This is a genomic window from Micromonospora sp. WMMD712 (assembly GCF_029581295.1).
Taxonomy (GTDB): domain Bacteria; phylum Actinomycetota; class Actinomycetes; order Mycobacteriales; family Micromonosporaceae; genus Micromonospora; species Micromonospora carbonacea.
The window spans coordinates 3,406,845-3,463,242 of record NZ_CP120743.1 but is presented as its reverse complement, the minus strand read 5'-3'; the positions used below and the strand labels follow the sequence as shown (position 1 = coordinate 3,463,242).

Below are 56,398 nucleotides of genomic sequence, written 5' to 3'. Positions count from 1 at the left end.
TCGGCCTATCCGGCGCATGCGGAGGAATGGGGAGAACCGGCTCGCCGGCCGGTTGATCGTGGTCTGGACCACCGGTCGGATCCCTTGGCGGATCGACCGATCCGTCGTACGGTGACACGGAAGTAACCCACGGGAGCCCGGTGCACCGGGCTGAGAGGGGGGCTGGAGCCCCCGACCGTCGAACCTGATCCGGGTAATGCCGGCGCAGGGAGGAGAGTTGCCGTGCCGTCCCTTGGACGACTGCATCTGATCACCGACACCCGGCCGGGGCGCGACCCGCTCGCCGTGCTGCGCGCCGCCCTGCCGGTGGCCCGCGCCGAGCTGGTCGTCCAGGTCCGGGTCACCGACGACGCCACCGACCGTGAGGCGTACGACCTCGCCCGGCGGGCGGTCGCCCTGTGCGCCCCGTACGGGGCGACGTGCCTGGTCAACGACCGGCTGCACGTGGCGCTCGCGGTCGGCGCCGCCGGCGGCCACGTCGGCGCGGACGACCTGCCCGTCCCGGCGGCCCGCCGGATCCTCGGCCCCACCGCGGTGCTCGGCGCGACCGCCCGGTCACCGGGACCGGCCGCCGAGGCGGTGGCCGGCGGGGCCAGCTACCTCGGTGTCGGCCCCTGCCACGCCACCGACACCAAGGCGGGGCTGCCGGACCCGATAGGCCCCGCCGGGGTACGTGCCGTGGCCGGGGCCGTGGCGGTGCCGGTGATCGCCATCGGCGGGGTGACCGCCGCCGGTGTCCCGGCGCTGCGCGCCGCCGGGGCGTACGGGGTGGCGGTGGTCGGGGCGCTCTCCGCCGCCGATCCGGCGCGCGCCACCGCCGAGCTGCTCGGGGCGCTGACGTGCTAGCCCACGCCGAGGTGCCGGCCCGCGCCGACGGGTCAGCCCACGCCGAGGTGCCGGCCCGCGCCGACGGGTTAGGAAGGGACCCTTCCTATACAGAAAGCGTTAACAGGGGGCCCTTCCTTACCGACGTGGCGGTGGTGGGGGGCGGGGCCGTCGGGCTGGCCGTGGCGTGGCGGTGCGCGGCACGCGGGCTGCGCGTCACCGTGCACGACCCGGCCCCCGGGTCGGGCGCGTCCCACGTCGCCGCCGGGATGCTGTCGCCGGTCGCCGAGTCCTACTTCGGCGAACGGGAGCTGACCGCGCTGCTGGTCGCCTCGGCCGCCCGCTGGCCCGCGTTCGCCGCCGAGCTGACCGCCGCCAGCGGCGTCGACCTCGGGTACCGCACCGAGGGCACCCTCGTCGTCGGGCTCACCGGCGACGACCTCGCCGAGGCGCGGCGGCTGTGGTCGTACCAGCGGGACCTGGGGCTGCCCATCAGCCCGCTGCGCCCGTCGGAGCTGCGCGACCGCGAACCGGCGCTCGCCACCCGGGTGCGCGGCGGCGCGATCGCCCCCGGCGACCACCAGGTCGACCCCCGGCGGCTGGTCACGGCGCTGCGCACCGCCGCCGGGCGGGCCGGCGCGACCCTCGTCGCCGGCGGGGTGCGGTCGCTGTCCGACCTCGACGCCCGGGTCACCGTCGTCGCGGCCGGCTGCGGGGCCGCCGCGCTCACCGGGCTGCCGGTCCGCCCGGTCAAGGGCCAGATCCTGCGGCTGCGCGCGCCCGACGGCGGCCCGCCGGGCTTCCGGCACGTCGTCCGGGGGTACGCCGACGGCGAACCCGTCTATTTGGTGCCCCGCTCCAGCGGGGAGGTGGTGGTCGGCGCGACCGTCGAGGAACGCGCCGACACCGACGTCACCGCCGGGGCGGTGCTGCGGCTGCTCCGCGCCGCCGTGGATCTCGTCCCCGAGCTGGCCGAGTACGACCTGGTCGAGGCGACCGCCGGGCTGCGCCCCGGCACCCCCGACAACAGGCCGGTCATCGGGCCGCTGCCCGGCCGGCCCGGCGTGCTCGCCGCCACCGGCCACCACCGGCACGGCATCGTGCTCACCCCGGTCACCGCCGACCTCGTCACCGACCTGATCGTCACCGGGCAGGCGGGCTCCCCGGCGGTGGATCCGCTGCTCGCCCCATTCACCCCCGAGCGGTTCGCCGGCCAACGCCGGTCCGGCTGACCGCCGTCGACCCGACCGACCCGACCACCCGACCGACCCGCGCCACCGACCCGCGCCACCGGTCCGCGAGCCGCGCACCGGGCCGCGTACCGAGCCGCGCCACTGGTCCGGCCGGGCCCCCGCCGGCCCGACCGACCGCGTCCGGCCCGGCGCGTCCCGTCACCGGTGGCGGGCCGAGGACGCATCCGAGGAGGAACACCCACATGGAACTGACGGTGAACGGCACCGGGCGTACCCTGCCCGCCGGAGCGACCGTGGCCGACCTGGTCGGCCTGGTCACCGATCAGCGGCGCGGCCTCGCCGTCGCGGTCAACGGCGAGGTCGTGCCGCGCGGCGGCTGGCCGGGGACCCCGCTGCGCGACGGCGACCACGTCGAGGTGCTCAGCGCCGCCCAGGGTGGGTGACGGCATGTCCCACGAGGGTTCCGCGTTCGAGCTGGGCGGCGTGACGTTCGGGTCCCGGCTGATCCTCGGCACCGGCGGCGCGGCCAGCCTGCACGCGCTGGAGCAGGCGATCCGGGCGTCCGGCACCGAGCTGGTGACGCTCGCGCTGCGCCGTGTCGACACCGCCCCCGCCATGGGCGGCGGGCTGCTGGAGCTGCTGGAGCGGTGCGGGGTGCGGCTGCTGCCGAACACGGCCGGCTGCTACACGGCCGGCGAGGCGGTGAAGGTGGCCCACCTGGCCCGCGAGGCGTTCGACACGGACTGGGTGAAGCTGGAGGTGATCGGCGACGAGCGCACGCTGCTGCCCGACGGGGTGGAGCTGCTGCGCGCCGCCGAGATCCTGGTCGCGGACGGGTTCACCGTGCTGCCGTACACGTCGGACGACCCGATCCTGGCCCGGCGGCTCGCCGACGTCGGCTGCGCGGCGGTGATGCCGGCGGGCGCGCCGATCGGCTCCGGCCTGGGCGTGAACAACCCGCACCACATCCGCCTGATCCGGCAGGGCGTCGACGTGCCGGTGATCCTCGACGCGGGGATCGGCACCGCGTCCGACGCGGCGCTCGCCATGGAGCTGGGCTGCGACGCCGTGCTGCTGGCCAGCGCCGTCACCCGGGCCGCCGACCCGGTCGCGATGGCCACCGCGATGCGGTACGCGGTCGAGGCGGGCCGCCTGGCGGCCGGGGCGGGCCGCATCCCCCGCCGTTTCCACGCCCTGCCCTCCACCCCCGACGAGGGAAGGCCCGACCTGTGACCCCACCCCCCGCCCCACCCCCCGCGGATCTTGGAAGGGAACGGCCCCTCCAGGGGCCGGATTCTTCCAGGATCTCGTCGCCGACGCCGTGCGGCATCGTCCTGCTGGCCGATCGGGGAGGAGGCGCCACGGGAGGGGCCGGGCCGGGGGAGCTCGTGCGGGTGGTGGCGGGTGCCGTCGCCGGGGGAGTGCGCTGGGTGGTGCTGCGGGAGAAGGGCCTGCCCCGCGCCGAGCGGGCCGCGCTCGCCGCCGAGCTGCGCCCGATCCTCGCCGAGGCCGGCGGCACCCTGGTCGTGGCGGGCCCCGACCCGCTCGACGGCGACGCCGTGCACCTCCCGGCCGCCGGCCCCTATCCGCCGCCGCGCCCCGGTCCCGCCGGTCGTGCCCGCCCGTGGCTCGTCGGCCGGTCCTGCCACGACGCGGCCGAGCTGGCGCGGCTGACCACCGAGGACTACGCGACCCTCTCCCCGGTGTACCCGAGCAGGTCGAAGCCCGGCTACGGCCCGCCGCTGGGGACCCGGCGGCTCGGCGAGCTGATCCGGTTCAGCCCCGTGCCGGTCCTCGCCCTCGGCGGCATCGAGACCCCGGACCAGGTGCGCGCCTGCCTGACGGCGGGCGCGGCGGGCGTGGCGGTGCAGGGCACCATCATGCGCGCCGGTGACCCGGCCCGGGCAGCCGCCGCGCTGACGACCGCCTGGGCCGAGGCCGCCGCGCTGACCGCAGACTGGCCCGAGGCCGCCGCGCTGACGACCGCCCGGGCCGGGGCCCGAAGCCGTCGCCCGCACACGGAGACCCAGCGCACGGGGCTGCGGCCGACCGTGCCCACGCAGGGATCAAGCCTGACCGCCCGGAGTGGGCACGGTCGGCCGCAGCCCCCCGCCGCACCCGCCGCACCCGCCGCACCCGCCGCACCCACCACCCCGACAGACCGAGCGAGCGAGGCGACCAGGTGACCCCGACGACCGTGCTGACCATCGCCGGCTCCGACTCCGGCGGGGGCGCCGGCATCCAGGCCGACCTCAAAGTCTTCGCCGCGCTCGGCGCGTACGGCACGAGCGTCCTCACCGCCGTCACCGCGCAGAACACCCGGGGCGTGGACGCCGTCCTGCCGCTGCCGCCGCGCACCGTCACCGAGCAGCTCGACAGCGTGCTCGGCGACTTCCGGGTGCGGGCGGTGAAGACCGGGATGCTCGGCAATCCGGCCGTCGCCGACGCGGTCGCCGACGCCGCGCAAGCGGGACGCCTGCCGCACCTCGTCGTCGACCCGGTGCTCGTGGCCACCAGCGGGCACCGGCTCGGCGTCGTCGAGGCGGTCGAGCGGCTGCTGCCGTACGCCGAGGTGGCGACGCCGAACTGCGCGGAGGCCGCCGCCCTCACCGGACGCCCGGTGACCACGGTCGAGGAGATGGTGGCCGCCGCCGAGGCCCTCGCCGCCGGCGGCCCGGCGCACGTGGTGGTCACCGGCGGCGACGTGGACGCGGCCGGCGAGTCGGTGGACGTGCTGGCCGGCGGCGGGTCGACCACGCTGCTGCGCGCGCCCCGGGTGCGCACCCGGCACAGCCACGGCACCGGCTGCTCGTTCTCGGCGGCGATCGCCGTGCGGCTGGCGGCCGGGGATCCGGTGCCGGCGGCGGTCGCGGCCGCCAAGGAGTACGTCACCCGCGCGCTGACCGGCGCGCGGGACTGGGAACTGGGCGCGGGACGCGGCCCGCTGGACCACTTCGGCTGGTCCTGACCACCACCTGGGAGGCAGTCATGCAGGCACGACGCAAGGTCTACGTCGAGGGGGCCCGGCCGGACGTCCGGGTGCCGTTCGCCGAGGTCGACCTGACCGGCGACAACCCGCCGGTCCGGCTCTACGACACCTCCGGCCCCGGCTCCGACCCCGAGGTGGGGCTGCCCCCGCTGCGCGGGCCGTGGATCGCCGAGCGCGGCGACGTCGCGCCGGTGCGCGGGGCGGGCACCCCGCTCGCGGGCGCGGACGGGAAGCGGCCGACGCAGCTCGCGTACGCGCGGGCCGGGGTCGTCACCCCGGAGATGGAGTTCGTGGCGATCCGGGAGGGGATGGCCCCGGAGTTCGTCCGCGACGAGATCGCCGCCGGCCGGGCGGTGCTCCCGCTCAACGTCAACCACCCGGAGTGCGAGCCGGCGATCATCGGCAAGGCGTTCCTGGTGAAGGTCAACGCCAACATCGGCACCTCGGCGGTCACCTCCTCGGTCGCCGAGGAGGTGGAGAAGCTGACCTGGGCGACGCGGTGGGGCGCGGACACCGTGATGGACCTGTCCACCGGCAAGCGGATCCACGAGACCCGCGAGGCGATCGTGCGCAACTCGCCGGTGCCGATCGGCACGGTGCCGATCTACCAGGCCCTGGAGAAGGTCGGTGGCGACCCGGTGAAGCTGAGCTGGGAGGTGTTCCGCGAGACGGTGGTCGAGCAGGCCGAGCAGGGCGTCGACTACATGACGGTGCACGCCGGGGTGCTGCTGCCGTACGTGCCGCTGGCGGTGGACCGGGTCACCGGGATCGTCTCCCGGGGCGGGTCGATCATGGCGGCCTGGTGCCTGGCGCACCACGAGGAGAACTTCCTCTACACCAACTTCCGCGAGCTGTGCGAGATCCTCGCCCGGTACGACGTGACGTTCTCCCTCGGCGACGGGCTGCGCCCCGGGTCCATCGCCGACGCCAACGACGCGGCCCAGTTCGCCGAGCTGCGCACCCTCGGCGAGCTGACGAGGATCGCCTGGGAGTACGACGTGCAGGTGATGATCGAGGGCCCCGGACACGTGCCGATGCACAAGATCAAGGAGAACGTGGACCTCCAGCAGGAGTGGTGCCACGAGGCACCGTTCTACACGCTCGGCCCGCTGACCACGGACATCGCCCCTGCGTACGACCACATCACGTCGGCGATCGGCGCGGCCATGATCGGCATGTTCGGCACCGCGATGCTCTGCTACGTGACGCCGAAGGAGCACCTCGGCCTGCCCGACCGGGACGACGTGAAGGCCGGCGTGATCGCTTACAAGATCGCGGCGCACGCGGCGGACCTGGCCAAGGGCCACCCCGGCGCGCAGGCGTGGGACGACGCGCTGTCGAAGGCGCGGTTCGAGTTCCGCTGGTCCGACCAGTTCAACCTCTCGCTGGACCCGGAGACGGCGCGGTCGTACCACGACGCGACCCTGCCGGCCGAGCCGGCGAAGACGGCGCACTTCTGCTCGATGTGTGGCCCGAAGTTCTGCTCCATGAAGATCACCCAGGAGCTGAAGGAGTACGCGGCACGCGGAATGCGGGACAAGTCGGAGGAGTTCGTGTCTTCCGGCGGCCGGGTGTACCTGCCGCTGGCCTGATCCCGCCCGGCCCGCCGGGGTGGCCTTGCCTGGCCTGCGTCCGGAGCCGGGTCGGCGACATGGTGGTGCCCCGCCGGGGCCGACCCCGTCACGTCGCCGACATGGTGGGACGCCGGCCGCCAGGCGGGGTCAGTCGCGGTGGTGCCGGCCGGAGGCGCGCAGCGAGCGCCGGGTGGTGTCCTCCGACCCACCGGTCTCGCCCGACACGGGGCGGGCGAGGCCGGTGACCCAGTCGACGTACTCCTCGTCCTGCGCCGGCAGCGGTTCCGGGTCGCGGCGGTCGTCCCGTTCGGCCGCCGCGCCCGGGTCGTCGGCCGCCCGGGTCCGGCCGCGCCGGAACAGGGGCCGCAGGAGCCGGGACCGGCCGGCGGCGGTGTCCTCCGGCGACGGGCCGGCCTCCGCCGGACCCTCGGGCTCGCCGGCGACGGGAGCGGCAGCCGCCCCGCCGGCCGGTGCCGGCCCTGCCCCGCCGACCGGGGACAGGCCCGTGCCGGGGGAGGGGGGCGCGCCGGTCGCCCGCGCCGCGCTCTGCCACAGCTCGCCCGGTCCACCCGGCTCGTCGCGCGGGGGCGGCGTGTCGCCCACCGGGTGCCGCTCGGGCGTCGGCGTGGCGAACCGGCGCGCGGCGTTGCCGAACGCGTCCCAGCTCGCCGCCTTGTCGAGGTCGGGCAGGGGGAGCCGGGGGCGGGGCCGGGCGGCCGCCTCGGCGGCCTGGCCGCTCGGGGACCGGTCGGCGGCCTCGCCGGTCGGGACCGGGTCGGTGGCCCGGCGGCCGGTCGTGGCCGGGTCGGTCGGGGCCGGCTCAGTGGCCGGGTCGGTCGGGTCGGTCGGGGTCGGGCCGGCGGCCCGGCCGGTCGGGGCCGGCTCGGTCGGGGCCGGCTCGGTGGCCTGGCCGGTCGGGGTGGGATCGGTGGCCTGGCCGGTCGGGATCGGGTCGGTCGCCTCGCCGAGCGGGACTGGGCCGGTCGTCTCGCCGGTCCCGGTCGTCTCGGCGGTCGCGGCCGGGGCGGTGGGCCGGGCGGCGGGCGTGCCGGCGGCCATCGGCCACTCCCAGTGGGCGGGGGGAGCGCCGGCCGGACCGTCGGCCCCGGCCGGGTCCCGCGCGTCGTCGCCCCGGCTGTGTGGGCCTGCGCTGCGGGCGGGGGTGTCGCCGGTGCGGTCGTCCGGCAGCGGGTCGCCGATGGTCGCGGGGACCCGGCGGGCCGTGGTCGGGCCCGGCTGGGCGGCCGGGTCGGCGGGCCCGTCGGCGGCCGGTGGGGTGGGGCCGGTCGGAAGCGGCCGGAGGATGTCCGTCGGCTCGATCGCGGCCCGGTGGCCGGCCGCACGGGCCGTGCCGGGCAGGCCGACGCCGCGCCCCCTGGCCAGGCCGGCGGCGCGCATCCCGGACAGGGCCGCGCGGAGCGTGCCGGGTGGGCGGGCGCCGAGCGCTCCGGGCAGGGCCGCACCCCGGGAACCGGCCAGGTCGGCCGGCCCGCCGGCCGGGACGACGACGCCGGCCGGGCCGTCGGCCGGCGGGTCGGCGTCGGCGGACCGGGCGAAGAGGGGCCAGCCGGCGAAGAGGGGCCAGCGGGCCAGGGCGGCGGCCGTGGCGCCGAGCAGGCCGGTGGCGACCGCGAGCAGCGCGCCGTAGTAGGGCGCGAGCTGATACCGGTCGGCCGGGTCACCCGGGCCCGCGGTGAGGTAGGCGAAGGCGACCAGCACGGGGCCCGCCGCCCCGGTCGCGCCCGCGATCAGCGGCGGATGCCCGCGCCGGCGGGCCAGCGCGCCGGAGGCCGCGCCCGCGAGCAGGGCCGACAGCGGCAGGACGATCGTGGCCAGCCGCTGCGCCGCGTCCGTGGCGAGCCAGGCCGGCTCGAACACCCCGAGGCGTACGGTCGGCAGCGGGCCGGTGCCGACGAGGGACGGCAGGGCCGAGACCAGGGCGACGAACCAGACCGTGCCGGCGACGGCCGCGACGTTCCAGCCCAGCGGCGGGCGCAGCAGCACGGCGAGCGCCGCGCCGGCGCCGACCACCGCGCCGAGGGTCGCGCAGATGCCCACCGCCCAGACCGGGTCCACGCTGTTGAGCTGGGTGGCCCGGGCCGGCTGCATGCACAACGGCGCGACGACGGTCGCGCCCAGGGCCGCCGCGCCGGCCAGGGCGAGCTGCCCGGTCGTGCTGCCGGTGACCGGGTCGGCGCTGGTGAGCCGCTCGGTGACCACCGCGCCGACCACGGCGGCGAGCGCCGCGCACCAGCCCACCCAGACGAGCTGGGCGGGCCACCGGTTGACGGCGGCGTCGGTGAAGTCGCCGGCGATCCGCACGATGCCGAAGCCATACGCGATGCCGAGCTGGCCGGCCCCGGCCAGCATGCTCACCCCGAGCGCGGTGAGCAGCGGCTTGCCCCACGTCCGAAAGGCCATGTCGGGCACGTTACGGCCCGGTGCGCCCGATCGCCACCTTGGCGCGGCGACGCGCCCGGCCTGCGACTACTTGAGCTCGACCAGCCGCGCCAGGTACGTCGTATCCCCGACATTGGTGAGCATGTGAACGGCGCCCGGGTCGCGGTACACCACCCCGCCGGTCGGCTCGTCCGCGTCGATGGTGGTGCCGTCGATCGTCTGCACCACGTTCTTCGCGCCCTGGACGGCGATCACCAGGTACGGGTGGTCGTGCCGGTGCAGCGGCTGCCGCTCGCCCGGCTCCAGCCGGATGTGCCACACCCGCACCCGGTCGTTCTCGTAGACGATCTCCTGGCCCACCGGGCCCAGCTCGGTCCCGTCGATCACGTCGGTCATCCGGTCAGCCTCCAGTGACGGCAGCGTCGGCGCGCGTCAGGTGCGGGAGCACCTCGGCGGCGATGAGCTCCAGGTGGTCGAGGTCGGCGAGGTCGGTCAGCCGCAGGTGCACCCGGGTCGCGCCGACGGCGGCGAACTCGCCGATCCGGTCGACGAGCCGGGCGGGCGAGCCGACCACCGCGTCCTCCGGCGGCAGGGCGCTCTTGGCGTGCAGCGGCGCGGCCCGCAGCCGCGCCTCGGCGTCGGTGCGCCCGACCGCCACCGCGATGGCGGCGGAGAGGACGAGCGGCTCCCGCCCCGACGCCGGGCGGCCGTGCCGGTCGCACGCCTCGGCCACCCGCTCGTACGCGGCGGCGGTCTCGGCGACGCTCTTGAACGGCATGTTGAACTCGTCGGCGTACCGGGCGGCGAGTCGGGGGGTGCGCGTGGGGCCGCGTCCGCCGACGATCACCGGTGGGCCGGGCCGCTGGACCGGCTTGGGCAGGGCGGGGGAGTCGACCAGGCGGTAGTGCTCGCCGGTGAAGCTGTACGTCTCGCCGACCGGGGTGCGCCACAGGCCGGTGATCACTTCGAGCTGCTCGGCGAGCCGGTCGAAGCGCTCGCCGACGCCGGGGAACGGGATCCCGTACGAGATGTGCTCCCGCTCGTACCAGCCGGCGCCGATGCCCAGCTCGACCCGGCCGCCGCTCATCTGGTCGACCTGGGCGACCATGACGGCGAGCGGGCCGGGCAGCCGGAAGGTGGCCGACGTGACGAGGGTGCCGAGCCGGATCCGGGTGGTCTCCCGCGCCAGCGCGGCGAGGGTGAGCCAGGCGTCGGTGGGGCCGGGCAGGCCGGGCTCGGTGCCGAGGAACTGGTAGTGGTCGGCCCGCAGGAACCCCTCGAAGCCGCCCGCCTCGACGGCCCGCGCGAAGCGCAGCTGGTCGTCGTAGGTGGCGCCCCGGTGCGGCTCGGTGAAGACGCTGACCCGCATGGTCACCGTCCCTCCGTGCCGGCCCCGGCGGGCGCGACGGGGGTGTCGCGTTCCATCAGCAGCTCGTGCAGCTCGGCGCTGACCCGGGCGACGTCGGCGAGGTGGGCGTTGCGGCCGAGGGTGCGGGGCCGGGGGATGTCGACCTCGACGATCGCGCGGATCCGGCCCGGCCGGGGGCTGAGCACGACCACCCGGTCGGCGAGCAGCACCGCCTCGTCGATGGAGTGGGTGACGAAGACGACGGTGGCCCCGCTGGTCATGTGCACCCGCTGGAGCTCACCGGAGAGCTCCTCGCGGGTGAGCGCGTCCAGGGCGGAGAACGGCTCGTCCATGAGCATCACCCGGGGGTCGCCGATCAGCGACCGGCACAGCGAGACGCGCTGCTGCATGCCGCCGGACAGCTCGTGCGGCAGCCGCTTCTCGAACCCGGCGAGACCGGCCAGGTCGAGCAGCTCCCGGGCGCGCTCGCGGTGAGTGGCCCGCTTCCACCCGAAGATCTCCACGGGCAGCAGCACGTTGTCCAGCACCGACCGCCAGGGCAGCAGGGCGGGGCGCTGGAACAGCATGGCGATGTCGCGGCGGGGGCGGGTGATCGGCGTGCCCGCGACGGTGATCTCCCCGGCGGTGGCCGGCAGCAGGCCGGCGATCATCCGCAGCAGGGTGGACTTGCCGCAGCCCGAGCGCCCGAGCACGGCGACGAACTCGCCCTCGGCGACGTCGAGGTCGATGCCCCGCAGTGCCTCGACCCGGCCGGCCCGACCGTCGAAGGTGCGGGACACGCCGGACAGTCGGATCATCGCCGGTGTCCTCCCTGAGTGGACCATCAGGATCGCAGCTAGGGTAGCCCGCCGTCGTCCGGAGGCAACGGTCCGGGGTGGAGATCAGTTCGTTTCCGTTCCGAAACACACACTCCTCGCTACACCGGCAGGTCTCTTGCGTAGTCTGTGCCGGCGAATAGTCCCCTCACGACGATGGCGTCGGCTCCCCCCTCTGTCGACGCCGTTGCTCTCGACGACCCGCCCGGAGGCGCATCGCCCCTGGTCGGAAAGGACATGGTGCACAGATGAACAGGCTGACCCGCACGGTCGCCGCGGCCCTCCTGGCCTCCGCCCTCACCCTGGTGTCCGCGTGCAGCAGCGACTCGGACGCGTCCGACGCGAAGGGCGGCGACGGCAAGTCACTGGAGAAAGTGACGTACCTCACTTCCTTCGGCAACTTCGGCCGGGACTCCTACGCCTGGGTGGCGAAGGAGAAGGGCTTCTTCAAGGAGGCCGGCTTCGACGTCGAGATCAAGCCCGGCCAGGGCACGGGCGCGGTGATCCAGACCATCGTCGGCGGTCAGGCCGACTTCGGTCCGATCGACCTCACCGGTGGCCTCCTCCAGCTCGGCAACGGGCAGGCCAAGGACTTCGTCGCCGTCGCGGCGATCCAGCAGCGCACCATGGCTGCCATCGTGACGGTCGAGGGCAAGAACATCGCCTCGCCGAAGGACCTGGAGGGCAAGAAGCTCGCCGACGCCCCGGCGTCCGTGGTCCGCAACCTCTTCCCGACGTACGCCCGGCTCGCCGGCGTGGACGTCAACAAGGTGACCTGGGTCAACGGCGAGGCCCAGACCCTGATGGGCACCCTCGCCTCCGGCTCCGTCGACGGCATCGGCCAGTTCGTCGTGGGCCAGCCGACGGTCGAGGCGGTCACCAAGAAGAAGGCCGTCCTGCTGCCCTACAGCAACGTGATGCAGGACCTCTACGGCAACGTGCTGATCACCTCCAGCAAGATCGCCAAGGAGAAGCCGGAGATGGTGAAGCGGTTCACCGCCGCGCTGATGAAGGGCCTGGAGTACTCCCTGGCGAACCCGCAGGAGGCCGCCGAGCTGCTGAAGAAGAACGTCGACGCCACCAACCCGGCGGCGGCCGCCGCCGAGCTCCAGCTCATGGCCGGGTACGTCCGGTCCAACAACTCCGGCACCAAGATCGGCACGCTGGACAGCGGCCGGGTCGCCAAGAGCATCGCGATCCTGCAGGGCGCGGGCTCGCTCAAGCAGAACCTCACCCCCGACCAGATCATCGACTTCAGCCTCGTGCCGCAGTCCTGACCGGTCCGACAAGTCAGCAGGGGTACGTCCCGCCGGCCTCCGGCGGGGCGTACCCCCGTTCCGTCTCCCGGCCGTCGCGCCGGATGGATGAGGAGAACAAGATGACCGACCTCCGGTCACCGGAACCGGCGCTCGCGGGCCCGCCCGTCGTCCAGCGCCGCCCCGCCGTGGGGCGCGGCGCCCTCGGCGTCGGCGCGCGGGCCGGCGCGAACGGCCTGCTGCTGCCCGGCGCGGGCCTGCTGGTCGCGTTCGCGGTGTGGTGGCTCACCGCCCGGCTGGAGCTGGTGCACCCCGCCGCGCTGCCCACCCCCGGCTCGGTGCTGTCGGCGTTCACCGACAAGCCGGACCGGATGCTGGAGCACACGCTCGACACCATGCTGGAGATCCTGATCGGCTTCGCGCTCTCCGCCGTGGCCGGCGTGCTGCTCGGGCTCTCCCTGGCCGCCTCGCGCACCGTCGAGCGGATGTTCACCCCGCTGCTGGTCGCGGTCAACGCGGTCCCGAAGATCACCCTGGGGCCGCTGCTCGTGGTCGCGCTCGGCTGGGGGCAGAAGCCGATCCTGACCATGGTCTTCCTGCTCTGCTTCTTCCCGATCGTGCTCTCCACCGCGACCGGGTTGACCACCACGCCGTCCGACCTGGCCGAGCTGGTCCGCTCCCTGAACGCCTCCTGGTGGCAGGCGTTCCGCAAGGTGCGCTTCCCGGCCGCCCTGCCGCAGATCTTCGTCGGCCTGAAGGTGGCGATGCCGCTGGCCGCGATCGGCGCGGTGATCGGGGAGTTCCAGGCCGGCGAGAGCGGCCTCGGCTACGTCATCACCCAGTACGCCGGCATCGGCGACACCGCGACCGCCTGGGCGGCGATCATGCTGGTGGCGCTGGTCAGCATCCTGCTCTACTCGGCGCTGGTGTTCGTGGAGCGCCTGGCCCTGCCCTGGGTGCGGGCGACCACCTCGACGAGGTGAGACGACGGTGGGCCCGCCGTCGACCGGCGGGCCCACCGTCTCGTCGTGCCGTCAGCCGGCGAGCCGCCAGCGCCCGCCCCGGGCGACCAGCGTGGTGAGGGCCTGCGGCATCAGCCCCGAGTGGTTGTCCGGCGTCATCCGGATCGGGCCGGAGAGGCCGTCCATCTGGGACGTCTCCAGCACGTTGCGCAACCCGTCGCGCCCGGCCCTGCCGGGTTCGCCGCCGGCCCGCAGCTCGGCGTCGGCGATGAGCTGCACGGCGTCGGCGGCGAACGAGGAGAAGCCGTTGTAGCCGCCGAAGCGGGCCGTGTAGTCCTGGAACCACTGGCGGCGGGCCGCCTTGGCCGGCGTGGTGGCGATGACGTCGTCGATGACCATCGTCTGCGTGAAGATCAGGGTGGCCCGCTCCGCCGACCGGGACGCCGCGCCCAGGAACAGCTCCCCGGCGGCCGAGGCGTCGAAGAACAGCGAGCCGGTGAACCCGGCCGTCTGGGCCGCGCCCGCGGCGAGCATCGCCTGCTCCGGCGGGGTCCAGACCACCATCGCCTCCGCGTTCCGCGCGGCCAGCGTGGCGACCTGCTGGCTGACGTCGGTGTCGGTGGTCTTCACCGACTGGTCGCTGAGCAGCTTGATGTTGGTCTTGTCGAACTCGCGGCGCAGCACGTCCAGCCCCTCGCGGCCGTAGCTGTCGTCGCTGTTGAGCACGGTCACCTTGCGGATCCCGCGCCGGCGCAGCTCGGTGGTGAGGGCGGCGGCGCTGTCGGCCGCGTTGGGGGCCAGCTTGAACAGGTAGCGCCGGTCGGCGACCGGGGTGGCCACGGCGCTGGACGAGGCGAGCGCGATCGTCGGGATCTTCTTCTCGTTGATCGTACGCGCCGCGCCGACGGCGCATTCGTTGCACCCGCCCATGATGATCGCGCTCACCTGGGAGTCGTTGCTGAAGTCACCGATGTTGCGCAGCGACTCGCTCGCGTCCGACCGGTTGTCCTTCACCTTGAGCTCGATCTTGCGGGCGCCGAGCGCGCCCGAGCCGTTGAGCTGGTCGACCTTCAGTTCCAGCGCGCGCTGGTACGCCTTGCCCACCGGGGCCGCGGAGCCGGACAGCTCCAGGTCGACGGCGATCACGATCGGGCTCGTATCCTGCTCCGCCGCGCCGAACTGGCAGCCGGTGAGCGTGGTGGCCAGGACGGCCGAGGCGAGCGCCGCGATGGTCACGGAGCGGATGGGAGTCAACTCTGTCCTCCAGGTGCGGCGCGGGCAGTTGCCCGGTCACCGCCGCTTGTTCCGTCCTCAGTGGAGAAACGGGATTGGTCTGCCGTACGGTGTGCGCGAAGCCTGCAAAACCTTGCCAATGCCGGGCCCTGTGGTCAAGCGCGGATGCTCCCAAGCTTTTCGGGACGGGTGTCCCACATGTTGGGGTTACCCGATGTTTGCAAACGCTTACTTTGCATAAGCGCACGACCACTCTGGAGTCACATCCCCTGATCAGGGGCTTGGGGAAATGAAGGTATTAGTTGACCGGATCACGCGATGAGTGCCGTGCGACCGTTTCCTACCTCACCGCGGCTTCCCAAACACGATCTTCTCTGATGAAATCGCGGCCGTGCCGCGCGCGGCGCTGTCCGCTGCACCGGGCACGGGTCGGCGGTTCAGGCGTGGAAGAAACGACGGAGGCGATGTCGTGAGCACCGGACCTACGACCCTGCCCGAGAGCGGCGAGTCGAACGAGCGGGGCCGGCGACGGCTGCCCCGCCTCCGGGATGCCCGGATCCGCTCGAAGCTGGCGCTGATTCTGGTGGTGCCCGTCGCGGCGGTGATCGCGCTCGCCACCATCCGGCTCATCTCCACCGGTGAGGGCGCGCTGGAGGCGACCCAGCTGCGGTCGCTGACCGCCCTGTCGATCGACGTCTCGGCGCTCACCCAGGACCTGCACAAGGAGCGGATGGCCGCGGCCACCCTGCTGGCCCGCCCGGGGGAGAAGGGCCGCGTCGACGAGTTCAACCTGCGGGTACGCAGCACCGACGCGCGCATCGAGGCGTACAACGCCGCGCGGGGCGGCATCGGGGAGGTCCCGGGCGACGTACGGGACCGGCTCAAGGTCATCGACGACCACCTGAAGACGCTGAACAGCACCCGCCAGGAGGTGCTGGACCGCAAGCAGATGCCGGTGGCCGAGGCGTCGCTGCGTTACGGCGTCATCGTCACCGACCTGGTCTCCTACAACGACACGCTCGCCCAGATGCCCGGCCAGGAGGCCCTGGCCGACAACCGCCGGGCGGTTGCCGCGTTCGCCCACGCCAAGGCCGCGGTCGCCGAGGAGCAGGCGGTCGCCTACACGGCGCTCTCCTCGGGCCGGCTCGACGAGGAGCAGTTCTCGTCCTTCGTGGCCACCCTCACCAGCCAGCAGGAGGCCCTGGTCTCCTTCTCGCTGGCCGCCGACCCGGTCCAGCGGGCCCTGGTCGACGGCACCGTCTCCGGTGACGCCGTCGTGCTCGCCGACCGGGTGGCCGCCGACCTGACCCGGTCGGTCGGGCAGGCACCCCTGGTCACCGCCGCCGACGTGTCCTCCTCCATCGGCTCGGTCAACGACCTGATGCGGTGGGCGGAGATCCAGCTCCAGCGGCGGCTGCTCGACCAGACCGAGCAGGCCCGCGTGGACGTCATCCGGCAGGCCATCGTCGAGTCGGTGCTGGTGCTGCTGACCCTCGTCATCGCCGTCACGCTGGCCGTGGTGCTGGCCCGCTCGCTCAACCACTCGCTGCGCCGGCTGCGCGAGGGCGCGCTCTCGGTGGCCAACCACGACCTGCCCGACGCGGTGCAGCGGCTCCAGACCATCGGCAACGTCGGCGACGGCGGCGTGGAGGAGATCGTCCGGCAGGTCCGGGATCCGATCAAGCTCACCAACCGCGACGAGGTCGGGCAGGTCGCCCTGGCGTTCAACGTCGTCCACCGGGAGGCGGTCCGGGTCGCCGCCGAGCAGGCCGCGCTGCGGACCAGCGTCTCCGCGATGTTCCTCAACCTGGCCCGGCGCAGTCAGACGCTGGTCGACCGGATGATCGGCGAGCTGGACGCGATCGAGCGCGGCGAGGAGGACCCGAAGCGGCTCGCCCAGCTCTTCGAGCTGGACCACCTGGCCACCCGGATGCGCCGCAACGACGAGAACCTGCTGGTCCTCGCCGGCGCCGACTCCGCCGTGCCGCGCCGCGACGACGCGCTCCTGATCGACGTGCTGCGGGCCTCCCAGTCCGAGGTCGAGCAGTACAACCGGATCGAGTTCGGCACCGTCGACACCGACATCTCGGTCGCCGCGCACGCGGTGAACGACGTCGTCCGTCTGGTCGCCGAGCTGCTCGACAACGCCACCCGCTTCTCCCCGCCGAACACGGTGGTGGTCGCCGACGGCCGACGGATCCGCGACTACGTGCTCATCCAGGTCGAGGACCGGGGCCTCGGCCTCACCGACGAGCAGCTCGACTCGCTCAACCGCCGGCTCTCCGCGCCGTCGACGGTGGACGTGGCCGCGTTCCGGCTGATGGGTCTCGCCGTGGTGAGCCGCCTCGCCTCCCGGTACGGGATCCGGGTGGAGCTGCGGCGCAACGTGGAGGGCGGCACGGTCGCCCAGGTGACCCTGCCCAGCACGACCGTGGTGCTGCCGTCGCTGCGGGGCCGCGAGCCGGCCCCGGCCCCGCTCACCCCGGCGCGCCAGCCGGCCCAGGTGGAGCAGGCCCCGTCGAGCCCGACCGGCTTCGGCGAGCCGGCGACCGCCGGCCGCACCGCCACCCTGACCGACCAGTGGCGCACCGCCGCGCCCACGCCGGCCCGGTGGCAGGTGCCCGGCGACACCCGGGACGGGGTGACGGCCGCGCCGTTCGGCAGCCCGACCGTGTCCCAGCCGACGCTCCCGACCATGACGCCCGTGTCGCAGCCGCCCACCCCGCAGCCGTCCGCGCCGGCCCAGCCGGCGTACGCGCCCGGCGGCGGGGCGATCGGCAGCCCGACCGTGGCGTTCCCGGCGCTCGACCCGCTGCCCCGCCGGTCGCCGAACGGGGAGCCCGCCCAGCCGGCCACCCCGCTCGCGCCGGCCACCCCGTCGGCGTCGTTCGCGCCGGCCACCCCGTTCGCCCAGACCAATGCGACGGCGTCGTTCGCGCCGACCGCTCCGCTCGCGCCGGCGACCCCGGCGCTGCCGGGTGGCCCGGTCGCCGGGACGACGCCCTCCGCCCCGCTCGCCCCGCCCGTGCCGATCGCGCCGGCCACCCCGGTGGTCGCCCGCCCGGCCCAACAGGCGGAGGCGCCGATCTTCCGCGAGATGGAGGCGGTATGGTTCCGCTCGCACGGTGACGACGTGACCGCGATCTTCCAGCGCCCCAACTTCGACGAGCCCGCCCCGGCACCGGCCACCGCCGCGCCGCGGGCCCCGCTGCCCACCCGTACCCCGGGGGCCACCGACACGGACGGCCCCGGCGCGACGACGACGGCGCCCCAGGTCCACAGCGCGCCGGTGGCACCGCCCCCGCCGCCGCCGGTCGCCGCCGCGCCCAGCGGACCGGCGGCACCGACCCCGCCACCGGCGGTGGACCCGGAGGCGTGGCGGACCGCCGCCGACGAGGGCTGGTCCCGGGCCAGCCAGGCGGCCGAACCGCCGGCCGCCGGCACCACCCGCTCCGGCCTGCCCAAGCGGGTGCCCCAGGCCCAGCTCGTCCCCGGCGGGATCGAACCGAAGAGCGGCCGGGACCGCAGCCGGCGCACCCCCGACGAGGTACGCGGCCTGCTGTCGGCCTACCACCGCGGCGTGCAGCGGGGGCGGACGGCCGGCGGGGACCAGAACAGCAATTCGACCAAGGAGACGAGCCGATGAACAGGCCAGCGGCCATGCAGGACATGGGTTGGCTGCTCACCAACTTCGCCGACAGCGTGGCGGGCATCGCCCACGTGGTGGCGGTGTCCGCGGACGGGCTGCTGCTCGCCTCGTCCCGGGACCTCCCCCCGGACCGGGCCGACCAGCTCGCCGCCATCACCTCCGGCGTGGTGAGCCTGACCGAGGGCGCGGCCCGCATGTTCAGCGCCGGCGGGGTGCTCCAGACGGTCATCGAGATGGACAGCGGATACCTCTTCCTGATGTCGATCAGCGACGGCTCGTCGATGGCGGTGCTCGCCGCCCGTAGCTGCGACGTGGGGCAGGTCGGCTACGAGATGGCCCTGCTGGTCGAGCGGGTGGGCGCGGCGCTGGTGCCGCTGCCCCGCGACGCGGTGCGCGCGTAGCGCGGCCGGGCTGCACGGACAGATGACCAGACGTCGAGCGACGACGTCGACCGGGAGGAGGTGATCGCGGATGGACCAACGACGGGAGGACCCGCGCGGCGCGCTGGTGCGTCCGTACGCGGTCACCCGCGGCCGTACCGAGCCACGCCAGGACATCGCGCTGGAGGCGGTGCTGACGGCCAGCCCGACAGCCGTCGCCGAGTCCCGGTTCGCCGGTCACGACAAGCACCGGATCGCCACGATCTGCGAGGGTCGGCCCCAGTCGCTGGCCGAGGTCGCCGCGTACACCCGGATGCCCCTGGGCGTCGCCCGGGTCATCGTCGCCGACATGGTGGCCGAGGGCCTGCTGACCCTGCATACTGCCGCTCCCGCCGAGGGATACGAGGAGCGGATGGAAATTCTTGGAAGGGTGCTAAGTGGACTTCGCAGGCTATGACCCCGCCGGGGCGCGCCGCAACCGCGGGATCACCTCCGCGAAGATCGTGGTTGCGGGTGGCTTCGGGGTGGGCAAGACGACCCTGGTCGGCGCGGTCTCGGAGATCACTCCGCTGACCACCGAGGCGGTGATGACCTCCGCCGGCGTCGGCATCGACGACCCGTCGAAGGTGCCGGGGAAGCAGACGACGACGGTCGCCATGGACTTCGGCCGCATCACCATGGCCGAGGACCTGATCCTGTACCTGTTCGGCACGCCCGGCCAGACCCGGTTCTGGTTCATGTGGGACGAGATCATCAAGGGCGCGGTGGGCGCGGCGGTGCTGGTCGACACCCGCCGGATCACCGACGCCTTCGCCCCGCTGGACTACTTCGAGAACCGCCGCCTGCCGTACGTGGTGGCGCTCAACCGGTTCGACGGCGCGCCACAGTACGAGCTGGAGGAGGTCCGCGAGGCCCTCGCCATCTCGCCCCAGGTGCCCCTGATCATGACCGACGCCCGGCACCGGGAGCCCGTCAAGCAGGTGCTGGTGACGGTCGTCGAGCACGCGATGATGCGCCTCCAGGCGGAGCACGGCCGGGGCTTCCCGACCCCGGTCGGCTGAGCGTCGCCCGCGGCGGGACCCCGCCCGGCGGGAGTGCGGCGGCGGGAGCGCGCTCGGCGGGAGTGCGCTCGATCGTGGAAAGAGTGGCCTCGAAGCGACACCGAGGCCACTCTTTCCTGCATCGGGCGTGATCAGGGCCCGCCACTCGCTGTCGGATGGCTTGGGGCCGGGTGGCGCGGGGCGTGCTGTCGATGGCCGGTTGCGGTGGAGTCGCCTCGGCGTGTCGTGTCCCGGAGGCAGCCACCGTTCCCCGGCATCATCGATCGTCCACGCCGTCCGTCAGCCGTTCGTAGCGCAGTTCGTGCAGGTGCGCGCCCTTGACCATGACGGTCACCTCGATGGGCCGGTCGGGGGAGTGGACGACCCGGAGCTGGCGCAGGACCGGAACGTTGGCGGGCAGGTCGAGCCGCTCCAACTCCTCCGTGGTCGGCATCCGGGCCGACACCTGGTCGACGTGGCGCTGTTGCGGGTGGCCGATCTCGGCGAGGACCCGGGGCGCGCCACCCCGGATTCGTCGCGTCCTGGCCAGCTCGGTGTGCCGAGCGATCGAGGCGGGATAGTACGACCAGGACAACTCGACCGGCTCGGCCCGGTGGAGGAGGAGCCGGTGGCGCAGTAGCGCCGGCTCACTGCTCGCCAGGCCGAGGCAACGGCTGACCTCGGCGGGCGGCTCGATCTCGGCGACCTTCAGGATCTCGTACGCGAAACTGCCCTCGGACGGCGGGACGTATGCGGTGGCGGTGACGATCAGTGGTTCCCGGTCCCGTACGTAGACACCCTTGCCGACGTGACTGTGGAGGTACCCCTCGTCCTTGAGCGCGGCCAGGGCTCGCTGGATCGTCGCGGTGGCCGCGCCGTACTGCGTGACCAGGGTGGGAATGGACGGCAGTTGCGCGCCGGACGGCAGGTCGCCGGCCATGATTCGGGCTCGGAGATCGGCGGCGATCTGCTCGTGTCGTGGACGGCCGTCACTTCTCCTCGTCACGGCGGTGACCCTTCTACTCGATCGCCACTTGGTATCGCAGGCGGCGGCCCTCGGCCACCATGTTCATCATGCTCACCTCGACCGGGACTCCGGCGTCGTTCGTGAGCAGGCGGGTGAGGCTGAGCACCCACTCGCCGGATGCCAGGTCCAGCAGGGCGCGCTCCGTCGCGGTCGGACGGCGGGCCCGGACGTCCTCGGTCGCCATCCGGGGGCGGTGCCCCAGCTCGGCAAGCAGGCTCACCGCGCCGCCCCGGATCTTCCGGGGCTCGGCGAGCGCGGTGCCCCGTGCCAGGTGGAGCGGATAGTAGGAGTCGGTCAGTTCGACGGGTCGCTCGTCGAACAGCATCAGCCGACGTCGCACCAGGACCTGGATCCCGTCGACGGCCTGGAACGCTTCGGCGACCTCGGGCGGTGGGTCGACTTCGGCGACGTCGAGCAGGCGCTGCGTGCCCACGCCGCCATGCGCGGCGGCCTCCGTTGCCCACGGCTCAGGTGCGTCATCGACTCTGGGGACGACGTACGGCATCGACACGCTGGTCCACCCGGTCACGCGCATCCTTCCGACACTCCGTGGAGGCACGGCTACTGCTTGCCACCTTATGTGTATGGCAGTAAGGTTCGATTCCCAGGATAGCCCAACGAAAAGCGGACCGGGGTGGGCCGGTTTGGCGGCCTCCCCCACTCCGGTCCGGCGCGAGCCGACGGGAGCAATCGCGATGGACCACGTCCCGGGGAACGACTCCCCATCTGTCTATCACCCTTCGCCGGCCGGGGACACCCGCGCCGCGCCTGGGCGGGCGGCTCGCGCTCGGACCGGCCTCACGAACCGCTCCCGACCCCCCGTCGTCCGGGTCGGCGACATCGTCGTCGCCGAGGAGGGCAGCTACCGCTTCGGCCTCGGCCCGCTCGCCCTAGAGGTCGTCGAGATCGGTGCCCGGGAGCGGCACGCCGACGGCCTCTGGATCGAGCTGCGCGGCGTGGAGCTGCGGCAGGCCGACGCCGCTCGGCTGCGGCAACGCCGGGTGCTGGTCCGGCTCGACGCGGCTCGGATCCGCCCGGGGCTGCTCTCTCGGCGTCGCCGAGCGGGGGCAGCCCGGCTGGCGGCTCTGGCTCCGCCGACCCCACCCGCCCCCGCAGCCCGGCAAGCCGCGCATCTGCCGGTCCGGCCGACCTGGGCGTGCACCGGCTGCGGCGACCCGTGGCCGTGCGCCACCGCGCGTGCTCACCTGCTCGCCGAGTATGCCGACGACCAGTTGATGCTGTCGGTTCACCTGGCCCGTCACCTGGTTGACGCGATCTCCGACCTGCCGCCCGGGAAGCCCGGCGAGCGGTACGCCCGGTTTCTCGGCTGGGCCCGCCGCCGCTGAACCCTGATTCCCGGCCGGGGTCAGTCGATGCGGAGGCGGTAGCCGCGCTTCACCACCGTCTGTACCACCCGGGGAGCCTTCAGCCCGGCGCGCAGCCGGGCCACCGCCATCTCCACCGCGTGCTCGTCCGCGCCGCGCGGCAGCGTCCGCAGCAGGGCGGTGCGGGACAGCACCCGACCCGGTGAGGTGGCCAGGGCCCGCAGCACCGCCATCGGCGCCGGGGCGAGCGGGCGCAGCTCCCCGTCGACCACGGCCGCGTGGCCGCGCAGGGTCAGCAGGTGCCCGGCGGCCTTGATGCTGACCGTACGCCGGGGCAGCTCGTCCACGATGGTGCGGACCAGCGCGCCGAGCCGGGCCCGGCTCGGCGCGCTCACCGGCACGCCCCGCCGCACCAGCGGCTCGGCGGTCACCGCGCCCACGCAGCTGGCCAGCACGTCGCCGCGCAGCGCCTCCAGCACCGTCTCGGTGCGGTCCCCGGCGGCGCGCAGCAGCGCCTCGGCCGCCGGGGCGGAGGTGAACGTGACCGCGTCCACCAGCCGGCCCGCGACCAGGTCGATGAGCCGGTGCAGCGGCGCGGGGTCGGTCGGCGGGGCCCACCGGTAGACCGGCACCTCGATCACGGTCGCCCCGGCGTCCTCCAGCGCGCTCGTGCACTCGGGCTGCCGATCGCCGTGCAACTGCATGGCGATCACCTGCCCGGCCACCCCGCGCCGCACCAGGTGCTCGACGACCTCCTCGCAGCTCTCCGAGTCCGGCGACCACTGGTCGTGCAGGCCGGCGGCGCGGATCGCCCCCCGCGCCTTGGGACCCCGGGCCACCACGTACGCCTGCGACAGCACGCCGCGCAGCGGCTCCGCCAGCCCCCAGCCCTCGGCCGCCTCCAGCCAGCCGCGCATCCCGATGCCGGTGTTGGCCATCAGCACGTCCGGCCGGCGGGCCAGGCACTCCCGGGTCGCCTCGCGCAGGTCCGTGTCGTCGGTCAGCGGCACGATCCGCAGGGCCGGCGCGATCACCACCCGCGCGCCGCGCCGTTGCAGCAGGGCGGCCAGCTCGTCGCGTCGGCGGTCAGCGGTGACCCCGATGGTGAAGCCGGCCAGCTCGTCGGCCATTCACCCCTCCCGTCTCAACCGCACCTCGACCAGGCCGTCCCGGCAGCGCACGTCGTGCCGGGGCACCGCCACGCCGGGCAGGTCCAGGCAGGCGCCGGTGCGCAGGTCGTACACCTGCTTGTGCAGCGGGGAGGCGACCGTCGGCGTGCCGCCCCGGCTGCCCACGATGCCCCGCGACAGCACGTACGCGCCGCCGACCGGGTCGAGGTTGTCCAGGGCGAACAACTCGCCGCCGGTGCGGAACAGGGCGACCTGCGCCCCGTCGACCAGGGCCGCCACGCCCCGTTCCGGCTCCAGCCGCTCCAGCGGGCAGACCGGGCTCCAGCCCGGTGCGTCCGCCGCCGGGGGGCGCGTGGACGTGTCCGTCGCGATGCTCATCGCCGTACCTCCGGAAGGCCGAGGGTGACCGGTTGCCGGCGGCGGGCGGGCGCCTCGCCGTCGGGTGCCGCTGCCGCCGCGACGGGCCGGGCCCGGCCGGCGGGCACGGGCTGGCCGCGTTCGACGGCGAAGGTGATCGACGGGTCCGGCACGTCGGGCGCGTTGACGAACGACGAGAAGCGGCGCAGCCGCTCCGGGTCGTCGAGCACGTCGCGCCACTCGTCCGAGTAGCCCGCCACGTGCCGGGCCATCTCCGCCTCCAGCTCGGCGCAGAGGCCCAGCGAGTCGTCCACGATGACCGCGCGCAGGTGGTCGAGCCCGCCCTCCATCGCCTCGATCCAGGCGGCGGTGCGCTGCAACCGGTCCGCCGTGCGGATGTAGTACATGAGGAACCGGTCGATCAGCGGGATCAGCTCCGCCGTGGACAGGTCGGTGGCGAACAGGTCGGCGTGCCGGGGCCGGAAGCCGCCGTTGCCGCCGACGTAGAGGTTCCAGCCGGTGTCGGTGGCGATGATGCCGAAGTCCTTGCTGCGGGCCTCGGCGCACTCCCGGGCGCAGCCCGACACCGCCGACTTGAGCTTGTGCGGGGCGCGCAGCCCCCGGTAGCGCAGCTCCAGGGCCACGGCCAGGCCGACGGAGTCCTGCACCCCGTACCGGCACCAGGTCTCGCCGACGCACGACTTCACCGTGCGCAGCGCCTTGCCGTACGCGTGGCCCGACTCGAAGCCCGCGTCCACCAGCCGCCGCCAGATCTGCGGGAGCTGGTCGACCCGCGCCCCGAACAGGTCGATGCGCTGCCCGCCGGTGATCTTCGTGTAGAGCTTGAACTCCTGCGCCACCTGACCGATCACGATCAGTTTCTCCGGGGTGATCTCGCCGCCGGGGATCCGGGGCACCACCGAGTAGCTGCCGTCGCGTTGCAGGTTCGCCAGGTACGCGTCGTTGGTGTCCTGCAACGACGCCCGCTCGCCGTCGAGCACGTGCCCGGTGCCCAGCGACGCGAGGATCGAGGCGACCACCGGCTTGCAGATGTCGCAGCCCCGGCCCCGCCCGTGCTCGGCGATCAGCCGCGAGAAGGTGCGGATGCCGCGCACCCGCACCACGTCGAACAGCTCCTGCCGGCTCAGGTCGAAGTGCTCGCACAGCGCGGTGGACTGCTTCACCCCCGCCGCGTCGAGCAGCTGCTTGAGCATCGGCACGCACGACCCGCAGCTCGTCCCGGCCCGGGTGCACGCCTTCAGCGCCGGCACGTCCGCGCAGCCGCCGGCGATCGCCGCGTCGATGTCGTCGCGGGTCACCGCGTTGCACGAGCAGACCTGCGCGCTGCCGGGCAGCGCCCCGGCCCCGGCCGCCGCCCCGCCGGCCGGGGCCAGCAGCGCCAGCGGCGCGGCCGGCAGCGGCCCGCCGACGCTGGCCCGCAGCGTCGGGTAGGCGCTCGCGTCGCCGACCAGCACGCCGCCGAGCAGCGTCGTCGCGTCGTCGGAGAGGACCAGCTTCGCGTACGACCGGGTCGCCGGGTCGGTGAACGTCACGTCGAGGCTGCCCTCGGTGGTGCCGTGGGCGTCGCCGAACGACGCCACGTCCACCCCGAGCAGCTTCAGCTTCGTTGCGGTGTCCGCGCCGGGGAACGTCGCCGCGCCGCCCAGCAGCCGGTCGGCCACCACCTCGGCGGTGGCGTAGCCGGGGGCGACCAGGCCGTGACAGACCCCGTCGACGGCGGCGCACTCGCCGACCGCCCAGATCCGCTCGTCGCCGGTGCGGCACGTCGCGTCGACCAGCACGCCGCCGCGCGGGCCCAGCTCCAGCCCGGCCGTGCGGGCCAGGTCGTCGCGGGGTCGGATGCCGGCCGCCACCACCACCAGCTCGGCGTCGACCGTGCGGCCGTCGGACAGCTCCAGCGCCGCCACCGCGCCGTCCGCGCCGGGTCGCAGCGCGGTGGTCGCCACCCCGAGGTGGGTGGTGACCCCCAGCTCCTCGACGTAGCGGCGCAGCATCGCCCCGCCGGCCTCGTCGACCTGCACCGGCATCAGCCGGGGCGCGAACTCGACCACGTGGGTGGCCAGGCCGAGCAGGCGCAGCGCGTTCGCCGCCTCCAGGCCGAGCAGGCCGCCGCCGATCACCGCGCCGACGCGCCGGCCCCGGGCGTGCTCCCGGATCGCCTCCAGGTCGTCGAGCGTGCGGTAGACGAACACCCCGGGCAGGTCCCGGCCCGCCACCGGCGGCACGAAGGGGTACGAGCCGGTGGCCAGCACGACCGCGTCGTACGGGTGCTCGCCGGCCGCCGTGACCACCACCCGCCGCTCGCGGTCGATGGCGGTGGCCGGCTCGCCGAGGCGCAGCTCCACCCCGTCGTCGGGGGTGTGCAGGTTCAGCTCCTCGGCGGACACCCCGTCGAAGAACGCCGACAGCCGCACCCGGTCGTACGCCGGCCGGCGCTCCTCGGCGAGCACCGTGACCTGCCAGCGGCGGTCGGTGTCCCGGGCGCGCAGCGCCTCGGTGAACCGCTGCCCCACCATGCCGTTGCCGATGACGACCACCCGGCCGCCGGTGGCGGCGTCGCCTCCGGCGGTGCCCGGCCCTGTCGTGTCGCCGTTCATCACGCCACCTCCACGCGGTCGTGTCGCGCCCTCGGGCTGTCGTCGTCGGTCGGGTCGGTCGCGGGCGGCCCGGCCGGTTCGTCGGCCGCCGGGTCGACCTCGGCGAGCCAGCCGACGATGCCGGCGAGGGCGTCGCGGCACCCGCCGCAGCCGGTGCCGGCCCGGGTCGCCGCCGACATCGCCGCCACCGTCCTGGCCCCGGCCCGCCAGCAGGCCACCAGCGCGCCCTTGCTGACGTCGTTGCACTGGCACACGGTCGCCGCGTCCGGCATCAGCGCCGGTGACGCGGCCGGTGCCGCCGGCGCGCCGCCGAGCGCCCGGCCCAGCAGCAGCGCCCGCCGGTCCGACGGCACGGGCGCGCCCCGGTCGAACAGCTGCACCACCGTGCCGACGGCCGGGTTGTCGCCGAGCAGGATCGCCCCGGTCAGCCGCTCGTCGCGGATGCGCAGCCGGGCGTACGTGCCTCGGGCCGGGTCGGCGAAGGTCAGCTCCTCGACCGGCCCGTCGCCGGCCCGGTCGCCCCCGGCGGCGGTGTCGCCCATCGCGGCGAGGTCGATTCCGGCCGCCTTGAGCCGGGTCACCGCCGGCCGGGCCCGGTACGCGGCGTGCGGGTCCGCGCCGCTGAGCAGCTGCGCCACCACCCGGGCCTGCGCCCAGGCCGGCGCGACCAGCCCGCTGGGCGTGCCGTCGTGCTGGGCGCAGTCGCCGATCGCCGACACGTGCGGGTCGCTGGTGCGCAGCCGGTCGTCGACCACGACGCCCCGCTGCACCGCCAGCCCCGCCGCGGCGGCGAGGGCGGTGTCGGGACGCACCCCGCAGGAGAGCACCAGCAGGTCGGCGGCGAGCGACGAGCCGTCGGACAGGTCGAGCCGGACGCCGTCGGCGTCGGCGGCGAGCCCCGTCGCGGACGCGCCGAGGCGGGCGCGGACGCCGAGGCCGGCGAGCGTGCCGGCGAGCACCGCGCCGGCCGTCGGGTCGAGCTGCCGTTCCATCAGGTGCCCGTTCGGGTGGACCACCGTCACGTCCAGCCCCCGGGCGGCGAGCCCCCGGGCCGCCTCCAGCCCGAGCAGGCCGCCGCCGAGCACCAGCGCGCGGCGCGCGCCCCGGGCCAGGGCCAGGATGCGCCGGCAGTCGTCGAGGGTGCGGAAGACGGCCACCCGGTCGGGCAGGGCCGCCGGGTCCAGCCCCGGCAGCGGCGGGACCACGGCCCGGCTGCCGGTGGCGAGCACCAGGTGGTCGTACCCGATGCGCTCGCCGTCGCCGGTGCGCACCTCGCGGGCGGCCCGGTCGATCGCGGTCACCGCGACCCCGGTGCGCACGTCCACGCCGTGCCCGGCGGCCTCGGTCAGCTCCACGTCCGGCTCGTCGACCTTCCCGGCGAGCAGGGTGGAGAGCATGATCCGGTTGTACGCCCGGTGCGGCTCCGCGCCGAGCACGGTGACCTTGCGGTCCCCGGGGCGGGCGTGCAGCTCGGCGGCGAGCCGCGCGCCGGCCATCCCGTAGCCCACGATCACGACGGCGGTCATGCCTGCGCCCTCTCCACCCGTACGGCGCAGATCTTGAACTCCGGCATCCCGGAGACCGGGTCGACGGCGTCGTTGGTGACCGAGTTGGCCCGCGCGGCCCCGCCCCAGTGGAACGGCGCGAAGACCGTGTCGGGGCGGATCGTCGGGGTGAGCCGGGCCGGGGCGCGCAGCTCGCCGCGCCGCGAGGTGACGCGTACCTCCTCGCCGTCGCCGACGCCGAGCCGGGCGGCCAGGTCCGGGTGCAGCTCGACGAACGCGCCCGGCGCGGCCCGGCGCAGCGCCGCCACCCGGCGGGTCTGCGCGCCGGACTGGTACTGGGCGAGCACCCGGCCGGTGGTCAGCCGCAGCGGATAGTCGGCGCACACCTCCTCGGCGGCGGGCCGGTGGTCGACCGCGCGGAACCGGGCCCGCCCGTCGGGGGTGGGGAAGGTGTCGGCGAACAGCCGCGGCGTGTCCGGCGCGTCCGCGTCCGGGCAGGGCCAGAAAACTCCGCCGGTGGCCTCGATCCGGTCGTAGCTGACCCCGGCGTAGTCGGCGACCCCGCCGGCCGAGGCCCGGCGCAGCTCGCCGAAGACCTCCGCCGGGTCGTCGCCGAAGCCCGCCTTCGCGCCGAGCCGGTCGGCCAGGTCGGCGATGATCGCCAGATCGGTCCGCACGCCCGCCGGGGGCGTACGCACCGCGCGGCGGCGCAGCACCCGGCCCTCCAGGTTGGTCATCGTGCCGTCCTCCTCGGCCCACTGGGCGGTGGGCAGCACCACGTCGGCCAGCTCGGCGGTCTCCGAGCGCACCAGGTCGGCGACGACCAGCAGGTCCAGGTCCCGCAGCCGGCCCTCGACCCGGGCCGCGCGGGGCGCGGACACCACCGGGTTGGAGCCGAACACCAGCAGCGCCTTCGGGCCCGCCGGGGTGCCGAGGGAATCCAGGAGCTGGTAGGCGGGCACGCCCGGCCCGGGCAGCTCGTCGGCGCTCACCCCCCACACCCCGGCGACGTGCGCGCGGGCCGCCGGGTCGGTGATGCTGCGGTAGCCGGGGAGCTGGTCGGCCTTCTGACCGTGCTCCCGCCCGCCCTGGCCGTTGCCCTGCCCGGTGAGGCAGCCGTAGCCGGAGCCGGGCCGACCGGGCAGGCCCAGCGCGAGCGCCAGGTTGATGAACGCGGTGACCGTGTCGACGCCCTTGGCGTGCTGCTCGGCCCCCCGCGCGGTGAGGATGATCGCGCCGCCCGCCGTCGCCAGGGCCCGCGCGGTCGTCTCCAGGTCGGCCACCGGCACGCCGGTGAGCCGCTCCACCTCCGCCGGCCAGTAGCCGGCCACCGTGCGCCGCACCTCGTCGAAGCCGGTGGTGCGCTCGGCGACGTACGCCCGGTCGACGTAGCCCTCGGTGAGCGCGATGTGCAGCAGCGCGTTGGCCAGCGCGAGGTCGGTGCCGGGCACCGGTTGCAGGTGCAGGTCGGCCTGCCGGGCGGTGGCGGTGGCCCGGGGATCCACCACGATCAGCGTCCCGCCGGCGGCCTGCTGGTCGGCGACGTGGCGCATCAGCGGCGGCATCGTCTCGGCCGGGTTCGCGCCCACCATCAGCAGGGTGCGGGCCCGGCCCAGGTCGGCCAGCGGGAACGGCAGCCCCCGGTCGACGCCGAACGCGCGGTTGCCGGCCGCCGCCGCCGACGACATGCACCAGCGCCCGTTGTAGTCGACGTGCCGGGTGCGCAGCGCCACCCGCGCGAACTTGCCCAGCGCGTACGCCTTCTCGTTGGTCAGCCCGCCGCCGCCGAAGACGGCGACCGCGTCGCGGCCGTGCCGGTCCTGGACGGCGCGCACGCCCCCGACGATCCGCTCCATCGCCTCGGCCCAGGACGCCGGGCGCAGCTGCCCGGTGCCGGCGTCGCGCACCAGCGGGGTGGTCAGCCGGTCGGGGTGGTCGAGCAGGTCGGCGGCCGTCCAGCCCTTCTGGCAGAGGCCGCCACGGTTGGTGGGGAAGTCCCGGGGGAGGACCTCGACCCGGCCGCCGGTCTGGCGCAGCGTCATGCCGCACTGGAGGGCGCAGTACGGGCAGTGCGTCGCCGCCTCCCGGGGGGAGCCCCCCGGGTCAGTCGCCGGCCGCGCACCGTCTGTCATGTCGGCAAAGCGTGCCGCCGGGCGGTTTCGGGTCAGCGTCCCGTTTGTTTCGGTCCTGTCAAGAGCACCTCACACCGCACAGGAGAAACGCGCCGGACCTCCTGCTGAACGCAGGCTCGCTGGCGTAACGGTCGATGTCATCAGGTCGCCAGGCGCTCCAGCCGCTCCGCGAAGCGGGCGGCACCGGCCTTGCGCAGGAAGGCGACCAGTTCCGCCTCGTCGTAGTCACCGGTGCCCCGCGTGCGCCGGTAGTAGTCGAGCTGCCTCGCCAGGACCCGCCACACCGGGGCCATCGAGTCGCCCGCGACGTGGTCCAGGAACTCGTCCGCGGTGTGGACCTCAAGGCGGTCTCGCACGCACTCCGGGGGGAACGCCTCGCGTCCCTGCCGGTCGTTCGTCACCAGCACGTCGACACCGCCGTGGATCGCGGCGGCGAGCACGTGACGGTCGTCGGGGTCGGGCGGGCAGGGCACCGAACCGGGTGAGTAGCCGGTGACCATGCCGTCGGGGAAAGCGGCGACGAACTTGCGTCGCTGCCCGCCGATCGCGTGCTCGGACAGTTCCGGGCGCTTGCGGCGCAGGCGGTACATCCACTCCGCCAGGACGTCTTCGCTGTAGCGGAGGTCGTAGGCGCTCTCCAGCGCAAGGAGGCAGATCCAGTCGCGGAGCGTCCGTGAATACAGGACGTTGGCATCCAGGAACACCAGGGGGGAGCTGGGGATCACCGGGACACTTTACCGATCGTGACCGATCGGGCACGCACTACTCGTCGTTGAGTCCGAGCGCGTCCGACTCCCGCATCAGCGCCTCGTACGACCGGCGACGCTCCTCCAGTTGACGCTGCCGGAAGTCCAGGACGTCGCGCAGGAACACCCGGCGATGGCTGCCGACCCGGTGCGCCGGGATGGTGGCGTCGTCGAGCAGGCGGACGAGCGAGGGGCGGGACATGCCCAGGAGCTTCGCCGCCTCGGTGGTCGACAGTTCCCGGGAGATGGCGTTGACGGCCACGCCGTCGCCCCGGGCCAGCGTGGCGGCGATCTCGCGCAGCAGGTCGAACAGTTGCACGGGAACGGGCACCTCCTCGCCGTCGGCTGAGACGAGTCGCGTCGGGCCGTCGCCGAGGCGGCGGTGGTGACGCCTGAGGAAGTCGTCGATCTCGGCCACTCGTTGGCGCTCAGGGCCCTCGGCGGGCCGCACGGACATCGTGGCGGTGACGCTCATGGCCGTTCCCCCCTGCTTCTGCGTGAGTTGTTTGGAGGATCCGTACAACTCGCCCTGGACTCCATATTCACTCGTGTCCGAAGCAACCGCAAGACATTGCGAATATTGCGCCTGTCGTGACCGGGTTCGAAGCGGTGGGGATGACCGGGGGTCACACCGGGAGTAGGCTGGGTGGCATGACTGCCAAGGTGACGCTGTCGTTCTCCGACGAGACGATCGAGGAGGCGCGCCGGTTCGCCAAGCGCGAGGGACTGTCGCTCTCCGCCTGGATGGACCAGGCCGCCCGGGAGAAGGCGCTGCGCGAGGTCTTCACCGCGCACGCCGACGCCGTCAACCGGGCCGGGCTCGACCTGGAGGCGGCCGCCGTCGCCGACGCCCGCGAGGTGGCGATGGTCGACGACGTGCTCTTCGGCGGGCGGCCGCGTGCTGCGTAGGGGAGAGGTCTGGCGCATCTCCGGCGCCCGGGAACGGCTCGGACTGGTGATCAGCTCCGACGTCTACAACTCCACCGACGTGCCCATCGTGATGGTCGCCGAGGTGGTCGAGGCGGCGCTGCTGCGCGACTCGCCGCTGGCCGTGCCGATGGGCGGGCACGTGGTGATGCCCGACCGGCTCTCCTCGCCCATGAAGCAGTGGTTCACCGAGTGCGTGGACGTGGCCGACGCGGACACCATGCAGCGGGTCGCCCGCGCATTGCGTATCCTGCAACAACTCTGACCGCGGCCCGACCGGGATCTCACCATTGTCCCGACCCGCCCTGTGCGGCGGCTGTTGCGTCGGCGACTCCCGCGACGAATGTTCCGGTAATCCCGGCCTCCTAACTTGCTGGCGGAACCGCCCGTCGCCCGTCCCCTCGGCGTCGGGCGACGTGGACGCCCGGCCGGGAGGAGACAGCGGATGACCAGCACGGTGGTCGAGACCGAACCCACAGGCGAGATCGACCTGCAACGCCGGCCGGGCCGGTGGATCGGGCACTGGGACCCCGAGGACCAGGGCTTCTGGCGGACCGTCGGCAGGTCGATCGCCCGCCGGAACCTCGTCTACTCGATCTTCGCCGAGCACATCGGCTTCTCGGTCTGGCTGCTCTGGAGCATCGTCGTCGTCCGGCTCGACGACGTCGGCTGGCAGCTCAGCACCAGCCAGACGCTGTGGCTGACCGCCGTGCCCAGCGGGGTGGGCGCGCTGCTGCGGCTGCCGTACACCTTCGCGGTGCCGATCTTCGGCGGCCGGAACTGGACCATCGTCTCCGCGTTGCTGCTGGTGCTGCCCTGCCTCGGCCTGGCCTGGGCGGTCGAGAACCCGGAGATCGGCTACGTGCCGCTGCTGCTGGTCGCCGCCACCGCCGGCCTCGGCGGCGGCAACTTCGCCTCCAGCATGGCCAACATCTCCTTCTTCTACCCGGAGCGGGAGAAGGGCTGGGCGCTGGGCCTCAACGCCGCCGGCGGCAACATCGGCGTCGCGGTCGTGCAGTTCCTGGTGCCCCAGGTGATCGTGCTGGGCGGCGGGCTCGCGCTCTCCCGGGCCGGCCTGATGTACGTCCCGCTCGCCGTCGCCGCGGCCGTCTGCGCGTACCTGTTCATGGACAACCTGGCCGAGGCGAAGGCGGACGTGAAGCCGGTCTGGTCCGCGCTGCGGCACGCCGACACCTGGATCATGTCGCTGCTGTACATCGGCACCTTCGGCTCGTTCATCGGCTACTCGGCCGCCTTCCCCACCCTGCTCAACTCGGTGTTCGGCCGGCCCGACATCGCGCTGAGCTGGGCGTTCATCGGTGCCGGCATCGGCTCGTTCTTCCGCCCGCTGGGCGGGCGGCTGGCCGACCGGGTGGGCGGGGCCCGGGTCACCATCGGCAGCTTCGTGCTGATGGCCGTCGGGGCGTACGGCGCGCTCTGGTCCGTGCAGGAGCGCAGCCTGGGCGTCTTCTTCGCCGCGTTCATGCTGCTGTTCGTGGCGACCGGGATCGGCAACGGGTCGACGTACCGGATGATCTCCAAGATCTTCCGGGTCAAGGGCGAGGACCTGGGCGGCTCCCCGGAGACCATGCTGGCCATGCGGCGGCAGGCGGCCGGGGCGCTGGGCATCATCTCCTCCGTCGGGGCGTTCGGCGGCTTCCTCGTGCCGATCTGCTATGCCTGGGCCAAGTCCACCTACGGCGGCATCCAGCCGGCGCTGCGCTTCTACGTCGGCTTCTTCCTGGTGCTGCTGGTGGTCACCTGGGTCGCGTACGTGCGGCCCGGCTCCCGGATGGCCCGCGCCGGGGTGTGACCCTGGTCATGATCGAAACGGGGGGCCGCGCCGGGCGGCCCCCCGTTTTGACCTGCCGACCCGGCCCCGGGTATCGTTGCCTGCTGTTGTACGACATTTAGAGGCGTGCCGCATCAGGTACGCTTGGTCGTTCGTGCGCGCTGGTCCGGCCGGGTTGTCCTGGTCACCTCGGCGCGCGACCCCAGACCGACGACGAGACAAGGTAGACCTGTGCGTACGTACAGCCCGAAGCCGGGTGAGATCGAGCGTCAGTGGCACGTCATCGACGCCTCTGATGTCGTGCTGGGCCGCCTCGCGACCCACGCCGCCACGCTGCTGCGTGGCAAGCACAAGCCGACTTTCGCGCCGCACGTCGACACGGGCGACTTCGTCGTCGTCGTGAACGCGGGCAAGGTCGCGCTGACCGGCAACAAGCGCCAGCAGAAGGTCGCCTACCGCCACTCCGGTTACCCGGGCGGCCTCAAGCAGGTCGGCTACGAGGAGCTGCTCAGCAAGCGCCCCGAGCGGGCCATCGAGCTGGCCGTGAAGGGGATGCTCCCGCACAACAAGCTCGGCCGTCAGCTCATCAAGAAGCTGAAGGTCTACGCCGGTGCCGAGCACCCGCACGGCGCGCAGCAGCCGACGCCGTTCGAGATCAAGCAGATCGCGCAGTGAGCGCGGGCGAAGGAAACAGCATGACCGACATCACCGAGACCGAGGTTGCCCCCGAGGCCACCGAGGCGCCGGCGCCCGTCGTCCGCGCCCCCCGCGGCGACCGCCCGATCCAGACCGTGGGCCGCCGCAAGGAGGCCATCGTCCGGGTGCGCATCGTCCCCGGCAGCGGAAAGATCACCTGCAACGGCCGCGACCTTGAGGCCTACTTCCCGAGCAAGGTGCACCAGCAGCTCATCAAGGACCCGCTGGTGACCGCCGAGAAGCCCGAGGCGTTCGACGTCATCGCCAACCTGCGCGGCGGCGGCACCACCGGCCAGGCCGGTGCGCTGCGGCTCGCGATCGCGCGGGCGCTGATCGTCAGCGAGCCCGACGACCGCCCGGCCCTGAAGAAGGCCGGCTTCCTGACCCGTGACGCCCGGGTCAAGGAGAGCAAGAAGTACGGCCTCAAGAAGGCCCGCAAGGCTCCCCAGTACTCGAAGCGCTGATCAACAGCTTCACGTTGTACTTCTGACGAACGGCCGGGTCCACCCCTCCTCGACGGGGGGTGGCCCGGCCGTTTCGCTTTCGCTGTTGCACCATTTCATCGGAGGTTGGCGGGTATGGGCCGGTTGTTCGGCACGGACGGCGTACGCGGACGCGCGAACGCGGATCTCACCCCGGAGCTCGCGCTCGCGGTGGCGGTGGCCGCCGCCCACACACTGGCCGAGACGGACCGCAGCCATCCGCCGCTGGCCGTGGTCGGCCGGGACACCCGGGCCAGCGGCGAGATGCTGGAGGCCGCCGTGGTCGCCGGCCTCACCAGTGCGGGCGCCAACGTCGTGCGCGTCGGCGTGCTGCCCACCCCCGCCGTGGCGTTCCTCACCGCCGAGGCCAAGGCCGACCTGGGCGTGATGCTCTCCGCCTCGCACAACCCCATGCCCGACAACGGCATCAAGCTCTTCGCGGTCGGTGGCCACAAGCTGCCCGACGAGATCGAGGCCCGGATCGAGGCGGCCGTCGAGGCGAACGCCGTCACCGCGTGGGACCGGCCGACCGGCGCCGGGGTGGGGCGGGTGCACGACCTGCTCGACGGCGCCGACCACTACGTGCAGCACCTCGTCGGCACCGTGCCGCACCGCCTCGACGGGATCAAGGTCGTGGTCGACTGCGCCAACGGCGCGGCGGCCGAGGTCGCGCCGGTGGCGTACCGGGAGGCGGGGGCCGAGGTCGTCGCCATCCACGCCGAGCCGGACGGCCTCAACATCAACGACGACTGCGGCTCCAACCACATCGACGCGCTGCGCGAGGCCGTCGTCGCGCACGGGGCGCACCTCGGCATCGCCCACGACGGCGACGCCGACCGGTGCGTGGCGGTCACCGCCGACGGGGTCGAGGTCGACGGCGACCAGGTGATGGCGATCCTCGCCGTGGCCATGCGGGAGTCCGGCGCGCTCACCGACGACACGCTCGTCGCCACCGTGATGAGCAACCTCGGCCTGCGGCTGGCCATGTCCGCGCAGGGCATCCGGCTGATCGAGACGAAGGTCGGCGACCGGTACGTCCTGGAGGAGCTGCGCGGCTCCGGCCTCGCCCTCGGCGGGGAGCAGAGCGGGCACATCGTCATGCCGGCCTACGCGACCACCGGCGACGGGGTGCTCACCGGGCTGCACCTGATGGCCCGGATGGCCGCCACCGGCCGCACCCTCGCCGACCTGGCCGCCGTGGTGACCAAGCTGCCCCAGGTGCTGATCAACGTGCCGGTCGGGGACCGCTCGGTGGGGGCCGCCGCGCCGGCCGTGCGGGCCGAGGTCGAGCGGGCCGAGGCGGAACTGGGCGAGACCGGCCGGGTGCTGCTGCGCCCCTCGGGCACCGAGCCGCTCGTCCGGGTGATGGTCGAGGCGGCCACCGAAAGCGTCGCCCGCGAGGTCGCCGAGCGCATCGCCGAGCAGGTCCGCGCCGCCAGCCCCACCCTGTAAGGGCGGTCAGGTCAGGCTGCGTAGCCGGGTGACCGCCTCGGCGAGCACCTCCGGCCGCTTGCAGAACGCGAACCGGACCAGCCGCCGCCCGGCCTCGACGTCGTCGTAGAACACCTGGGTGGGCACGGCCACCACCCCGCACCGCGCCGGCAGCGACCGGCAGAACTCGACCCCGTCCCGCCCGCCGAGCGGGCCGATGTCGGCCGTGACGAAGTATGTCCCCTCGGGCGTGAGGACGCCGAAGCCCGCGTCGGTCAGCCCGGCGACCAACTGGTCCCGGCGGGCCTGCATCCCGGCCGAGAACTCCGCGAAGTAGGCGTCCGGCAGGGCCAGCGCCACCGCCACCGCCGGCTGCAACGGCGCGCCGTTGACGTAGGTGAGGAACTGCTTGACCCGCAGCGCCGCCGAGACCAGCGACGCCGGCCCGCTGACCCAGCCCACCTTCCACCCCGTGCAGGAGAACGTCTTGCCGGCCGACGAGATCCGCAGGGTGCGCTCGCGCATGCCGGGCAGGGTGGCCAGCGGCACGTGCGGGGTGGCGGCGTCGGCGAAGACCAGGTGCTCGTACACCTCGTCGGTCACCGCGTACGCGTCGTGCTCGCGGCACAGTTCGGCGACCAGGGTCAACTCCTCGCGGGTGAAGACCTTGCCCGTCGGGTTGTGCGGGGAGTTGAGCAGGACCAGCCGCGTACGCGGCCCGAACGCGGCGCGCAGCGCCGCCGGGTCGAAGGCGTACCGGCCGTCGGCGTCGGGCCGCAGCGTCACCGGCCGCCGCACCGCGCCCGCGAGGGCGATCGACGCGGCGTACGAGTCGTAGTACGGCTCGAAGCAGACCACCTCGTCGCCCGGCTCGCAGAGGGCGAGGATGCTCGCGGCGATCGCCTCGGTGGCCCCGGCGGTGATCACGACCTCGTCGTCCGGGTCGTACTCCAGGCCCCAGAACCGGTGCTGGTGGGCGGCGACGGCGGCCCGCAGCGCGGGGATGCCCGGACCGGGCGGGTACTGGTTCTGGCCGCCGCGCAGCGCCTCGGCGGCGGCGGCGAGCATCTCGGGCGGCCCGTCCGTGTCGGGGAAGCCCTGCCCCAGGTTGACCGCGCCGGTCCGCACGGCGAGGGCGGACATCTCGGCGAAGATGGTCGTCCCGAACGGCCGCATCCGGGCCACCAGCGGGTCGACATCGGCGGGCGTCGTCGTCACCCGCGTCAGCCTACGGGCTCGCCCCGACCACGCCCACCCTCGGCCGGATGGCCGGTCGTGGTCGGTCGACCCGCCTGCGGGGGACGGCCGGGTGGCCGCCCGACGGGCGCGCGTCGGCGGGGAGCCCCGGGCGCGGGCCGGGAGATTTGTTCCCCGGAGTGGCCCACCCCACCAATTCGCTCAAGCTCGATGCTTGTTTACCCGGCTTCTGCGCACGCGTGGTGAGCGAAACTGGGTTAGGCTGCGGACCATGTGTGGAATCGTGGGTTACGCCGGCGCGCGCCCGGCGCTCGGCATCGTGCTCGACGGCTTGCGTCGCCTGGAGTACCGGGGCTACGACTCGGCCGGGGTGGCCGTCGTGTGCGCCGACGAGCTGCTGGTCGAGAAGAAGGCGGGCAAGCTGGCCAACCTGGAGAAGGTGCTGGCCGAGCGGGCCGCCACCGACCCGGGTGCCTGCGCCGCCAGCCCGATCGGCATCGGCGACGGCACCACCGGCATCGGGCACACCCGCTGGGCCACCCACGGCGGCCCCACCGACCGCAACGCCCACCCGCACCTCGCCCCGGACGGCCGGGTCGCCGTGATCCACAACGGCATCATCGAGAACTTCGCGAAGCTCCGCGCCGAGCTGGAGGACGACGGCGTCCAGTTCAGCAGCGACACCGACACCGAGTGCGCCGCCCACCTGCTCTCCGCCGCGCTGGCCGACCTGCGCGCCGCCGGCGAGCCCGACGGCCCGCCCCTGCTCGCCGCCGCGATGCGGGCGGTCTGCCAGCGCCTCGAAGGCGCGTTCACGCTGCTCGCCGTCGACGCGGCGGTGCCCGGCGCGGTGGTCGGCGCCCGCCGCAACTCGCCGCTGGTGGTGGGCCGGGGCGACGGGGAGAACTACCTCGCCAGCGACGTCGCGGCGTTCATCGAGCACACCCGCGAGGCGGTCGAGCTGGGCCAGGACCAGATCGTCCTGATCACCGCCGACTCGATCGAGATCACCGACTTCGCCGGCCTGCCGGCCACCGGCAAGGACTTCCACATCGACTGGGACTCCTCGGCCGCCGAGAAGGGCGGCTACGACTGGTTCATGCTCAAGGAGATCGAGGAGCAGCCGCAGGCCGTCGCCGACACCCTGCTCGGCCGGCTCACCGACAGCGGCGAGATCATGCTCGACGAGGTCCGCCTCAGCGACCAGGACCTGCGCGACGTCGACAAGATCTTCATCGTGGCGTGCGGCACCGCGTACCACTCGGGGCTGGTCGCGAAGTATGCCATCGAGCACTGGACCCGGATCCCGTGCGAGGTGGAGCTGGCCAGCGAGTTCCGCTACCGCGACCCCGTCCTCGACCGGTCCACGCTGATCATCGTGATCTCCCAGTCCGGCGAGACCATGGACACGCTGATGGCGTTGCGGCACGCCAAGGAGCAGAAGGCCCGGGTGCTCGCCATCTGCAACACCAACGGCTCGACCATCCCGCGCGAGTCCGACGCCGTGCTCTACACCCACGGCGGGCCCGAGATCGCCGTCGCCTCCACCAAGGCGTTCCTCACCCAGCTCGTCGCCTGCTATCTCATCGGCCTGCACCTCGCCCAGGTGCGCGGGATCAAGTTCGCCGACGAGGTGGCCGCCGTCGTGGACCAGCTCCACCAGATGCCCGGCAAGCTGCGCGAGCTGCTGGACCGGATCGAGCCGGTGCGGGAGCTGGCCCGGGAGATCAGGTCCGAGCCGACCGTGCTCTTCATCGGCCGGCACGTCGGCTACCCGGTCGCCCTGGAGGGCGCGCTCAAGCTCAAGGAGCTCGCGTACATGCACGCCGAGGGCTTCGCCGCCGGCGAGCTCAAGCACGGTCCGATCGCGCTCATCGACCAGGGCACCCCGGTGATCTGCATCGTGCCGTCGCCCGTCGGCCGGGGCATGTTGCACGACAAGGTCGTCTCCAACATCCAGGAGGTGCGCGCCCGGGGGGCCCGCACCATCGTGATCGCCGAGGAGGGCGACGAGGCGGTCGTCCGCTACGCCGACCACCTGATCCGGGTGCCGCGTACGCCGACGCTGCTCGCACCCCTGGTGACCACCGTGCCGTTGCAGGTGCTCGCGGCGGAGATCGCGGCGGCCCGGGGCCACGACGTCGACCAGCCCCGCAACCTCGCCAAGTCCGTCACCGTGGAGTAGCCGCCCCGGGGGCCGGCGGCTCGGCCGCCTGCGGGAGGGGCCGGTCACCGGCCCAGGACGATCCGGGCCATGCCGTCCAGGGCCGGGTTCGCCGGGTCCCAGTAGCCGGTGTGGCCGTGCCGACCGCTGGGGAAGGTGCGCCCGCCGAAGCCCGGGTCGGCCGGGTCGTGGCCGAACCACAGCGCGTGGTCGTCCCGGCCGGTCAGCACGGCGGCCAGCGGGCTGAGCCCGCGCAGGACGCGGCGGGGCAGCTCGTCGGGGGCCGGGGCCAGCCGGATCCCGTCGTCGGGCGCCGTGCTCGCCCAGACCTCCCCGGCGGGCAGCCCCAGCCCGTCGGCCCGGTCGACGCCGACGCCGGGCGAGCCGACGAAGACCAGCGCGTCGGCGGCGAGCCCGTGGTCGCGGGCGGCGGTGCCCACGACCAGCGAGCCGTAGCTGTGCCCGAGCACCGTCTGCCGGGCCGGCGGGCCGTCGTGGGTCGCCCGCAGCCCCTCCTGGAACCGGTGCAGCGCCGGGCCGGCGTCCCGGGCCTGGTGGGGCAGCACGGCCTCGTGCAGGAAGTCCGGCGCGTCGTAGTCCAGCCAGAGCACCGCCGCGGTGGACGCCGTCGGGTCCAGCGCCGCGCAGCGGGCCTGCACCCGGGCGGCGCGTCCCAGCTCGCCGGTGGCGTCGGCGAGGCCGGCGGTCATCCCCGGCACGTAGGTCAGCACCCGGTCGGCCCGGTCCGGGTCGCCCAGCGCCACGACCGTCCGCCCCTCGCCGCCCGGGTCCAGCCCCAGCAGGTAGGCCCGGGGCTGCCCGCCGCCGGTCAACCGGGCCGCCAGCGCGTCCAGCCCCGTCAGGGCACCCTCCACCCGGGCCAGCCCGGCCAGCTCCACCGGCCCGCGCGGCAGCCGGTCGAGCAGCCGGCGTCGCTCGGCCAGCAGCACCTCCCGCCGCCGGTCGACCAGCAGCCGGTTCGCCTGGTCCCGGGCCGCCACGGGCACCCCGTCGAGCCGGCCGACGAGCTCGGGCTCCCGGGCCACCAGCCAGCGGCGCTGCGCGGGCGTGAGCCCGGCCCACCAGGACCGGACGGTCGCCGGGCTGGCCCCCGGCGGCGGACGCCAGGGCGGGGGCGGGGCCACCCAGCCCGCGCCGGCCGCCCAGGTCAGCTCGGCGAGCCGGCCGGCGGCCTCCCGGTCGGCCGCGTCGGCCAGCTCCAGGGCGGCTGCCACGGCGGCGGCGACCCGGGCCACGGCGGCCGGCTGGCCCGGCCGCGCCCGCGCCGGGTCGGCGCTCGCCCGGCCCCGCCGGTCCAGCCGCACCCCGCCGGCGTCGGCCAGGGCGACCGCCTCGGCCAGCCGGGCCCTGGCCCGCTGGAGCCGCCCGGCCAGCTCGGCGAGCACCTGGTCGGTCTCGATCGCCGCCGGCGCGAGGGCTGCCAGCTCGGACCGGAGCGCGCCGATCCGCCCACCCGCCGCCCCGGCCGCAGCGCCCGCCCAGCCGCCCCGCAGCGCGCGGGCCGCCGCGTCCAGCTCGGCGGCCCGCCGGCCGACCAGCCCGGTCAGCCCCCGCCAGGCCGCGCCGGCCGCCGCCCACCGGGCCGGGTCGGCCGCCCACAGCCGGGCATAGGCGTCGCCCCCGGTGGCGGGAGACGCATGCCCGCCGGGGCCGCCGGCCGGGTCGACGCCGCCGGCCCGACCCGCCCTGCCGGCGGCTGCCCCGGCCGGGCCGCCCGCCCCACCGGCCGCCGGGCTCCCGCCGCCCGCGCCCCGGCGCGTCGCAGGGCTCACCGGGGGAGCACCCTGAGCCGGTGGGCGGCCCGCTCGTCGGCCGCCTGGTAGCCCTCGGCGGCGCCGGTGAGCGCGCCCTGGGCGGCGGCGACCCGCGCGCCGAGCGCCCCACACCAGGCGTGCGCGGCCGACTCCAGGCCGCCCAGGGCGTCGGCCGACCGCCAGCCGGGGGCCGGCACCGCCAGCCCGGGCACGCCGGACAGCCCGTGCCCGAGCCGGTACGCGAGGTCGCCCAGCGCCCCGGCGACCTCCCGCAGCAGCTCCGGGCGGACGGTGAACGGCTCCTCGGTCATCGGTGGGCTCCTCCGGCTCGGTGCCCCGTCACGACGGGACGGGCGGCGGGGCCGGCCCGGTGGGCCGGCGACACCGCCGTCGACGGGTGGACAGCGACGCCGTCGACGCTAGGCAGCCGCCCCGCCGACCGGAACGCCCTGTGGACAACGGGCGGCGGTCGTACCCCCGGGTTGTCCACAGGCATTGCCCACAGTCGACCCGACGGGTAACCTGCGGCCGCCTCCGCCGGTAGGGTGAGGTCATGATCCTCGACGGTCCGGGGCGGCCCCGGCAGGCGGGCCACGACGGCGGCGGCGCCCCCGGCGCGGACGCCGGACGGGGCGCGGCGGCATGAAACCGGTGTGGCGGGTCGCGGACGTGCGGGCGGCGGAGGCCGGGCTGCTGGCCACCCTCCCCGCCGGCACGCTGATGCAGCGGGCGGCGGCCGGGCTGGCGCGCCGATGCGCGCTGCTGCTCGCCGACCGGGGCGGGGTCTACGGGGCCCGGGTGCTGCTGCTGGTCGGCACGGGCGACAACGGCGGCGACGCCCTCTACGCGGGGGAGCGGCTGGCCCGCCGGGGCGCGCAGGTCTCGGCCCTGCTGCTCACCCCGGGCCGGGCGCACGCGCCCGGGCTGGCCGCGCTGCGCGCCGCCGGGGGCCGCCTGGTGGACCGGCCGCCCGCCGTGGTCGACCTGGTGCTCGACGGGATCGTCGGGATCGGCGGCACCGGCGGGCTGCGCGAGGCGGCCGACCGGCTGGCCGGCGAGCTGCCCGGCCTGCGTGGCCGCGACGGCGGGCGGGCCGCCGTGGTGGCCGTCGACGTGCCCAGCGGGGTCGCCGTGGACACCGGTCACGTGCCGCCGGCCGCCTCCGGCCGGTCGACCGCGATCCGGGCCGACGTGACGGTGGCGTTCGGCGCGCTGAAGCCGGCCCTGGTGGTGGGCCCGGCGGCGGCGCTGGCCGGGCAGGTCGAGCTGGTCGACATCGGCCTGGGGCCGTGGCTGCGCGGCACGCCCGCGCTGCGGGTCACCGAGCGCTCCGACGTGGTCGACTGGTGGCCGGAGCCGGGCCCGGCCGCCGAGAAGTACACCCGGGGCGTGGTGGGCCTGGCGACGGGCTCGGCGGCGTACCCGGGCGCGGCCGTGCTCTCCGTCGGCGGCGCGCTCGCCGGCCCGACGGGCCTGGTCCGGTACGCCGGCAGCGCCCGCGCCGACGTGCTGCTGCACCACCCCTCCGTGATCGCGAGCGGCCGGGTCGCCGACGCCGGCCGGGTCCAGGCGTGGGTCTGCGGCTCGGGGCTGGGCACCGGCGAGGAGGCCGCCGCCGAGCTGCGGGCGGTGCTCGCCGCCCCGGTGCCGGTGGTGCTCGACGCCGACGCGTTGACGCTGCTCGTGGACGGGTCGATGGCGGACCGGCTGCGCCAGCGGGACGCGCCGATCGTGGTCACCCCGCACGACCGGGAGTTCGCCCGGCTCTGCGGGGAGGAGCCGGGCGCGGACCGGGCCGCCGCCGCGCTGCGGCTGGCCGCCTGGATGAACGCGGTGGTCCTGCTCAAGGGGGACCGCACGGTCGTCGCCACCCCCGACGGCCGGGCGTACGTCAACCCGACCGGCACCCCCGCGCTGGCCACCGGGGGCACCGGCGACGTGCTCGCCGGGCTGCTCGGCTCGCTGCTCGCCGCCGGGCTGGCCCCGGAGCGGGCGGCCGCCGCGGCGGCGTACCTGCACGGGCTGGCCGGGCGGGAGGCGGCCCGGTCGGGCCCGGTGACCGCGCCCGACGTGGCCGCCGCGCTCCGCCCGGTGGTGGCCGCGCTCGCCTGACGAGCGGCGGGCGCGGGCCGACCGACACCGTGCCGGGGCCGGTTGATCGACACCATGTCGGCGCGGTTGATCGACGCCATGTCGGCGACATGGCGGGGTCGTTCGCCCCCTGATGCCGCCACCTGCCCGACATCGAGAGGCCCGCGGCGGCCCGGTCAGTAGGCTGAGGGGCATGTGGCAGTCCGAGGTGCGGGTCGATCTTGACGCGATCCGGGAGAACGTGACGCGGCTGCGCGCCGGCACCGGTGCCGAGCTGATGGCGGTGGTCAAGGCCGACGGCTACGGCCACGGCATGATCCCGTCGGCCCGCGCCGCGCTCGACGCCGGCGCGGACTGGCTCGGCGTCTGCACCCTCGACGAGGCGCTGACGCTGCGCCGGGCCGGCATCGACGCGCCCGTGCTGGCCTGGCTGCTCGCCCCCGGGCTGCCGCTGCACGAGGGCGTCGCGGCCGGGGTGGACCTGGGCGCCGCGAGCCTCACCCAGCTCGACGAGATGGTCGAGGCGGGCCGGCTCGCCGAGCGCCCGGCCCGCCTGCACCTGAAGGTCGACACGGGGCTGGCCCGGGGCGGGGCCACCGTCGCCGACTGGCCGGCGCTGCTGGAGGCCGCCGCGAAGGCCCAGGCCGACGGCCTGGTCGAGGTGGTCGGCGTGTGGAGCCACTTCGTCTACGCGGACCTGCCCGGCCACCCGACGACCGACCGCCAGCTCGCGGTCTTCCACGAGGCGCTGGACATGGTCGAGCGGGCGGGGCTGCGCCCGCGCTACCGGCACCTCGCCAACTCCGCGGCCACCCTGACCCGCCCCGACACCCACTTCGACCTGGTCCGGCCGGGGCTGGCGACCTACGGGCTCTCCCCGGTGGCCGGCGAGCGGTTCGGGCTGCGCCCGGCGATGACCGCCCGGGCCCGGGTCATGCTCACCAAGCGGGTGCCCGCCGGCAGCGGAGTGTCCTACGGGCACACCTACCTCACCGACGCCGACGCCAACCTGGCCGTGGTGCCGCTCGGCTACGCCGACGGGGTGCCCCGGCACGCCTCCAACACCGGCCCGGTGCAGCTCGCCGGTCGGCGGCGGACCGTCTCGGGCCGGGTCTGCATGGACCAGTTCGTCGTCGACTGCGGCGACGACCCGGTGGCCGCCGGCGACGTGGCGACCCTGTTCGGCCCCGGGGCCGACGGCGAGCCCACGGCCGACGACTGGGCCGAGGCGGTCGGCACGATCAACTACGAGATCGTCACCCGGTTCGGCGGGGTCCGGGTGCCCCGCGTCTACGACGGCGAGCGGCCGTGAGCGAGCGCAGGGGCTTCCGGATCCCCCGGCCGCGCACCGCCGCCGGCCGGGTGGCCGGGGTCGTCGGGGCGGCCGTCGGGGTGGCCGCCGCCGGGCTCGCGGCGGGCGTGGTGAGCGAGCGCGCCCTGGTCCGCCGGCTCAAGGCGGACCCGGCCGACCCGCACGCCGACGAGGTCTTCGGCCAGCAGCGCTACGACGAGGCGTTCCGGTTGGAGCTGCCCGACGGCACCGACATCCACGTCGAGGTGGTGGAGCCGACCCGCCCCGTCCCCGGGCACCCGACCGTGGTGCTGGTGCACGGCTTCTGCCTGGACATGGGCACCTTCCACTTCCAGCGCAAGATGCTCGCCGAGCGGGGCGAGCACCGCATCGTCGCGTACGACCAGCCGGGGCACGGCCGGTCGGGGCGGCTGGAGACCGGCGAATACGATCTCGCCGCGCTCGGCCGCACGCTGCGCCGGGTCATCGACCGGACCGCCCCGGAGGGCCCGCTCGTGCTCGTCGGTCACTCGATGGGCGGCATGACCATCATGGCGTTCGCCGAGCTCTACCCGGAGCTGTTCGGCGACCGGGTGGTCGGCACGGTGCTGATGGCCACCTCGGGCGGGCTGCTGGCCGAGACGAAGCTCGTCGCCCCGGCCCTGCTCGGCCGGGTCGGCGCGCCGGTGCTCTACATGATGAGCAACGCCACCCGCTACGGCGGGCCGGCGATCGACGCGGCGCGCAAGTCGACGTCCAACGTGGCCTGGCTGCTCACCCGCAAGTACGGTTTCGGCACCCCGAAGCCCAGCCCGGCCCTGGTGTCGTACGTCGAGCTGATGAACTCCCGCACCTCGGCCGACACGGTCACCCGCTACCTGCGCACGCTGGCCACCCACTCCCGCTATCCGGCGCTGGCCGCGTTGGCCGGCACCCCGGTGCTGGTGGTGGTCGGCGACAAGGACATGATCACCCCCGTGACCCACTCGGAGGAGATCGTCCGGCGGCTGCCGCACGCCGAATACCTCAAGATCCGCGACAGCGGGCACGTGGTGATGCTGGAGCACGCCGACGAGGTCAACGGGGCCCTGACCCGCTTCCTGGAGGGGCTGTGAGCCGGGCCGACGCGGCCGGTGCCGCCGTGCGCGCGGCGCTGCCGACGGTGGCGGACACCCACGCGTTCGGCCGCCGGCTCGCCGGGGTGCTGCGCGCCGGCGACCTGCTGCTGCTCACCGGCCCGCTGGGGGCCGGCAAGACGGCGCTGACCCAGGGCATCGGCGCGGGCCTCGGCGTGCTGGGCGACATCACCTCGCCGACCTTCGTGATCGCCCGCGTGCACCGGCCCGATCCGGTGCGGGGCCGGGGCGTGGCGCTGGTGCACGCCGACGCGTACCGGCTGGGGGACGCCGCCGACCCGCGCGCCGAGATCGACGACCTCGACCTGGACGCCTCGGTCGACGACTCGGTCACCGTCGTCGAGTGGGGCGAGGGGCTGGTCGAGCAACTGGTCGACGCCCACCTGCGGGTCCGCATCGACCGGCGCGACGACGACACCCGGCTGGTCGAGCTGGCACCGGCCGGCGGCGACTGGGCCGCCCGCCTGGGTGCCCTCGCCTGACGCGGCACGGGAGCATCCGGTCGCCACCGGCCCGAGGCTTCCGCCCCACCGTCGGACCGTCCCGCGCGGGGTGTCGGACCGGGCTGGTAGGAAGGGGGCGACCGACTGCGAAAGGTTGCCGATGCCCCACGACGCCCCCACCCTCGACCTGCTCTCCCTGCTGCCCGAGGAGTGGCGCGCCCTGCTCACCCCGCACCTCGACCCGGCCCGCACGGCCGCGCTGGCCGAGTTCGTCGCCGGGGAATACGCCACCCAGACCGTGTTCCCGCCGGTCGAGGACCTGTTCTCCGCGTACCGGCTGTGCGGGCCGGGCCAGACCCGGGTGCTGATCCTCGGGCAGGACCCGTACCACAAGGCGGGGCAGGCGCACGGGCTGAGCTTCAGCGTCCGCGAGGGGGTGTCCGTCCCGCCGTCGCTGCGCAACGTCTTCAAGGAGTTGACCGAGGACCTGGGGGTGGCGAAGCCGCGCAGCGGCAACCTCGACGGCTGGGCCGCCCAGGGGGTGCTGCTGCTCAACTCGGTGCTGACCGTCCGGCAGGCCACCCCCGGCTCGCACGCCAACAAGGGGTGGGAGGAGTTCACCGACGCGACGATCCGCGCCCTCGACGCCCTCGACCAGCGGGTCGTCTTCCTGCTCTGGGGCGGATACGCCCGCAAGAAGGCGGCCCTGGTCACCAACCCGCAGCACGTGGTGCTGGAGGCCGGCCACCCGAGCCCGATGAACCCGCGCGGGTTCCTCGGCAGCCGTCCGTTCAGCGCGACGAACAAGGCCCTCGCCGACGCGGGCCTGCCGACCATCGACTGGGAGCGATCGGCCGGCTGACCGGAGCCACCACCCGCCCGCCCGGATCGCCCGCCCGCGCCGACCACCCGCCCGAGCCGCACGCCCCGCCCGGGCGGGTTTCGTCGCCCGGTCACACCGCACTTTCGGAGTGACCGGGCGATCACCGTCTCATTTAGACTGTCGGCATCCCGCTATCCCGGCGGCTCCACGGATCGGAGGCGGCACGTGGCGGCTACGGCGACGGTCAACCCGCAGCAGTGGCGCGCGGCCCGGGAGGCGCTGGCGGCGGCCACCGACCGGTTCGCCCGGCTCGTCGAGTCGGTCGACCGGCCGCAGACCATGGTGACCGCGCACTGGTCGGTCGCCGACACCGTCGTCCACCTGGTCTCGGTCGCCTGGTGGTATGCGACGAAGCTCGACCCGCAGCACCCGCCGCTGCCGATCCCCGGCCTCGACGCCCGGCTGCCGACGGTCACCGTGGACACCATCGAGGGCGTCAACGACCTGGTCCTGGCGCACCTGACCGAGCGGGATCCCGCGCCGCTGCTGGCGCAGTTCCGCGCCGACGTGGCGAAGATCCTCTCGATCGCCGCCGACCGTGACCCCGACGAGCTGCTGCCCTGGTTCGGCGACGCCCGCGCACCGCTCGCCGGTCTCTTCGGCCACCTCGTCAACGAGCTGCTGGTGCACGGGTGGGACATCGCCCGCGCCACCGGCCGGCCCTGGGAGATGCCCGGCCGGGAGGCCGTGCTGTTCTTCGAGGTGTTCCTCGTGGGGGTGGTCCGCGCCGGTTACGGGCGGCTGCTCGACAACGACGAGCCGCCCCGGGAACGCCCGATCACCGTCGAGTTCCGGTCGGCGTACTGCGCCGACGTCACCCTCGTCCTGCACCGGGGGCTGGTGTCGATCGCCGCGCCCGGGGCCCGGCCGGACGTGCGGGTGCGGTTCGACCCGGCGGCGCTCAACCTGATGCTGTTCGGCCGGGTGGGCCGCGTCCGCACCGCCCTCACCGGTGGCGTCTCCATCCGGGGCCGCCGCCCCTGGCTGCTGTTCCCCTTCCTGCGGGTCCTGCGCACCCCGAGCTGACCCCGTCACCCGCCCGGTGATCAAGAGGGTCTGCGCCATCGTGGAGATCGACTCTGCCGCTTTCACCGAAGCAGGGGGCGAGGGCGTGGGGGTGCGGGAGGGGCGGCGGGTGGGCGGTTAGGGTTGCGTTCGTGCTCGTACTGGTGGTGGACTCCTCGACCCCTGCGGTGACCGCGGCGCTGGTCGAGGTCACGGCGGACGGGGTGACGCCGCGCGCCCAGCGGCGCACCGTCGACGCCCGCGCGCACGGCGAACTGCTCGCCCCGCAGGTGCACGCCGTCCTCGCCGAGGTCGCCGCCCGCCCCGCCGACCTGACCGCGATCGTCGCCGGCCTCGGCCCCGGCCCGTTCACCGGGCTGCGGGTGGGGCTGGTCACCGCCGCCACCATGGCCCAGGTGCTCGGCGTCGCGGCGTACGGCGTGTGCTCGCTGGACGGGATCGGCCACCCGGCGGCGGCCGGCGGGCCGGTCCTGGCGGCGGCCGACGCCCGCCGCCGGGAGGTCTACTGGGCGGTGTACGACGGCGCGGGCCAGCGGATCGCCGGCCCCGACGTCGACACCCCGGCGGTCGTCGCGCAGCGCGCCCGCGACCTGGGGGTCACCGCCGCGGTCGGCGACGGCGCACACCGGTACGCCGACGTGCTCGGCCTGCCGCTGCGCGCCGAGCCCCGCTACCCGGACCCGACCGCGCTGGCCCTGCTCGCCGCCGAGCGGATCCGGGCCGGCGCGCCCGGCGAGCCGCTCACCCCCCTGTACCTGCGCCGCCCCGACGCCGTGGCCGCCACCGCCCGCAAGCAGGTCCTGCCGTGAGCGGGCGGGCCGCCGGGCGGGCGGGAGCGCCGGCCGTGAGCGGGCGGGAGCGTCGGCGGTGAGCCGGCCGGAGCGGCCCGGCCCGGAGGGGGTCCGGCTGGGCCGGTTCCGCTGGTGGCACGTCGACGACGTGCTCCCGATCGAGGCGGACCTGTTCGGGGCGGAACGGTGGTCACCGGCGATGTTCTGGAACGAGTTGGCCAACGGCCACTTCTACCTGGTCGCCACCCCGGCCGACGGGGACGCCGTGATCGGCTACGCCGGGCTCGCCGTCGCCGCGCCGGACGAGGCGTGGGTGCAGAACATCGCCGTCGCCCGGGACGCCCAGCGGCGCGGGGTGGGCCGGGCGCTGCTGGAGGCGCTGCTCGCCGAGGCGGCCCGCCGGGGCGTACGCAGCACGCTGCTGGAGGTGGCGGCGGACAACGCCCCCGCCCAGCGGCTCTACGCGACGTACGGCTTCGAGCCGATCGGCGTGCGCCGCGGCTACTACCAACCCAGCAACACCGACGCGCTGGTCATGCGGCGCGACCAGGACTGAGGAGCCATGGCCGACGCACCGCTCATCCTCGGCATCGAGACCTCCTGCGACGAGACCGGCATCGGCATCGTGCGCGGGCACACCCTGCTCGCGGACGCGCTGGCCTCCAGCGTCGCCGAGCACGCCCGGTTCGGCGGGGTGGTGCCCGAGGTGGCCAGCCGCGCCCACCTGGAGGCTATCGTGCCCACCATGGACCGGGCGCTCGCCGAGGCGGGGGTGACCATGGCCGACGTCGACGCCATCGCGGTGACGTCCGGCCCGGGGCTGGCCGGCGCGCTGCTGGTCGGCGTGGCCGCCGCGAAGGGCTACGCGCTGGCCGCCGAGAAGCCGGTGTACGGGGTGAACCACCTCGCCGCGCACGTCGCCGTGGACACTCTGGAGCACGGTCCGCTGCCCGAGCCGGCGATCGCCCTGCTGGTCTCCGGCGGGCATTCGTCCCTGCTGCTCGTCGACGACCTGGCCCGGGGGGTGACCCCGCTCGGCGCGACCATCGACGACGCCGCCGGTGAGGCGTTCGACAAGGTGGCCCGGCTGCTCGGCCTGCCGTTCCCCGGCGGCCCGTACGTCGACCGGGAGGCCGCCGCCGGCGACCCGGCCGCGATCGGCTTCCCGCGCGGCCTCACCGCCGCCAAGGATCTCGCCGCCCACCGCTACGACTTCTCCTTCTCCGGCCTGAAGACGGCCGTGGCCCGCTGGGTGGAGGCCCGCCAGCGGGCCGGCGAGCCGGTGCCGGTGGCCGACGTGGCCGCGTCGTTCCAGGAGGCGGTCTGCGACGTGCTCACCGCCAAGGCGCTGGCCGCGTGCCAGGCGCACGGGGTGGACACGCTGGTGATCGGCGGGGGCGTGGCGGCGAACTCGCGGCTGCGGGTGCTGGCCGAGCACCGGGCGGCGAAGCTCGGCATCCGGGTGCGGGTGCCCCGGCCGAAACTGTGCACCGACAACGGGGCGATGGTGGCCGCGCTGGGCTCGCACCTGGTCGCGGCGGGCGTCGCGCCCAGCCGGCTCGACCTGCCTGCCGACTCGGCCCTGCCGCTGACCACGGTCAGCGTGTGACTGCCCGGCCGACCGGGAGCACAGCCAAACGCCCGGCCCGACCAGGGAGCGCCGCCGGAGGCCCGACACGAGCGAGGGGAGTGCCGACGTGATCGTACGGATGTGGGAGGCGCGGGCGGAGCCCTACGGCTTCGCCGACCTGATCACCTGGGTCTGCGACACGGCGCTGCCGGAGGTCGAGCACGACCCGCTGCACGTGTCCAGCGAGGTGTTCAGCTCCACCGATCACCGGGTGGTGGTGATCTCGAAGTGGCGCAGCAGCCCCCGGCCGCTGCCCGACCCGCCCGCGACGCTGCTGGCCCGGCCCCCGCACGCGTGGGACTTCACCGAGGTCGACCGCTGACGGGGTAAGGAGGGGCCCCTGTTAACGCATTCTGTCGTAAAGGGGTCCCCTCCTAACCGCGCGCAGCCCCGTCAGCTGCGGCGCAGGATGCGGTACGTGGCGATGCCGCCGGTGCCGAGCGCGGCGATGAAGACCAGCCACACCACCGTCGTGCTGACGCCGAGCCGGCCGCCGCTGCCGACGTTCGCGGCGGCCGCCGCGACCAGCGAGTCGCTCTGCGCCGGGGGGAGGGCGGCGGGCGGGAGCTGCTCCCAGCGGACCAGGCCGGTGCTCTCCAGCATCGCCATGTGGTCGGAGACGAAGTCGTTGGCCTCGTCGGCGAGCTTGCGGACGGTCGCGTCCCTGGTGCTGGCGCGCACCGCGCCGATGACGGGGAAGATCTTGCCGTGCGCCACCCGGAGCCGGGTCACGAAGATCTGGTCGAACCGCCCGCCGCTGGACTCCTGCATCTCCTTGAGCCACCCCTTCTGCTCGGCGGTGGCGTCCGAGGGCAGGGTCGCGCCGAGCTTGTTGGCGGCGTCCACGACGAGCTGGTCCAGCACCCCGTGCTGCCGGGAGATCTCCGCGCCGATCTCGCGTACCCGGGCCGACTGGCCCTTCTCGGCGGCCATCTCACCGGCCGGCATCTCCCACAGGCCGGCCAGCCGTACGCCGGCGAGCAGCGTCATGTCGGCGGCGTTGAGCTGGGCGTTGGCGGGTGCGGCGACGGCCACGCCAGGGAGCACCCCGAGCGCGGCGACGAAGGTGACCACCAGCGCCGCCATCCGGTGGGTCCGGTGCCCTGGCCGGCGACGTGCGGATCTGAGCGGTGCCATGGGTGCGGTGCCTCCTCGGTCCGGGCCGAACGCGTCCGTCCGGGCGGCCGGGTCCCCCGGGCCGCCCCTCCGGTCACTGGTACGGATCGTCGCGGCGATCAGTTCATCCGGATCCCGGAAGAGCGTCTCGTGAAATTCGGCGGCGTGAATCGGGCGGCGTGGATCCGCCGACGGGCGCGCGGCGGCGGGTCGGCGGGAGCGGCGGGGAGGACGTGGCGGGCGCGGGTCGACCGGGGCGGCGCGGGTCAGCGGGTGACGGCCATCAGCAGGTCGAGCAGGAACAGCGTGGCGACGGCGACCGCGAAGACGACCAGCAGGTCGCGCCGGCCGTGCGCGGGCGAGGCGGGGAGGACCGGGTCAGCCGGCAGGTCCCGGGTCACCGCGGCCAGGTCGCCGAGGGTGCGGGCGGCCCAGGCGTCGGCGGCCCGCTCGGAGAACTCGTCCAGGGTGAGCCGGCCCGCCGAGGCGTGCCGTTGCAGGTCGGCGACCACCCGGTGCCGGTCGTCGTCGGAGGCGCGCAGCTCGACGTCCACGCCGGACAGCGTACGCAGCCGCGCCCGGTCGCGGCACGCCCGCGCGACGGGCGGTCAGGCCGCGTCGAGGGGGTCGGCGAGGAGCCGCTCGAACGCCAGCTCCGCCGCGCCGATCAGCGCCGCGTCGTCGCCGAGCTTCGGGGTACGCAGCCGCACGTGCTCCAGGCAGGCCGGCAGCCCGATCGAGTTGAGCCGGCTGCGCACCTGGGCCGCCGCGGCGAGGTAGAGGTCCCGCATCGCGCCGCCGAAGATGACCATCTCGGGGTTGAAGATGTTGACCAGGTTGGCCACGCCGAAGCCGAGCCAGTCGCCGGCCTGCCGTACCGCCGTCTGGGCCCGCGCGTCGCCCCGGTCGGCGGCCTCGAAGACGGCCAGCACCGCGTCGGGCCCCCGGGCGTCGGAGCGGCCGGCGGCCCGCAGCAGCCCGTGCTCGCCGATCTCGGTCTCCCAGCAGCCCCGCGAGCCGCACTCGCAGGGCTGGCCGTCGCGCACCACCACCATGTGCCCGACCTCGCCGCTGTACCCGCCGTGCCCGGTCAGCCGCCGGCCGCCGGCGATGATGCCGGCGCCGACGCCGACGTCCCCGTACAGGTAGATGACGTTGTCGCAGCCGGCGGCGACGCCCCGGGCGTGCTCGGCGAACGCCGCCACGTCGGCCACGTTGCCGACGGTGATCGGCACGTCGATGCCCAGCTCGGCGGCGAGGGCCGCGCCGATCGGCTCGTCCACCCAGCCGGTGGTCGGGCTGAGCCGGACCAGGCCGTCGTCGCGGCGGACCATGCCGCAGACCGCCACCCCGGCCCCGACGCAGACCGCGTCGGCGGCGACGGACTGGTGCATCTCCTTGACCGCGCCGGCCAGCAGCGGGGCGGCCTCCCCGGCCACCAGGTTGCGGGGCCGGTCGACCTCCCGGCGGTCGAGCACCGCGCCGCCCAGGCCGATCCGTGCGGCCCGCAGCCGGTCCACCTCCACGCTGTACGCGTACGCGTAGACGCGTTCCGACTCGGGCCGGACGACCAGCGACGGTCGTCCGGCCCGGCCGGTCTCCTTCGGCGCCCCCTCGCTGACCAGCCCGGCGCCGGCCAGGTCGGCGGTGAGCGCGCCGATGGTGCTGCGGTTGAGCCCGAGCGTGGTGGTCAGCTCGGCGCGGGTCGTCGCGCCGTGGACGTGCACGTAGCGCAGCAGGGCACCGAGGTTCTGCCGACGGATCTCGTCCTGACTCGGTCCCACGCGCATCGCTACCGGTGCTTCCGTGCGGGTGTCAACGGTTGCCGGTGGCCGCCGACCGGCGGCGGGACAGCGCGTCCACGCTCGCGGCGAGCAGCAGTACCACGCCCGTGACCACGTACTTGACCCCCGAGCTGTAGCCCATCAGACCCATGCCGTTGTCGATCACGGCGACCACCGCGCCGCCGAGCACGGCGTCGAGCACCCGGCCCTTGCCCCCGAAGAGGCTGGTGCCGCCGATCACCGCCGCGCCCACGGCGTAGAGCAGCACATTACTGCCACCCGTGTTGGGGTCCACCGAGTTGGCCCTGCTCGCCGCCACGATGCCGCCGATCGCGGCCATCGAGGAGCAGATGACGAAGACCGAGATGCGGATCCGGTCGACGTTGATGCCGGCGCGGCGGGCCGCCTCCTTGTTGCCGCCGACCGCGTAGACGTGCCGGCCGTAGCTGGTGCGCTGGAGCACGAACGTCCAGACGATCAGCAGCACCGCGATGACCGGCACCACGATCGGCACGCCCTTGAGCGAGGTGATCAGGACGTTGCGGCTGCGCTCCAGGTTGAGCACGTACACGGCGACGCCGAGGATGACCGCCAGCACGCCGACCCGGGCGGCCACGACGGCCAGCGGGTCGGTGACGAGCCCCCGGGCGGAGCGGTTGCGGTGCCGCATGAGCTGCACCGCCGCGTAGCCGGCGACGGCGACGGCGGCCAGCACCCAGCCGATCGCGGGCGGCAGGTTGCGGTTGGCGATCGCCACCAGCGTGTCGTCGCGTACCGAGATGTTGGCGCCCTCCTTCATCAGCATCAGCACGATGCCCTGGAAGGCGAGGAAGCCGGCGAGGGTGACCACGAACGACGGGATGCCGACCTTCGCGACCAGGAAGCCCAGCGTGGTGCCGATGACCAGGCCGGTCACGAGCGCCGCGAGCACCGCCACCCACCAGGGGTAGCCGAGCACGGTGACGACGTTGGCGAGGACGGCCGCGCAGACGCCGCTGGCGAAGCCGGCGGAGAGGTCGATCTCGCCGAGCAGCAGGACGAAGACCAGCCCCATCGCGATCAGCGTGACCGCCGCGCCCTGGGTGAACAGGTTGGCGAAGTTGCCGGCGGACAGGAACGACGGGCGCATGATCGCGAAGACCGTGCAGAGCACGATCAGGCCGAGCACGGCGGGCAGGGCGCCGATGTCGCCGCCGCGTACCCGGCTGACGTAGTTGCTCAGGTGGCCGCCGACGGTGACGGGCGGGGTGACCGCCGCCGGCCCTTCCTTCTTCACGGCGGTGGTGGTCATCGGAGGGCTCCCGGGGTCGTGCCGACGGCCGCGCCGCCGGTGCCGTTGCCACCCGCCGGGTCGGCGGCGAGCCCGAGTGCGCCGGAGCGGCCGGCGGTGATCAGCTCGACGATCTGCGAGTGGGTGATGTCGGTGGTCTTCACCTGGGCCACCATCTGGCCGAGGTAGAGCGCGGCGATCCGGTCGGAGACCGCGAAGACGTCGTTCATGTTGTGCGAGATGAGCACGACGGCGAGGCCGCTGTCGGCGAGCCGGCGGACCAGCTCCAGCACCTGGGCGGTCTGCGCGACGCCCAGCGCGGCGGTCGGCTCGTCGAGGATGACCAGCCGGCTGTTCCACAGCACCGCCTTGGCGATGGCGACGGTCTGCCGCTGGCCGCCGGAGAGGCTGGAGACGTGCTGGCGCAGCGACTTCACCGTCCGGACGCTCAGCCCGGCGAGGGTCTCGGCGGCCATCTGCTCCATGGTCGGCTCGTCGAGGACGATGCCGGTGCGCTTCTCCCGGCCGAGGAACATGTTCTGCACGATGTCGAGGTTGTCGCAGAGGGCGAGGTCCTGGTAGACGACCTCGATGCCCAGGGCGGCGGCGTCGCGGGGGCTGCTGATGCCGACCGGGCGGCCCTCGAAGAGGAACTCGCCGGAGTCGACGGGGTGGATGCCGCTGATGCACTTCACCAGGGTCGACTTGCCGGCGCCGTTGTCGCCGACCAGCGCGGTGACCTCGCCGGGGTGGACGGTGAGGGCGACGTCGCGCAGCACCTGGACGGGACCGAAGCTCTTGTCGATCCCTCGTAGTTCCAGCAGGGGGGTTGCGGACACAAGGGTCTCCTAATGCACGGAGGGGAGATCGCGGAGCCCGTCCGGCGCGGGCCGCCGCCCGGCACGGGGTCACCGTGCCGGGCGGCGTCGCCTGGCGGGTACGACGGTCGCGTACGGGTCAGCTGATGCCGGCTTCGGTGCAGAACTTGGCGTAGGCGGCGGTGCAGAGCTCTTCCTTGGTGACGAAGCCGTCGGCGACGACGTCCTTGACGTTGTCCTTGTAGATGGCCTTCGGCTCCAGCAGGACGGCCGGGACGTCCCGGTTGCCCTCGACGTCCTTGACGGTCTGCCCGGTGTCCTTCCGCTCGCCCTTGGCGACCGCGATGGCCAGCTCGGCGGCGGCGTCCGCCTCCTTCTTGACGGCCTTGTAGACGGTCATGCACTGGTCGCCGGCGAGGATGTTCTGGAGGCCCTGCACGGTGGCGTCCTGCCCGGTCACCGGGACCTTGCCGTTGAGCTTGTTCTTCTTCAGCACGGAGATGGCGGCGTTGCCGAGGCCGTCGTTCGCGGCCAGTACGCCGTCGATCTTGCCGCTGGCCTTGGTGTACTGCTGCTCGAAGATCGTGGCGGCCTGCGTGCTGTCCCAGTCCGGCACCGAGTCGTCGGCGACCTTGGTGTACTCCTTCGAGTCGAACTTCGGCTTGAGCACCGAGTCGTACCCGTTCTTGAACAGGGTCGCGTTGTTGTCGGTCGGCGAGCCGTTGAGGTAGGCGATCGCCGGGTTCTTGACGCCCTTGTCGGTCAGGCACTTGGCCAGACCCTCGCCCTGGAGCTTGCCGACGGCCTCGTTGTCGAAGCTGACGTAGTACTGCGCGGAGCCGCCCAGCGTGAGCCGGTCGTAGTCGATCGTGGCGACGCCCTGCGACTTGGCCTTGTCGAGCACGGCCTTGCCGGTGCCCGAGTCCAGGTTGACGATCATCAGGGTGGTCACCCCGTTGGTGATCATCTGGTCCGCGATGGTCTGGAACGCGGTCTTGTCGCCCTGCGCGTTCTGGATGTCGTACTCGACGTTGGCGGCCTTGAACGCGGCCTCCAGGAACTTGCGGTCGGCGCCCTCCCAGCGGGCGGAGGACTTGCTGTCCGGCAGGATCACGCCGATCTTCGGCTTC

The 56,398-nt window shown here is 74.7% G+C and carries 54 protein-coding genes and 1 riboswitch (1 of these 55 running past the window's edge); of the genes, 31 read left to right on the top strand and 23 right to left on the bottom strand.

All coding sequences use genetic code 11. From position 1 onward, the window contains the following. Positions 1–120: 120 nt before the first annotated feature. Positions 121–228: riboswitch (TPP riboswitch) on the top strand. The 7 genes from O7633_RS14740 (at position 223) to thiC (ending at position 6,599) form a co-directional block, all read left to right on the top strand. After that, positions 223–846 (top strand): thiamine phosphate synthase, encoded by a 624-nt coding sequence (locus tag O7633_RS14740; protein ID WP_282328212.1) that lies wholly within the window; start codon positions 223–225, stop codon positions 844–846. (Overlaps the previous riboswitch by 6 nt.) A 125-nt stretch (positions 847–971) precedes the next feature. After that, a complete protein-coding gene (gene thiO / locus O7633_RS14735; protein WP_282328211.1) occupies positions 972–2,057 on the top strand; it encodes a glycine oxidase ThiO in 1,086 nt (361 codons plus the stop codon). A gap of 203 nt (positions 2,058–2,260) precedes the next feature. Next, positions 2,261–2,461 carry a sulfur carrier protein ThiS gene (gene thiS, locus O7633_RS14730; protein ID WP_074472538.1) on the top strand — a complete coding sequence of 67 codons (201 nt, stop codon included), beginning with the start codon at positions 2,261–2,263 and terminating at the stop codon, positions 2,459–2,461. A gap of 4 nt (positions 2,462–2,465) precedes the next feature. Then, positions 2,466–3,251, top strand: a complete 786-nt coding sequence (locus O7633_RS14725) for a thiazole synthase (RefSeq protein WP_074472539.1) — start codon at positions 2,466–2,468, stop codon at positions 3,249–3,251. A gap of 95 nt (positions 3,252–3,346) precedes the next feature. After that, positions 3,347–4,204, top strand: coding sequence for a thiamine phosphate synthase (locus O7633_RS14720; protein ID WP_348776336.1), 858 nt, complete (start codon positions 3,347–3,349; stop codon positions 4,202–4,204). Beyond that, positions 4,201–4,986 carry a bifunctional hydroxymethylpyrimidine kinase/phosphomethylpyrimidine kinase gene (gene thiD / locus O7633_RS14715; RefSeq protein ID WP_282328209.1) on the top strand — a complete coding sequence of 262 codons (786 nt, stop codon included), beginning with the start codon at positions 4,201–4,203 and terminating at the stop codon, positions 4,984–4,986. Before O7633_RS14720 ends, thiD begins: the two co-directional genes overlap by 4 nt. 20 nt (positions 4,987–5,006) lie before the next feature. After that, positions 5,007–6,599 (top strand): phosphomethylpyrimidine synthase ThiC, encoded by a 1,593-nt coding sequence (gene thiC, locus O7633_RS14710; protein WP_178066431.1) that lies wholly within the window; start codon positions 5,007–5,009, stop codon positions 6,597–6,599. Positions 6,600–6,728: 129 nt separating this feature from the next. Here the strand turns inward: thiC and O7633_RS14705 are convergent, their stop codons facing one another. The 4 genes from O7633_RS14705 to O7633_RS14690 all read right to left on the bottom strand — a co-directional run bounded on the left by O7633_RS14705 (position 6,729) and on the right by O7633_RS14690 (position 11,147). Beyond that, positions 6,729–9,002, bottom strand: coding sequence for a hypothetical protein (locus O7633_RS14705; protein WP_282328208.1), 2,274 nt, complete (start codon positions 9,000–9,002; stop codon positions 6,729–6,731). Between the two features lie 66 nt (positions 9,003–9,068). After that, entirely contained in the window at positions 9,069–9,377 is a 309-nt protein-coding gene (locus O7633_RS14700) for a cupin (protein ID WP_043965575.1), read from the bottom strand. 4 nt (positions 9,378–9,381) lie between these two features. Continuing rightward, entirely contained in the window at positions 9,382–10,350 is a 969-nt protein-coding gene (locus O7633_RS14695; RefSeq protein WP_282328566.1) for an LLM class F420-dependent oxidoreductase, read from the bottom strand. Between the two features lie 2 nt (positions 10,351–10,352). Further along, the gene (locus O7633_RS14690; protein WP_282328207.1) at positions 10,353–11,147 is read right to left on the bottom strand and encodes an ABC transporter ATP-binding protein; all 795 of its coding nucleotides are present in this window, start codon (positions 11,145–11,147) and stop codon (positions 10,353–10,355) included. A 266-nt stretch (positions 11,148–11,413) separates the two neighbouring features. Here O7633_RS14690 and O7633_RS14685 point away from each other — a divergent pair, with 266 nt between their 5' ends. Both O7633_RS14685 and O7633_RS14680 read left to right on the top strand, forming a co-directional pair. Beyond that, positions 11,414–12,442: an ABC transporter substrate-binding protein gene (locus O7633_RS14685; RefSeq protein ID WP_178066429.1), complete on the top strand. Its 1,029-nt coding sequence runs from the start codon at positions 11,414–11,416 to the stop codon at positions 12,440–12,442. A 101-nt stretch (positions 12,443–12,543) separates the two neighbouring features. After that, the gene (locus O7633_RS14680; protein WP_282328206.1) at positions 12,544–13,404 is read left to right on the top strand and encodes an ABC transporter permease; all 861 of its coding nucleotides are present in this window, start codon (positions 12,544–12,546) and stop codon (positions 13,402–13,404) included. Between the two features lie 51 nt (positions 13,405–13,455). Here O7633_RS14680 and O7633_RS14675 read toward each other — a convergent pair whose 3' ends face one another. Next, positions 13,456–14,637 (bottom strand): ABC transporter substrate-binding protein, encoded by a 1,182-nt coding sequence (locus tag O7633_RS14675; protein WP_074472546.1) that lies wholly within the window; start codon positions 14,635–14,637, stop codon positions 13,456–13,458. Between the two features lie 448 nt (positions 14,638–15,085). Here O7633_RS14675 and O7633_RS14670 point away from each other — a divergent pair, with 448 nt between their 5' ends. The 4 genes from O7633_RS14670 (at position 15,086) to O7633_RS14655 (ending at position 19,706) form a co-directional block, all read left to right on the top strand. After that, positions 15,086–18,262 carry a nitrate- and nitrite sensing domain-containing protein gene (locus O7633_RS14670; RefSeq protein ID WP_282328205.1) on the top strand — a complete coding sequence of 1,059 codons (3,177 nt, stop codon included), beginning with the start codon at positions 15,086–15,088 and terminating at the stop codon, positions 18,260–18,262. After that, entirely contained in the window at positions 18,259–18,666 is a 408-nt protein-coding gene (locus O7633_RS14665; RefSeq protein ID WP_043965587.1) for a roadblock/LC7 domain-containing protein, read from the top strand. The genes O7633_RS14670 and O7633_RS14665 overlap by 4 nt, the downstream gene beginning before the upstream one ends. Positions 18,667–18,736: 70 nt before the next feature. Further along, positions 18,737–19,102, top strand: coding sequence for a DUF742 domain-containing protein (locus tag O7633_RS14660; RefSeq protein WP_007072983.1), 366 nt, complete (start codon positions 18,737–18,739; stop codon positions 19,100–19,102). Continuing rightward, positions 19,083–19,706, top strand: coding sequence for an ATP/GTP-binding protein (locus O7633_RS14655; RefSeq protein WP_043965589.1), 624 nt, complete (start codon positions 19,083–19,085; stop codon positions 19,704–19,706). The genes O7633_RS14660 and O7633_RS14655 overlap by 20 nt, the downstream gene beginning before the upstream one ends. A gap of 256 nt (positions 19,707–19,962) precedes the next feature. Here the strand turns inward: O7633_RS14655 and O7633_RS14650 are convergent, their stop codons facing one another. Then, entirely contained in the window at positions 19,963–20,691 is a 729-nt protein-coding gene (locus O7633_RS14650; protein WP_282328204.1) for a GntR family transcriptional regulator, read from the bottom strand. 13 nt (positions 20,692–20,704) lie between these two features. Further along, complete coding sequence (locus O7633_RS14645; protein ID WP_282328203.1) at positions 20,705–21,247, bottom strand: UTRA domain-containing protein; 543 nt, start codon at positions 21,245–21,247, stop codon at positions 20,705–20,707. A gap of 160 nt (positions 21,248–21,407) precedes the next feature. Here O7633_RS14645 and O7633_RS14640 point away from each other — a divergent pair, with 160 nt between their 5' ends. Next, positions 21,408–22,058 (top strand): hypothetical protein, encoded by a 651-nt coding sequence (locus tag O7633_RS14640; protein ID WP_282328202.1) that lies wholly within the window; start codon positions 21,408–21,410, stop codon positions 22,056–22,058. Positions 22,059–22,078: 20 nt separating this feature from the next. On the opposite strand, the gene O7633_RS14635 is transcribed toward O7633_RS14640, so the two are convergent. From O7633_RS14635 to O7633_RS14605, 7 genes are all read right to left on the bottom strand, one after another. After that, entirely contained in the window at positions 22,079–23,167 is a 1,089-nt protein-coding gene (locus O7633_RS14635) for a uroporphyrinogen-III synthase (RefSeq protein WP_282328201.1), read from the bottom strand. Further along, positions 23,168–23,545 carry a nitrite reductase small subunit NirD gene (gene nirD / locus O7633_RS14630; RefSeq protein WP_282328200.1) on the bottom strand — a complete coding sequence of 126 codons (378 nt, stop codon included), beginning with the start codon at positions 23,543–23,545 and terminating at the stop codon, positions 23,168–23,170. After that, the gene (nirB, locus tag O7633_RS14625) at positions 23,542–26,142 is read right to left on the bottom strand and encodes a nitrite reductase large subunit NirB (protein ID WP_282328199.1); all 2,601 of its coding nucleotides are present in this window, start codon (positions 26,140–26,142) and stop codon (positions 23,542–23,544) included. The genes nirD and nirB overlap by 4 nt, the downstream gene beginning before the upstream one ends. After that, positions 26,142–27,668: an FAD-dependent oxidoreductase gene (locus tag O7633_RS14620; RefSeq protein ID WP_282328198.1), complete on the bottom strand. Its 1,527-nt coding sequence runs from the start codon at positions 27,666–27,668 to the stop codon at positions 26,142–26,144. Before O7633_RS14620 ends, nirB begins: the two co-directional genes overlap by 1 nt. Then, the gene (locus O7633_RS14615; RefSeq protein ID WP_282328197.1) at positions 27,665–29,779 is read right to left on the bottom strand and encodes a molybdopterin oxidoreductase family protein; all 2,115 of its coding nucleotides are present in this window, start codon (positions 29,777–29,779) and stop codon (positions 27,665–27,667) included. Before O7633_RS14615 ends, O7633_RS14620 begins: the two co-directional genes overlap by 4 nt. A 140-nt stretch (positions 29,780–29,919) precedes the next feature. Further along, entirely contained in the window at positions 29,920–30,504 is a 585-nt protein-coding gene (locus O7633_RS14610; RefSeq protein WP_282328196.1) for a PIN domain-containing protein, read from the bottom strand. Positions 30,505–30,541: 37 nt separating this feature from the next. Beyond that, complete coding sequence (locus tag O7633_RS14605; protein ID WP_282328195.1) at positions 30,542–31,000, bottom strand: helix-turn-helix domain-containing protein; 459 nt, start codon at positions 30,998–31,000, stop codon at positions 30,542–30,544. 176 nt (positions 31,001–31,176) lie between these two features. Here O7633_RS14605 and O7633_RS14600 point away from each other — a divergent pair, with 176 nt between their 5' ends. From O7633_RS14600 to glmM, 6 genes are all read left to right on the top strand, one after another. Then, a complete protein-coding gene (locus O7633_RS14600; RefSeq protein WP_282328194.1) occupies positions 31,177–31,434 on the top strand; it encodes a DUF6364 family protein in 258 nt (85 codons plus the stop codon). Further along, positions 31,424–31,717 carry a type II toxin-antitoxin system PemK/MazF family toxin gene (locus O7633_RS14595; protein ID WP_043966519.1) on the top strand — a complete coding sequence of 98 codons (294 nt, stop codon included), beginning with the start codon at positions 31,424–31,426 and terminating at the stop codon, positions 31,715–31,717. The genes O7633_RS14600 and O7633_RS14595 overlap by 11 nt, the downstream gene beginning before the upstream one ends. 180 nt (positions 31,718–31,897) lie before the next feature. Then, positions 31,898–33,265, top strand: a complete 1,368-nt coding sequence (locus tag O7633_RS14590) for a nitrate/nitrite transporter (RefSeq protein ID WP_282328193.1) — start codon at positions 31,898–31,900, stop codon at positions 33,263–33,265. A gap of 210 nt (positions 33,266–33,475) precedes the next feature. Beyond that, positions 33,476–33,919: a 50S ribosomal protein L13 gene (rplM, locus tag O7633_RS14585; protein ID WP_043965607.1), complete on the top strand. Its 444-nt coding sequence runs from the start codon at positions 33,476–33,478 to the stop codon at positions 33,917–33,919. A 20-nt stretch (positions 33,920–33,939) separates the two neighbouring features. Continuing rightward, positions 33,940–34,404 (top strand): 30S ribosomal protein S9, encoded by a 465-nt coding sequence (gene rpsI, locus O7633_RS14580; RefSeq protein ID WP_043965609.1) that lies wholly within the window; start codon positions 33,940–33,942, stop codon positions 34,402–34,404. Between the two features lie 114 nt (positions 34,405–34,518). Next, positions 34,519–35,874 (top strand): phosphoglucosamine mutase, encoded by a 1,356-nt coding sequence (glmM, locus tag O7633_RS14575; RefSeq protein ID WP_282328192.1) that lies wholly within the window; start codon positions 34,519–34,521, stop codon positions 35,872–35,874. A gap of 6 nt (positions 35,875–35,880) precedes the next feature. Here the strand turns inward: glmM and O7633_RS14570 are convergent, their stop codons facing one another. After that, the gene (locus O7633_RS14570) at positions 35,881–37,071 is read right to left on the bottom strand and encodes a pyridoxal phosphate-dependent aminotransferase (RefSeq protein ID WP_282328191.1); all 1,191 of its coding nucleotides are present in this window, start codon (positions 37,069–37,071) and stop codon (positions 35,881–35,883) included. A gap of 250 nt (positions 37,072–37,321) precedes the next feature. On the opposite strand from O7633_RS14570, the gene glmS reads away from it, so the two are divergent. Beyond that, on the top strand, positions 37,322–39,235 hold the full coding sequence (gene glmS, locus O7633_RS14565) for a glutamine--fructose-6-phosphate transaminase (isomerizing) (protein ID WP_074472558.1): 1,914 nt from the start codon (positions 37,322–37,324) through the stop codon (positions 39,233–39,235). A gap of 44 nt (positions 39,236–39,279) precedes the next feature. Here glmS and O7633_RS14560 read toward each other — a convergent pair whose 3' ends face one another. After that, positions 39,280–41,007: an alpha/beta hydrolase gene (locus O7633_RS14560; RefSeq protein WP_348776330.1), complete on the bottom strand. Its 1,728-nt coding sequence runs from the start codon at positions 41,005–41,007 to the stop codon at positions 39,280–39,282. Next, the gene (locus tag O7633_RS14555) at positions 41,004–41,300 is read right to left on the bottom strand and encodes a hypothetical protein (protein WP_074472559.1); all 297 of its coding nucleotides are present in this window, start codon (positions 41,298–41,300) and stop codon (positions 41,004–41,006) included. The genes O7633_RS14560 and O7633_RS14555 overlap by 4 nt, the downstream gene beginning before the upstream one ends. Before the next feature lie 331 nt (positions 41,301–41,631). Between O7633_RS14555 and O7633_RS14550 the strand changes: the two genes are divergently transcribed. The 10 genes from O7633_RS14550 (at position 41,632) to O7633_RS14505 (ending at position 50,602) form a co-directional block, all read left to right on the top strand. After that, on the top strand, positions 41,632–43,101 hold the full coding sequence (locus O7633_RS14550; RefSeq protein WP_282328190.1) for an NAD(P)H-hydrate dehydratase: 1,470 nt from the start codon (positions 41,632–41,634) through the stop codon (positions 43,099–43,101). Between the two features lie 172 nt (positions 43,102–43,273). Beyond that, positions 43,274–44,392 carry an alanine racemase gene (gene alr, locus O7633_RS14545; protein WP_282328189.1) on the top strand — a complete coding sequence of 373 codons (1,119 nt, stop codon included), beginning with the start codon at positions 43,274–43,276 and terminating at the stop codon, positions 44,390–44,392. Then, on the top strand, positions 44,389–45,486 hold the full coding sequence (locus O7633_RS14540) for an alpha/beta hydrolase (RefSeq protein WP_282328188.1): 1,098 nt from the start codon (positions 44,389–44,391) through the stop codon (positions 45,484–45,486). Before alr ends, O7633_RS14540 begins: the two co-directional genes overlap by 4 nt. 26 nt (positions 45,487–45,512) lie before the next feature. Further along, positions 45,513–45,989: a tRNA (adenosine(37)-N6)-threonylcarbamoyltransferase complex ATPase subunit type 1 TsaE gene (gene tsaE / locus O7633_RS14535; protein ID WP_074472844.1), complete on the top strand. Its 477-nt coding sequence runs from the start codon at positions 45,513–45,515 to the stop codon at positions 45,987–45,989. Positions 45,990–46,110: 121 nt separating this feature from the next. Continuing rightward, the gene (locus tag O7633_RS14530; RefSeq protein WP_043965627.1) at positions 46,111–46,812 is read left to right on the top strand and encodes a uracil-DNA glycosylase; all 702 of its coding nucleotides are present in this window, start codon (positions 46,111–46,113) and stop codon (positions 46,810–46,812) included. 186 nt (positions 46,813–46,998) lie between these two features. Then, positions 46,999–47,859, top strand: coding sequence for a maleylpyruvate isomerase family mycothiol-dependent enzyme (locus O7633_RS14525; protein WP_083302421.1), 861 nt, complete (start codon positions 46,999–47,001; stop codon positions 47,857–47,859). A 131-nt stretch (positions 47,860–47,990) separates the two neighbouring features. Further along, positions 47,991–48,668 carry a tRNA (adenosine(37)-N6)-threonylcarbamoyltransferase complex dimerization subunit type 1 TsaB gene (gene tsaB / locus O7633_RS14520; protein WP_282328187.1) on the top strand — a complete coding sequence of 226 codons (678 nt, stop codon included), beginning with the start codon at positions 47,991–47,993 and terminating at the stop codon, positions 48,666–48,668. 58 nt (positions 48,669–48,726) lie between these two features. Then, a complete protein-coding gene (gene rimI, locus O7633_RS14515; protein WP_282328186.1) occupies positions 48,727–49,206 on the top strand; it encodes a ribosomal protein S18-alanine N-acetyltransferase in 480 nt (159 codons plus the stop codon). Between the two features lie 6 nt (positions 49,207–49,212). Continuing rightward, positions 49,213–50,259: a tRNA (adenosine(37)-N6)-threonylcarbamoyltransferase complex transferase subunit TsaD gene (gene tsaD, locus O7633_RS14510; RefSeq protein WP_282328185.1), complete on the top strand. Its 1,047-nt coding sequence runs from the start codon at positions 49,213–49,215 to the stop codon at positions 50,257–50,259. 88 nt (positions 50,260–50,347) lie between these two features. Next, positions 50,348–50,602, top strand: coding sequence for a hypothetical protein (locus O7633_RS14505; protein WP_043965635.1), 255 nt, complete (start codon positions 50,348–50,350; stop codon positions 50,600–50,602). A gap of 71 nt (positions 50,603–50,673) precedes the next feature. Here O7633_RS14505 and O7633_RS14500 read toward each other — a convergent pair whose 3' ends face one another. The 6 genes from O7633_RS14500 to O7633_RS14475 all read right to left on the bottom strand — a co-directional run. Next, positions 50,674–51,417, bottom strand: a complete 744-nt coding sequence (locus O7633_RS14500) for a DUF4142 domain-containing protein (RefSeq protein WP_074472565.1) — start codon at positions 51,415–51,417, stop codon at positions 50,674–50,676. 245 nt (positions 51,418–51,662) lie between these two features. Next, on the bottom strand, positions 51,663–51,950 hold the full coding sequence (locus O7633_RS14495) for a DUF1707 domain-containing protein (RefSeq protein WP_282328184.1): 288 nt from the start codon (positions 51,948–51,950) through the stop codon (positions 51,663–51,665). Between the two features lie 54 nt (positions 51,951–52,004). Beyond that, positions 52,005–53,186, bottom strand: a complete 1,182-nt coding sequence (locus O7633_RS14490; RefSeq protein WP_074472567.1) for an ROK family protein — start codon at positions 53,184–53,186, stop codon at positions 52,005–52,007. 25 nt (positions 53,187–53,211) lie between these two features. Next, the gene (locus O7633_RS14485) at positions 53,212–54,471 is read right to left on the bottom strand and encodes an ABC transporter permease (RefSeq protein ID WP_282328183.1); all 1,260 of its coding nucleotides are present in this window, start codon (positions 54,469–54,471) and stop codon (positions 53,212–53,214) included. After that, the gene (locus tag O7633_RS14480) at positions 54,468–55,289 is read right to left on the bottom strand and encodes an ATP-binding cassette domain-containing protein (RefSeq protein WP_178066411.1); all 822 of its coding nucleotides are present in this window, start codon (positions 55,287–55,289) and stop codon (positions 54,468–54,470) included. Before O7633_RS14480 ends, O7633_RS14485 begins: the two co-directional genes overlap by 4 nt. 118 nt (positions 55,290–55,407) lie before the next feature. Beyond that, positions 55,408–56,398 carry the 3' portion of a substrate-binding domain-containing protein gene (locus O7633_RS14475; RefSeq protein WP_282328564.1) on the bottom strand. The gene runs 110 nt beyond the window's last position, so 991 of the gene's 1,101 nt are visible here — the last part of the coding sequence; its start codon lies off the right edge, out of view — the gene reads right to left on this strand; it ends in the stop codon at positions 55,408–55,410.

What these genes read in the sequence shown, in the direction of transcription:
- O7633_RS14690 (WP_282328207.1), bottom strand. Translation starts at nt 11,147, where the DNA reads ATGATCCGACTGTCCGGCGTGTCCCGCACCTTCGACGGTCGGGCCGGC.
- O7633_RS14490 (WP_074472567.1), bottom strand. Translation starts at nt 53,186, where the DNA reads ATGCGCGTGGGACCGAGTCAGGACGAGATCCGTCGGCAGAACCTCGGT.
- O7633_RS14685 (WP_178066429.1), top strand. Translation starts at nt 11,414, where the DNA reads ATGAACAGGCTGACCCGCACGGTCGCCGCGGCCCTCCTGGCCTCCGCC.
- O7633_RS14590 (WP_282328193.1), top strand. Translation starts at nt 31,898, where the DNA reads ATGACCAGCACGGTGGTCGAGACCGAACCCACAGGCGAGATCGACCTG.
- O7633_RS14530 (WP_043965627.1), top strand. Translation starts at nt 46,111, where the DNA reads ATGCCCCACGACGCCCCCACCCTCGACCTGCTCTCCCTGCTGCCCGAG.
- alr (WP_282328189.1), top strand. Translation starts at nt 43,274, where the DNA reads ATGTGGCAGTCCGAGGTGCGGGTCGATCTTGACGCGATCCGGGAGAAC.
- thiC (WP_178066431.1), top strand. Translation starts at nt 5,007, where the DNA reads ATGCAGGCACGACGCAAGGTCTACGTCGAGGGGGCCCGGCCGGACGTC.
- O7633_RS14725 (WP_074472539.1), top strand. Translation starts at nt 2,466, where the DNA reads ATGTCCCACGAGGGTTCCGCGTTCGAGCTGGGCGGCGTGACGTTCGGG.
- glmS (WP_074472558.1), top strand. Translation starts at nt 37,322, where the DNA reads ATGTGTGGAATCGTGGGTTACGCCGGCGCGCGCCCGGCGCTCGGCATC.
- O7633_RS14640 (WP_282328202.1), top strand. Translation starts at nt 21,408, where the DNA reads ATGGACCACGTCCCGGGGAACGACTCCCCATCTGTCTATCACCCTTCG.
- O7633_RS14645 (WP_282328203.1), bottom strand. Translation starts at nt 21,247, where the DNA reads ATGCGCGTGACCGGGTGGACCAGCGTGTCGATGCCGTACGTCGTCCCC.
- O7633_RS14600 (WP_282328194.1), top strand. Translation starts at nt 31,177, where the DNA reads ATGACTGCCAAGGTGACGCTGTCGTTCTCCGACGAGACGATCGAGGAG.
- O7633_RS14700 (WP_043965575.1), bottom strand. Translation starts at nt 9,377, where the DNA reads ATGACCGACGTGATCGACGGGACCGAGCTGGGCCCGGTGGGCCAGGAG.
- O7633_RS14695 (WP_282328566.1), bottom strand. Translation starts at nt 10,350, where the DNA reads ATGCGGGTCAGCGTCTTCACCGAGCCGCACCGGGGCGCCACCTACGAC.
- O7633_RS14680 (WP_282328206.1), top strand. Translation starts at nt 12,544, where the DNA reads ATGACCGACCTCCGGTCACCGGAACCGGCGCTCGCGGGCCCGCCCGTC.
- tsaD (WP_282328185.1), top strand. Translation starts at nt 49,213, where the DNA reads ATGGCCGACGCACCGCTCATCCTCGGCATCGAGACCTCCTGCGACGAG.
- glmM (WP_282328192.1), top strand. Translation starts at nt 34,519, where the DNA reads ATGGGCCGGTTGTTCGGCACGGACGGCGTACGCGGACGCGCGAACGCG.
- O7633_RS14615 (WP_282328197.1), bottom strand. Translation starts at nt 29,779, where the DNA reads ATGACAGACGGTGCGCGGCCGGCGACTGACCCGGGGGGCTCCCCCCGG.
- nirB (WP_282328199.1), bottom strand. Translation starts at nt 26,142, where the DNA reads ATGAACGGCGACACGACAGGGCCGGGCACCGCCGGAGGCGACGCCGCC.
- O7633_RS14705 (WP_282328208.1), bottom strand. Translation starts at nt 9,002, where the DNA reads ATGGCCTTTCGGACGTGGGGCAAGCCGCTGCTCACCGCGCTCGGGGTG.
- thiS (WP_074472538.1), top strand. Translation starts at nt 2,261, where the DNA reads ATGGAACTGACGGTGAACGGCACCGGGCGTACCCTGCCCGCCGGAGCG.
- O7633_RS14635 (WP_282328201.1), bottom strand. Translation starts at nt 23,167, where the DNA reads ATGGCCGACGAGCTGGCCGGCTTCACCATCGGGGTCACCGCTGACCGC.
- nirD (WP_282328200.1), bottom strand. Translation starts at nt 23,545, where the DNA reads ATGAGCATCGCGACGGACACGTCCACGCGCCCCCCGGCGGCGGACGCA.
- O7633_RS14555 (WP_074472559.1), bottom strand. Translation starts at nt 41,300, where the DNA reads ATGACCGAGGAGCCGTTCACCGTCCGCCCGGAGCTGCTGCGGGAGGTC.
- O7633_RS14665 (WP_043965587.1), top strand. Translation starts at nt 18,259, where the DNA reads ATGAACAGGCCAGCGGCCATGCAGGACATGGGTTGGCTGCTCACCAAC.
- O7633_RS14660 (WP_007072983.1), top strand. Translation starts at nt 18,737, where the DNA reads ATGGACCAACGACGGGAGGACCCGCGCGGCGCGCTGGTGCGTCCGTAC.
- O7633_RS14500 (WP_074472565.1), bottom strand. Translation starts at nt 51,417, where the DNA reads ATGGCACCGCTCAGATCCGCACGTCGCCGGCCAGGGCACCGGACCCAC.
- O7633_RS14620 (WP_282328198.1), bottom strand. Translation starts at nt 27,668, where the DNA reads ATGACCGCCGTCGTGATCGTGGGCTACGGGATGGCCGGCGCGCGGCTC.
- O7633_RS14605 (WP_282328195.1), bottom strand. Translation starts at nt 31,000, where the DNA reads ATGAGCGTCACCGCCACGATGTCCGTGCGGCCCGCCGAGGGCCCTGAG.
- O7633_RS14485 (WP_282328183.1), bottom strand. Translation starts at nt 54,471, where the DNA reads ATGACCACCACCGCCGTGAAGAAGGAAGGGCCGGCGGCGGTCACCCCG.
- rpsI (WP_043965609.1), top strand. Translation starts at nt 33,940, where the DNA reads ATGACCGACATCACCGAGACCGAGGTTGCCCCCGAGGCCACCGAGGCG.
- O7633_RS14550 (WP_282328190.1), top strand. Translation starts at nt 41,632, where the DNA reads ATGAAACCGGTGTGGCGGGTCGCGGACGTGCGGGCGGCGGAGGCCGGG.